This window comes from Pseudonocardia sp. (assembly GCF_035305885.1).
In the GTDB taxonomy this organism is placed as follows: Bacteria; Actinomycetota; Actinomycetes; order Mycobacteriales; family Pseudonocardiaceae; genus Pseudonocardia.
Genome location: NZ_DATGOP010000119.1, coordinates 1 through 42896, shown reverse-complemented (window position 1 = coordinate 42896; position 42896 = coordinate 1). Strand labels below are relative to the sequence as shown.

The window sequence follows — 42896 nt, the reverse complement described above, 5'->3', positions numbered from 1 at the left end:
CGTCTCGTCCAGCATCCGGCCGGTCATCTTCGGGAACCAGAAGTAGATGCCGGCGTAGGTGGCGAACACGATCGTGCCGAACAGCACGTAGTGGAAGTGCGCCACCACGAAGTAGGTGTCGGAGACGTGGAAGTCCAGCGGCGGCGACGCCAGCAGGATGCCGGTCAGACCGCCGAACAGGAACGTGGCGAGGAAGCCGATGCTGAACAGCATCGGGCTCTCGAACGTCAGCCGGCCCTTCCACATGGTGCCGATCCAGTTCACGAACTTGACGCCCGTGGGCACCGCGATGAGGAAGGTGGTGAAGGAGAAGAACGCGAGCAGCACCGCGCCCGTGGCGTACATGTGGTGCGCCCACACGGCAACCGACAGCGCGGCGATCGCGATCGTCGCGTAGATCAGGGTCTTGTAGCCGAAGATCGGCTTGCGGCTGAACACCGGGAAGATCTCGCTGACGATGCCGAAGAACGGCAGCGCGACGATGTAGACCTCGGGGTGGCCGAAGAACCAGAACAGGTGCTGCCACAGGATGACGCCGCCGTTGGCGGGGTCGAACACGTGGGCGCCGAAGTGCCGGTCGGCCAGCAGGCCCAGCAGCGCGGCGGTCAGCACCGGGAACGCGATCAGGATGAGGATCGCGGTCACCAGGATGTTCCAGGTGAAGACCGGCATCCGGAACATCGTCATGCCCGGCGCGCGCATGCAGACGATCGTGGTGATGAAGTTGACACCACCGAGGATCGTGCCGAGACCGGAGATCACCAGGCCGACGATCCACAGGTCGGCACCCGCCCCCGGCGAGCGGACGGCGTCCGCGAGCGGGGTGTAGGCGAACCAGCCGAAGTCCGCGGCGCCGCCCGGGGTGAGGAACCCGGACAGCACGGTCAGCCCGCCGAACAGGAACAGCCAGTAGGAGAAGGCGTTCAGCCGCGGGAACGCGACGTCGGGGGCGCCGATCTGCAGCGGCACGATGTAGTTCGCGAAGCCGAACAGGATCGGCGTCGCGTACAGCAGCAGCATGATCGTGCCGTGCATCGTGAACAGCTGGTTGTACTGCTCCGTGGACAGGAACTGCATGCCGGGCACGGCCAGCTCGCCACGGATGAGCAGCGCCATCGCGCCACCGGCCAGGAAGAACGCGAACGACGTGACCATGTAGAGGATCGCGATGTCCTTGGGGTCCGTCGTCCGCAGCATCTTCAGGAAGGTCGAGCCCTTGGGCGACCGACGTGCCGGGTACTCCGGCGCGATCGGCTTGGGGGCGACGGCGGTCACTGGTCCTCCTGGAACTGCCGGCTGCACGAGCGGCGGGCCGGGTGGCCCAGCTGGGGATGTTAGCTCTACCCGTCGTCGAAGGCCGGGCCGGGTGGCGGGACCCACGTCACGTGCCGGCCCGGGCACGGGCCGCCACGAGCCGCGATGATCGGCCCGTGGGCTCGACCACGGTGGTCACCGGAGCCGCGCCGGGCGTGGCCGGCGCGCTCATCACCGACCACCCCAGCGGCTGGTGAGCGGTGCGGAAGGCCGGCGCCTACCGCAGCGGCGTGAACAGCTCGTCGAACAGCTCCGGTGCCGCCGCCGGGCTCGGCACCGGGTCGATGATGAAGAACTCCGTGCCCATCCCCAGCGCGAAGACCGGCTCCGGCATGGCGAGCAGGAAGTGGTCGGGCGCCATCTGGCTCGCGTGCGCGCGCATCGAGGCGCGCTTCTGCTCGATGAAGTCGATGGCGTCGACGCGGTGGGTGATCTCCGACTCCGGCTTGCCGAACGAGGGCTCGTCGAAGCTCGGGGGCCGCCAGCCCTCCGGCAGCTCGCCCGAGTCGGCGAGCCCGCGCATCCCGCGCACCATCCAGTCGCGGTTGATCGTCTGCTGGGCCACGACCGGCACCGCCGACAGCTCGGCGGCGCGCATCCCCACCCGGTGCACCTGGATGTGGTCGGGGTGGCCGTACCCGCCGTTGTCGTCGTAGACGGTGAGGACGTCGGGCTCCTCCTCGTCGAGGATCACCGCGAGGCGCCGCGCCGCGTGCTCCACGTTGGCCTGCCAGAAGCAGTACGGGGCCTCGTTGGTCGGGTCGCCCATCATCCCGGAGTCGGTGTAGCCGAGGAACTCGACGCGCTTCGCCCCGATCGCCGCCGCGGACGCGTAGCACTCCGCGGACCGGCGGACGGCCAGCTGCTCCCCCGGCTCGAGCACGCCGGGGACCGGCTCGCCCAGCTCCCCCCTGGTCGCGAACACGAGGACGACCCGGTGACCCGCTGCGGCCGCCCTGGCGAGGGTGCCCGCGGTGCCGATCGACTCGTCGTCGGGGTGCGCATGGAAGGAGACGATGGTTCCCACGAGGGACAATCTACGCAGCGGCGGTGCCGCACCCGCCGGGCCGCCGCCTGCCCTCAGGCCTGCTGCAGGGCGTCCTCGGGCACGTAGCCGGCCAGGGCGCTGCGCTTGCCCTGCAGCTCGTCGATCTGCTCGTCCAGCGCCGCGAGCTCGCGCCGGATGGTGCGCACCAGGTCGGGGCACAGCTCCAGCTCGATCTCCTCGCCGCCGCCGACGCAGGGCAGCACGTCCCGGATCACGTCCGTGGACAGGCCCGCGCCGAGCAGGGCCCTGATCCGGGCGACGGTGCGGACGGCGTCGGGGCCGTAGCGCCGGTAGCCGTAGGCGTCCCGCTCGGCCGACAGCAGCCCCTGTTGCTCGTAGTAGCGCAGCGCGCGCTGGCTCACCCCGGTGCGCCGGGCGAGCTCGCCGATCAGCACGTGATCCCTCCCACGCGGGCTTGGGCCTGACACCGACGTCAGACCCCAACATCGCGGCCATGGCAGAACATTTCGCGCGCACCGTCCTCGGCTCGGGGCCGGGGATCCTGCTCGCGCACGGCGCGGGCGGCGGCGTCGAGGCCAACTTCGGGCCGATCCTCGACGAGCTCGCCACCACCCACACCGTCGTCGGGGCCGACTACCCGGGTTCCGGGAAGACCCCGCGCAGTCCGGTCCCGCTCACCCTCGACGACCTGGCCGACGCGCTCGTCGGCACGGCGGTCGACGCAGGCGTCGACCGCTTCGCGGTGCTGGGCTACTCGCTCGGCACGGCCGTCGCCGTCCGCATCGCGACGCGGCACCCCGACCGCGTCACGGGTCTCGTGCTCACCGCCGGGTTCGCCCGCCCCGACCACCGGCTGCGACTGGCCCTGCAGGTCTGGCGGGCCCTGCTCGACGCCGGCGACCGGGAGCTGACCGCCCGGTTCCTCACCTTCGCCGCCACCGGTGCGACGGCGCTCGACGCGCTGGAGCCCGCCGCGCTCGAGGCCGCCGTCGCCGGGCTGGCCGACTTCCTCCCGGCCGGCAGCCCGGAGCAGGTCGACCTCGGCGCCACCGTCGACACCCGTGCCGAGCTCTCCCGGATCGCCGTCCCGACGCTCGTCGTCGCCACCACCGAGGACGGCCTCACCGGCGTCGGGCTCTCCCGGGAGCTCGCGGCCGGCATCCCCGGCGCCGAGCTGGTGGAGATCGCCTCGGGGCACGGCATCGGGGCCGAGGCCCCCGACGAGTGGCTCGCCGCGATCCGGTCGCTGCTGTCGCGGGTGGGCTGAGCCGTGGACCTCGAGGTCGTGCTCCCGGACGAGTCGCCCGACGTCGCCCCGCACACCGTCGTCGAGCTCGCGCAGGAGGCGGAGCGGCTCGGCTACCGCACCGCGTACCTGCCCGACCACCTGCTGCCGCCCGCCCCCTACGGCGACACCTACGGCGGGGTGTACGAGCCGCTCGTCACGCTCGCGCACGTCGCCGCCCGCACCTCGACGATCCGCCTCGGCACGTCGGTGCTCGTGCTGCCGATGCGCAACCCGTTCGTCGTCGCCAAGCAGGTCGCCACGCTGGAGCGGCTGTCGGGCGGCCGCGCGGTGCTCGGGGTGGGCGTCGGCTGGGACCGCGCCGAGTTCGCCGCCGTCGGCGCCGAGTTCGCGACCCGCGGCGCCCGCACCGACGAGGACATCGCCCTCCTGCGCCACCTCTTCCGCGGCGGCGGCCCGTTCCACGGCCGGTTCCACCACGTGGAGCGGGGCGTGTTCGCGCCGGTGCCCACCCGGCCGGTGCCGATCATGGTGGGCGGGACGAGCGAGGCCGCCCTGCGCCGGGCCGCCGCGCTGGCCGACGAGTGGCAGGGGGTCGGCCTCGACGCCGCAGGCTTCGCCCGGTGCGCCGCGCGGCTGCGCGCGGAATCGCAGCGCACGCCCCGGCTCGGCACGCGGCTGGCCTGGCGCGGCGGTACGGCCGAGCTGGAGCGGACCGTGCGCGAGGCGCACGCCCTCGCCGCGGCCGGGGCCGACGCGGTCGCCGTCTGGTTCGGGCCGGCCGACGGCGCGGCCGACCGGATGGCGCGGTTCGCGGCCGCGTTCTCCGCCTGAAGGCCGGCCGGCGGGCGGCCCGATCGCGGGAACCCGGGCGCCGGGTGCTCAGGCGAGCACGCGGGTCAGCGCGGGGCCCACCTCGGTGAGCCGCCGCACCGTCTGCGCCAGCCCGCCCCGCCTGGCCGCGAGCGCCGCCGCGGCGGCCTCGGCGTCGGCGCCACCGAGCGGCACCAGCACCTGCAGCCGGTCGATGCCCCCGAGCGCGGAGGCCGGGTCGTCGCCCGCGGTGTGGATGCAGTCCGACAGCAGCACGACGAGCCGCTCGTCGGCCACCGCGCCCGCGAGCTGGGCGGCCGCGGCGCGCAGCCCGGCGGCGAGGTCGGTGGTGCCGTGGCCGCGCAGCGCGACGAGGTCGGACAGCAGGTCTTCCGGCGGCCGGCGCGCGCCGTGGGCCTGCAGCACCCGCACCCCGGGGCCGAACGCCACCACGGCCGGCACGAGCCCGTCGCCCGCCGCGAGCACCACCCCTGCCGCCGCGACGGCGGCGAGGGCGACCGCCTGCCCCTGCATCGACCCGGACACGTCGACGGCGAGGGCGACCGCCCGCCGCGAGGCGGTCCAGTGCCGCGTGACCACGTCGGCCGGGCCGGGGCGACGGGTCGGGCCCGGCTCCCACCTGTCCAGGGTGCGGTCGAGGTCGAGGTCGCCGTCCCCGCCCGCCGCGGGCGCGAGCCGCCGGGTGCCGCGGGCGCGGGCCGGGCCCACCCGCCCCAGGCGCAGGAACACCCGCCCGGCCAGCCGCCGGGCGGCCGCGCGCAGCGCCTCGTCGGTGGCGACGGCGAGGTCGGCGAGCAGCGCCGCCGCGGCGTCCGGGTCGCGGGACAGCAGCGCGTGGAACGCGGCCTCGTCGAGCGCGCCCACCTCCGGCGAGACGTCGGCGAACGCCGCGTGCTGCGCCGCGAGCTGGGCCCGCCCCTGCGTGCGGCCCGCGCGGTCGCGCGCGGGCCGGGACCGCGGCCGGAAGCCCGCCGGGTTGGTCTCCGGCGGGCCGTCAGCTTTTCCCGGGTCGTCCGCGGGGTCGTCCGCTTCCGCCGGCCACAGCTCGTCGAGCAGCTCGTCGATCACCGACTCCGGCGTGCGGTCCACGCCGTCGGCCATCCGGATGCGGCCGGACAGCGCGGCGTACGCCGCGTCGCGGCCGGTGTCCCGCTGCGGGGTGCGCTCGCCGCGCAGCTCGGCGAGCCCGGTGAGGACGAGCGCCATGTCGATCGCGCCGCGTACCGACGAGCCCATCCGCACGTCGCGGTGCGTGCGGGTGGCGCGGGCCATGCCCACCGCCAGTTCCACGACCCGGCCGTTCAGCCCGGTCACCGCGGTGGTGATCGCGCGCTCGGCCGCCTCGTCCTGGTAGCCGAGCACCACCCGGCACATCCGGTCGGCGATCGCCTGGCTCACCCGCGCCGTGCCGATCGCGTCGAACGGGTTCATCGCCGCGATCAGCCGGAACTCGGGCGCCGCCCGGACCGGGCCCAGCCTGGGCACCGCGATCTCACCCTCGGCGAGGACGGTGATCAGGACGTTGAGCGTCTCCTCGGGGACCCGGTTGAGCTCCTCCAGGTACAGCAGGCCGCCCTCCCGCATCGCGGTGAGCAGCGGGCCGTCGACGAAGCTCGCCGGGTGGTAGCCCTCGGCGAGGACCTGCGCCGGGTCGAACTGCCCGACCAGGCGGGCGGGCGTCAGCTCGGCGTTGCCCTCGACGAACACGACCGCCCGGCCGTTCTCCCGGGCGATCGAGCGCAGCAGCGTCGACTTGCCGGTGCCGGGCGGGCCCTCGATGACCACGTGCCGGCCCGTCGCGAGCGCGACGGTCAGCACCTCGCGCTCGCGACGGAGACCGACGACCGGGGTATCCGCGCGCGTTTCCTCGCTAGTAGATGATGACGCCACGGATGTTCTTGCCGTCGTGCATGTCCTGGTAACCCTGCGCGACCTCGTCCAGCGAGTAGGTCTTCGTGATCAGCTCGTCGAGCTTGAGCACGCCCTCGCGGTAGAGCTGCAGCTGGCGGAGGATGTCCCAGTTCGGGTTGGACATGCCGAACATCGCGCCCTGCAGCCGCTTCTGGAACAGCGTCAGCTCCGAGATCGCGATCGGCAGCCCGACCTCCTTCGCGTCACCGAGCCCGGTGACGACGACCGTCCCCGCCTTGCGGATCGACCCGAAGGCCTGGGCGACGTGCTCGGGCTTGGTGACGCCAACCGTCACGATCGCCGAGTCGGCGCCCTGCCCGTTGGTGAACTGCTTGGCGAGCTCGGTGGCCTCCTCCATCGACTCCACCGCGTGCGTGGCGCCCAGCTCCTGCGCCTTCTCGCGCTTGAAGGCCACCGGGTCCACGGCGATGATGTTGGACGCCCCGGCGTGCGACGCGCCCTGCACGGCGTTGATGCCGATGCCGCCGATGCCCATCACGATCACGGTGTGGCCCGGCTGTACCTCGGCGGCGTTGACCGCGGAGCCCCATCCGGTCCCGACGCCGCACCCGACCAGGCAGGCCTTGTCGAGCGGGATGTCGTCGGGGACCTTCACCGCGGAGTCGGCGGACACCGTCGTGTGCTGCAGGAAGGTCGAGATCCCGCACATCTGCCCGACCGGCTGGCCGGTCTCGGCGAGCTTCACCCGGTAGTCACCCGGACGCCCCCACCGGGCCCCGTCGAGCAGGGTCGCACCCAGGTCGCAGAGGTTCTGCATCCCGGACGCGCACCAGCGGCAGTGCCCGCACGAGGGCAGGAACGAGAAGACGACGTGGTCGCCCTCCTTCAGCCCCTTGGCGTTCGGCCCCGCCTTCGTGACGATGCCCGCGCCTTCGTGCCCACCGGCGAACGGGAAGATGTTGACCGGGATGTCACCGGTCGCGACGTGGTCGTCCGAGTGGCACAGGCCGGAGGCGACCATCTGGACCTGGATCTCGTTCTCGCGTGGATCGTCGATCTCGAGGTCCACGACCTCGTACTTGCCCGGAACCTGGCGGACGATCGCACCACGGGTCTGCATCGCTGATCTCCTTTGACGAGCGGCCAGTTCCGTTCCTATCAGCGTGCGCTCATGTGTGGAAGGGACCGCCCGCAGGAATCTTCTACGCATCGTTGACGGAGCGTGAGCAAGCAGTAGAGTTCGGACCCACCCGTTCGGACCGGAGCCGCTCCATGACGGAACTGTTCAACGCCGCCGCCTACCTCTCCGAGCGTCGGGTCGACGCCGGCGACGGCGAGCGGATCGCCCTCCGCCACCCGCGAGGTACCCATTCCTATGGTCAGCTGACCGAAGAGGTGCGCCGCGTCGCCGCGGGTCTGGTCGACATCGGCGTGCGCCCCGAGGAACGGGTGCTGCTGTGCATGGCCGACGACGTCGAGCTCGCCACCGGCATCCTCGCCACCATGTACCTGGGCGCGGTCGCCGTGCCCGCCTCCACGATGCTCACCGGCGGTGAGCTCGCCACGCTCGTCCGCGACTCCCGGGCGCGGGTGCTGCTGGGCAGCCCGCAGTTCGCCGCGGCGATCACCGCGGCCGCCACCGACGCGCCGGACCTGCGCCACGTCGTGCTCACCGGCGACACCGCGCCGGAGGTGCCCGGCACCACCGGCCTGGTCTGGGAGGACCTGCGCGGGTCCGAGCCGCTCACGGCGCCGTACCCGACGTGGGACGAGTCGCCCGCCCTGTGGCTGTACACGTCGGGGACCACCGGCAGGCCCAAGGGCGCGATGCACCGCCACGTCGACATCCGCTACGTGTGCGAGACCTACGCCGCCCAGGTGCTCGGCATCGGTCCGGACGACGTCTGCCTGTCGGTGGCGAAGCTGTTCTTCGCCTACGGCATCGGCAACTCGCTGTTCTTCCCCCTCTCGGTGGGCGCGAGCAGCGTGCTGGAACCGTCACGGCCCAACCCGGAGCTCTACGCGCGGCGGGTGGCCGAGCACGGCGTCACGCTGTTCTTCGCCGGCCCGAGCTTCTGGGGCCCGCTCATGGCGGCCGACCTGCCGCGGGAGGCGTTCGCCACCGTCCGCAACGGGGTGTCGGCGGGCGAGGCGCTCCCGCCGCGCATGTACCACGGCGTCCGCGACCAGTACGGCTTCGAGATCCTCGACGGCATCGGCTCCACCGAGGCCCTGCACATCTTCATCTCCAACGTCCCCGGCAAGGTCGTGCCGGGCAGCTCCGGGTTCCCCGTGCCCGGTTACGAGGTGCAGCTGCGCCGGCCCGACGGCAGCGTCATCGAGGAGGCGGGCGAGCCGGGGATGCTCTACGTGGCCGGCGAGTCGCTGTGCACCGGCTACTGGTGCCGCACCGGCGTGAACCGCGCGGTGTTCCACGGGGAGTGGATGCGCACCGGCGACCAGTACGTCCGCAACGCCGACGGGAGCTGGACCTGCCTCGGCCGCGCCGACGACGTGCTCAAGGTCGGCGGGATCTGGGTCAGCCCGGCCGAGGTCGAGGCGCGCCTGCTGGAGCACCCGACGATCGCCGAGGTCGCCGTCATCGGCGTGCCCGACGAGGACGGCCTGGACAAGCCGGTCGCCTACGTCGTCGCCCGGCCCGGGGCGGTGATCGACCCGGACGAGGTGATCGCGTTCTGCCGGGCGGGGCTGGCGGCGTTCAAGCGCCCCCGGCTCGTGGTGCAGGTCGACGCGCTGCCCCGCACCGCCACCGGCAAGATCCAGCGCTACCGCCTGCGCGAGCTCGCGACGGCCACCCTGTCCCCGCCCTCCGCCGCCGCGGCCGACGAGGTGGCCGAGGTCAAGGCCTGACGCCGTACCGACGTTCTACAACCTCTTGCCGTTCTGTCGCCCAGCTGTAGACTGACGCCGTCCGCCGCGCCGCCGCAGGAGGAGCGTCAGCGATGACCACCAGCACCGCCGAGCCGGCCCCGCAACCCCGGGTCTCCTACGACGCCGACCCCTCCTCGTACCGGCATTGGCAGCTGGACGTGCAGGGCGACGTGGCGTACCTGCGGCTCGACGTCGCCGAGGACGGCGGGCTGGTGCCGGGCTACGAGCTGAAGATGAACAGCTACGACCTCGGCGTCGACATCGAGCTGCACGACGCGGTGCAGCGGCTGCGCTTCAGCTACCCGCAGGTGCGGGCGGTGGTGCTCACCAGCGCGAAGGACCGCAACTTCTGCGCAGGCGCCAACATCCGGATGCTCGCCCAGAGCAGCCACCCGTGGAAGGTGAACTTCTGCAAGTTCACCAACGAGACCCGCAACGAGATCGAGGACGCCACCGCCAACTCGGGGCAGACCTGGATCGCCGCCGTCAACGGCACCGCGGCGGGCGGCGGCTACGAGCTGGCGCTGGCCTGCGACAAGATCCTGCTCGTCGACGACAACTCCTCGGCCGTCGCGCTGCCCGAGGTGCCGCTGCTCGGCGTGCTGCCCGGCACCGGCGGGCTCACCCGCGTCACCGACAAGCGCAAGGTCCGCAAGGACCGCGCCGACGTGTTCGCCACCCGCGCCGAGGGCATCCGCGGCAAGCAGGCCGTCGAGTGGGGCCTGGTCGACGAGGTGATCCCCAAGCGGCAGTGGGACGAGACGGTGGCCGAGCGCGCCGCCGAGGCCGCCGCCCGCTCCAGCCGGCCCGCCGACGCGCGCGGCATCGAGCTGCCGCCGCTGCAGCGCGATGAGACCGCAGACGGGCTCCGCTACCAGCACGTCGAGGCGCGCTACGACCGCGCGGGCGGCATCGTCGAGATCACCGTGCACGGCCCGGACGGCGACGTCCCCGACACCGTGGAGCGCATCCACGAGCTCGGGGCGCAGTTCTGGCCGCTGGCCATGACCCGCGAGCTCGACGACCTCGTCCTGCGGCTGCGCAGCAACGAGCTGGAGCTCGGCACCTGGGTGATCCGCACGCGGGGCGACGTCGAGGACGCCCTGGCGTTCGAGCGCGTGATCGCCCGGCACTCGCGCGACGACTGGCTGGTGGGCGAGATCCGGCACTACTACAAGCGCGTGCTGAAGCGGCTCGACGTCACCTCGCGCTCGCTGATCGCGCTGATCGAGCCCGGCTCGTGCTTCGCGGGCGCGCTGCTGGAGCTGGCGCTCGCCTGCGACCGCCAGTACATGCTCGACGGCTTCCTCGAGGAGGACGCGGAGGAGGGCGAGCCGGCGCAGATCGTGCTCTCCGACAGCAACTTCGGCACGTTCCCCATGGGCAACGGCCTCGCCCGCCTCGAGTCGCGGTTCTACGGCGACGACGACCACGTCGCGAAGCTGCGGCAGGAGACCGGGCGGCGCATCGACGCCGCCGAGGCGCTCGAGCTGGGGCTCGTCACCGACGCCCCCGACGACATCGACTGGGAGGACGAGATCCGGATCATGCTGGAGGAGCGGGCCTCCCTGTCCCCGGACGCGCTCACCGGCATGGAGGCCAACCACCGCTTCGTCGGCCCCGAGACGATGGAGTCGCGGATCTTCGGGCGGTTGGCCGCGTGGCAGAACTGGATCTTCGTACGACCGAACGCGGCGGGCCCCGACGGCGCGCTGCGCCGGTACGGCACGGGCCGCAGGGCCGACTTCGACCGCAGGCGGGTGTGAGACATGTCGATCGACTACTCCGAGAAGATCCCGAACAACGTCGACCTCGCGAGCAACCGCAAGCTGCAGCGCGCACTCGAGTCGTGGCAGCCCAACTTCCTCAACTGGTGGAAGACCATGGGCCCCTCGGTGCCCACCGAGGACGTCTACCTGCGCACCGCCGTCTCCGTCGGCCGCGAGGGGTGGGCCCACTTCGCCCACGTCCCGATGGACGAGTACCGCTGGGGCGTGTTCCTCGCCGAGCGCAACACCGACCGCCGCATCGCGTTCGGTGAGCAGAAGGGCGAGCCGGTGTGGCAGCAGGTACCCGGCGAGCACCGTGCCGACCTGCAGCGGCTCATCGTCATCCAGGGCGACACGGAGCCGGCGTCGGTCGAGCAGCAGCGCAGGCTCGGCGAGAGCGCCCCCTCCCTGTACGACCTGCGCAACCTGTTCCAGGTCAACGTCGAAGAGGGCCGCCACCTCTGGGCGATGGTGTACCTGCTGCACGCCTACTTCGGCCGCGCGGGCCGCGAGGAGGCGGAGGCGCTGCTGCAGCGCAACTCCGGCGACATCGACTCCCCGCGCATCCTCGGCGCGTTCAACGAGGAGACGCCGGACTGGCTGTCGTTCTACATGTTCACCTACTTCACCGACCGGGACGGCAAGTACCAGCTCGGCACGCTGAAGGAGTCGGCGTTCGACCCGCTGAGCCGCACGTGCGAGTTCATGCTCAAGGAGGAGGCGCACCACATGTTCGTCGGCACCACGGGTGTCGACCGCGTGGTGAAGCGCACCGCCGAGCTGATGCTCGAGCACGACACCGACGACGTCGCCCCGTACGGCGGGATCCCGCTCGACGTGATCCAGAAGTACCTGAACTTCCACTACTCGGTGTCGCTGGACCTGTTCGGCTCCGAGCAATCGACGAACGCCGCCAACTACTTCACCGCGGGCCTCAAGGGCCGCTGGCAGGAGGAGCGGCGCAAGGACGACCACGTGCTCACCGAGGACGCGGCCCACATCGAGGTGGTGCGCGACGGCGAGATCACCACCGAGGAGGTCTCCGCGCTGCTCGCGCTCAACCACGACCTGCGCCGCGAGTACATCGCCGACTGCGAGACCGGCGTCAAGCGCTGGAACCGGGTGCTCGACAAGCACGGGATCGACCAGCGCCTGTACCTACCGCACGTCGGCTTCAACCGGCAGGTCGGCGTGTTCGCCGACCACCACATCACGCCGAAGGGCGACATCGTCGGCGAGGACGTCTGGGCGGCCAACCGCGACAAGTGGCTGCCCAGCGACGCCGACAAGGAGCACGTCCGCTCGCTGATGCGACCGGTCTACGAGCCGGGCAAGATCGCCGGCTGGATCGCGCCGCCGTCGACGGGCATCAACGACAAGCCCATCGACTACGAGTACGTGCACTTCCCGTGACGGGACGCTGGCGGCGATGAGCCACCGGCCCGATCGCGCCCAGCGGCCGCGCGGTGCCGCCGTGCGCGACGGCGCCCGCTGCGTGTGGTCGTGTCACGCCGCAAGCGCGTCGACCTAGTACCACTCCACCGTGTTGACCACGTTCCGCAGCGGCCTGCCGTCCAGCAGCCGGCCTGCGTTGTCGGCGAACAGCTCCGCGATCCGCCGCCCCTCCGCCGGCGTCAGGGTGGCGTTGTGCGGACTGATGATCACGTTCGGCAGGTCCCACAGCGGGCTCGCCGGGTCGAGCGGCTCCTTCGCGAACACGTCGAGCGCGGCGAACCCCACCCGCCGGTCGCGCAGCGCCTCCACCAGCGCGTCCTCGTCGATCACCGTGCCCCGCCCGACGTTGACGAGCGTGACGCCCGGCCGCACGGCGGCCAGCACCTCCGCGCTCACCAGCTTCTCCGTGGCCGCGGTGCCCGGCAGCGTGACCACGATGCCGTCCACCCGACCCACCACGTCGACCAGCTGGGAGGGGTGCACGAGCTCCGCGACGCCCTCGACCGGCTCGCCGCGCCGGCTCGTGCCGATGACCTGGGTGCCGAATGCGGCGAGCAGCCGGGCCACCTCGCGCCCGATGCCGCCGAGCCCGACGACCAGCACGGTCTGCTCCCGCAGCTGCCCCATCAGCCAGCGGGGCGGCCACTCGTGCTGCGCGGCGTCGGCCTGCAGGCGGGGGAGGTTCTTCGCGCCGGCGAGCAGCCCGAACAGCGCGTACTCCGCCAGCGGGCCCGCGTGCACCCCCGCCGACGTCGTGAACGTGACGCGCTCGAGCTGCTCGGCGGTGAGGCCCGCGGCCTTCACCTGCGCGCCGCCCCCGGCGGCCATCGTGTGGACCCAGCGCAGCCGCGGGTTGGACTCGATCGCCCGCCGCAGCGCGGCCGGGTCCTCCCCGGGCATCCCGTAGAGGGCGTCCGCGGCGGCGATGAGCCTGGCGAACCGCCGCTCCTGGGCGGGCGTGCGGGTGAACGACGGGTCGCCGTGGTGGTCGGAGGGGTACCGCACCGGCGGCAGCAGCTCCTGCTCGCAGAGCATCTCCACCCGCGGCTCGAGCCTCTCGACGAGCTCGACCAGGTCCTCGCTCAGCGGCGTCACCACCGCAACCCGCAGTCGATCACCCACCCGCTCAGCATCGCAGCCGCCCGCCCGTTCACCGGCACAGCAGGGCCCGGATCACATCGACGACGTCCGCGGGCGCCTCCTCGGCCATGAAGTGGCCGGCCCGCGTGGTGACGTGCTCGAGGTCGGCGGCCCACGCCCGCCAGATCGCGGCCCCGTCGAAGCCCATCTGCGTCCCCCGGTCCTGCTGGACGACCGTCACCGGCATCGTGAGGCGGTGGCCCGCGGCGCGGTCGGCCGTGTCGTGCTCGAGGTCGACGGTCGCGGTGGCGCGGTAGTCGGCGACGATCGACGGCACGGCCGCGCGGGCGGCGCGGAGGTACTCGGTGCGCACGTCCGCCGGGATCGCACCGGGGCGGGTGGACCAGGCGTCGAGGAAGTGGCCGAAGAACGCGTCGGGCGCGGCCCCGATCAGCCGCTCGGGCAGGCCGGGCGGCTGGGCCATCAGGTAGAGGTGGAAGGCCACCGCGGCACCCACCCCGGCGAGCACGTCCCAGGTGTCCGGGGTGGGCAGGACGTCGAGGATGCCCAGGTGGCTCACCCGGTCCGGGTGGTCGAGGCCGGCCCGGAACGCCACGTGCGCACCGCGGTCGTGGCCCACCAGCGCGAACCGGTCGAACCCGAGCGCGTCGGCCAGCCCGACGACGTCGGCGGCCATCGTCCGCTTCGAGTACGTCTCGGCGTAGTCGGCCTCCGGCTTGCTGCTCCCGCCGTAGCCGCGCAGGTCGGGGCAGACGACGGTGCACTCCTCGGCGAGGACGGGCGCGACGCGCCGCCACATCAGGTGGGTCTGGGGGAAGCCGTGCAGCAGCACGAGCAGCGGCCCCGATCCGCCGACGGCCGCCGCCAGTTCGACGCCGCCGGCCACGCCGATCGCCGTCCGCTCGAACCCCGGGATGGTGATGCCCATGGCCGCCAGCATCGGGCCGCCGGATCAGCGGTCGATCAGCGCCGAGAATGGGGCCGGTGGGGATCCGCATCCAGGTGCTCGGGCCGGTCGGGGTCCGCGACGACCGCGGCCGCCCGGTCGCGGCAGGCAGCAGGCGGCGGCGCGAGCTCCTCGCCCGGCTGGTCGCGGCCGGCGGGTACCCCGTCCCGTTGGAGACCCTGATCGACGACCTCTGGCCGGACCGGTCCCCCGCGGCCGCCGGGGCGGTGCGGACCTTCGTCGGCGAGCTGCGCCGCGCGCTCGAACCCGACCGCCCCCCGCGGGCCCGTTCCCGCACCATCGAGACCGTCGGCACGGGCTACGCCCTGCGGGTGCCGCGGGACCGCGTGGACGCCCACCGGTTCGCCGACACCCTCCGCGCCGTCCGCGGCCGGCCGAGCGAGCGGGTCGCGAGCGCCCTGGGCGAGGCCCTCTCCTGGTGGGCGGGCGAGCCGTACGCCGACCTCGGCTCCCCGCCCTGGGTGACGGCGGAGCGGGCCCGGCTGGCCGAGCTGCACCGGCAGGCCGTCGAGCTGCACGCCCGCGCGCTGCTCGACCTCGGGCAGGGCGCGCCCCTCGCCGCGGAGCTCGCGGCGTTCGCCGCCGCCCACCCGTGGCGGGAGCGCGCCTGGGTCCTCCTCGCCCACGCCCTCTACCAGGACGACCGCCAGGTCGAGGCCCTCGAGGCCCTGCGCGGCGCCCGCACCCGGCTACGGGACCGGTTCGGCCTCGACGCGGTCGACGACATCGACCACCTCGAACGCGACATCCTCCTGCGCGCCCCGCACCTTCGGCCCCCACCGCGCACCGAGGACCGGCTGCGCCTGCTCACGCGCGCGGATGCGGCCGGCACGTCCACCCGGCTCCGCTCGATGAGCGTCGTGGCGCGGGCCGCGGCCGTCACCGGAGGCGCCAACCTGGTGCTCGCCCAGGACCAGCGCGCCGCCGCGGTGGCAGAGGCGGAACGCGCGGGCGACGCCGAGCTCACCGCCCGGGTCATCGCGGCCTACGACGTCCCCACGATCTGGACCCGCCCGGACGACCCCGCGCGGTCGGCGGCGCTCGTCGCGACGACCCGGCGCACCCTCGACCGGCTCGGCCCGGACGCTCCCCCGGCCCTGCGGGCGCGGCTGCTCGCGACCGTCGGGCTCGAGCACCGCGGCAGCCGGGACCGCTGGGCCGCCGAGGCGACGGCCGAGGCCGAACGGTTGGCCCGGGAGCTGCCCGACCCCGCCGCGCTGGCCCTCGCGCTCAACGCGCGGTTCGTGCAGTCCTTCCAGCGGCCGGGGCGGACCGGCGAGCGCGATGCCGTGGCGGACGAGCTCATCGCCCTCTCCGCGCGGCACGACCTGCCGACGTTCCAGATCCTCGGCCACCTGATCAAGATCCAGGTGCACGCGGCGCGCGCGGAGTTCGAGCCGGCCCAGGGCCACGCGGACGCGGCCGAGCGGTTGGCCGCGGTCCACGAGACCCCGCTGGTGCACGTCTTCACCGCGGCCTTCCGCGCGATGCGCCTCGCCGAGCGGTCCCCCGACCCGGCCGAGGCGGCCCGCGCCTACCGGGCGCTGGCCGCCGACCTGGCCGGCGCGGGCATGCCGGGCGTCGAGGCGGGCCTGGTCCCGCTCGCGCTCGTCGCGCTGCACCTGCGCCGCCGGCAACCCGTGCCGACCGCGCCCGACCTCGACCCGGGCCCCCACCGCGCGTGGGTCGAACCCCTGCTCCGCCACGCCCGCGGCGAGGTGGACGCGGCCCGGCGCGCCGCCGCGGCGCTGCCCGAGCCGCCCGCGGACCACCTGTACGACGCGCTGTGGGCCGTGGTCGCGCACACGGCGGTCCGGCTCGGCGACCGGTCCCTGGCCGCCGGGGCGCGGGCCGCCCTCGCCCCCCTGCGCGGCGAGCTCGCGGGCGGGGCGACGGCCGCGCTCACGTTCGGGCCGGTGGACGACCTGCTCGCGATGCTCGACGACGTCGGCCCGCGCTAGTCGTCCTCGTCCTCGTCGTCGTCCTCGTCGTGGTGGAGGTCCGGTTCGCCCGGGCGCACGATGTCGACGCTGCCGAACGCGCCGCGGGTGTTCACCACCACCTCGGGCCCGGCGCCCGTGCAGGCCAGCTCGCAGGCGGTGCTGCCGAAGACCACCGCGCCGGTCGGCCGGGCCCGCATCCCCTCCGGGACGACGACCTCGACGCTGCCGAAGATCACCCCGGCCTCGACGCGCTGCTGCCCCGGCGCGACGGCGACCCGGCCGTTGCCGAAGACGGCCGCGGCGTCGGCGTCGGCGATGACCTGCGAGCCGAGGAAGAGCATCGCCGCGGCGACCGCCACCGCGACCAGCCCGTCGCCGAGCTTGCGCAGGAAGCCCTTGGCCGGCTTCGCCTCCGGTTCCGCCACGACGGCGGTCGGCTGCTCGTCGGGCCCGGGCCGGTACGGCGGCAGGTCGGCGACCAGCGCGTCGAGCTCGGACTGGGTGCGGGCGGCCCAGCAGCGCGCCGCGCGCTCGTCGTACTCGGTGAGCGTCAGCACCCCGTCGGCGTGCGCCTGCTGCAGGTGCGCGTCGGTGGCGCGGCGTTCGCGATCACCGATGCGGAGCTCGGGTGCCGGCTGCTCGTCCACGCGCCCATGGTGCCGTCACCGGCTGCCGGCGCCCGCACCGGCCACGACCGGGGCATCCCAGTCGATGTGGTGCCCGTGCAGCCACGCGGCCGCGCGGTCGCCCTGCCGCTTGAGGAAGATCGGCAGGAACAGGTCGCGCAGCACCCGCGCCACCGGCCCGGCGGCCTTCGCGTTGCTCGACCGCGCGCCGTCGGCGACGACCTGCTCCACGCGGGAGCGGCGCAGCCCCTCGAACGCGGCGAAGGCGGTGTCGATCTCGGGCACGTCGCGCAGGCAGCGGCCGAGCTCGACGGCGTCCTCGATCGCCATCGAGGCGCCCTGGCCGGACGACGGCGACATCGCGTGGGCCGCGTCGCCGATCAGCACCATGCGGTCGCGGTGCCAGCGGCGCACCGACGGCAGGTCGTAGGTCGCCCACGCCCGCAGCTCCCCCGGCGTGGCGTCGATGATCCGACACGCCGGCGTGCGGTCGACGGAGTACAGCTCCCGAAGCCGCGCCCGCCAGTGCGCGGTACCGAGCGAGGCGAGCTCGCCGGGCGCGGGCTCGGTCCGCTGCGGCGGGTTGGCGAACCACCAGACCGACCCGCCCGGCGCCACGACGTAGCCGAAGAAGGCCCGCTTGCCGAAGACCATCTCGTAGGTGCCCGGGGCGGCGCCCACATCCATCGCCGGGGCGAACCCGCCCATGTTGAGCACCGGCACGAACCGGGCGGGCGGGGCGTCGGGGTCGATCACCTGCCGGACCCGGGACCGGACCCCGTCGGCGCCGACGAGCAGGTCGGCGGTGACGGTGGTGCCGTCGGCGAACTCGGCGCGGACGCCGTCGGCGACCCGCCGCGCGTCCACGAGCCTGCGCCCGTGCTCGATCGTGACGCCCTGCCGCTCGGCCTCGTCGCGCAGCGCCCGGTAGAGGTCGCTGCGGCGCAGCGTGACGCCCACGGTCCCGTCGGGGAGGGGCGCGCCGGTGCTCACCTCGCCGAGCAGCTTCCCGGTGCCGCTGCGGAACCGCATGCTCGGCGTGGGGAAGCCGATGCCCTCCACCACGTGGCCGATGCCGAGGGTGCGCAGCGCGTCGATGCCGTTGACCTGCAGCGTGAGGAACGCGCCCGCCTCATCGGCCGCGTCCGCACGGGCCTCGCACACGGTGGTCGCGATGCCGGCCCGCTGCAGCGCGATGGCGGCAACCGGGCCCGCGATCCCCGCTCCGATCACCAGTGCCGTCCGCATGACCTACCCTTTCCTCGGACTCACAAATATCTCGCTTCGCCAAGTATCTCGGCTTGCCGAGAGAATTGTCAAGGAGGTCGCTTGTCCACCGAGGAGCTGCGGGCAGCCATCCAGCAGTCGATGCTGCGTCTCATCGCGGGCGCGGTGCTGCACAACCACGCCGTGGCGCAGCGGCTGGGGCTCGGGGCGAGCGACTCGCAGCTGATCTCGCTGCTCAACATGCACGGCCCGCTCACCCCGGGCCGGCTGGCGACGCTGACCGGCCTCACCACCGGCACCGTGACGGGCGTGATCGACCGCCTGGAACGCGCCGGGTTCGTGCGCCGGGAACGCGACACGACCGACCGGAGGAAGGTGCTGGTGACCCCGGTGCCGGAGGGCATGGCGGTGCTGGCCGAGCACTACCGCCACCACGGCGAACAGCTCGAGGCCGTGCTCAGCACGCGCGACGAGGATCAGCTGCGGGTGATCGCCGACTTCTTCGCCGACCTCACCGCGCGGGCGGGCGAGCCCTTGGTGGCGCCGCCCCCGTCGGCGGGCGGGGACGCCACCACGAGCAGCAGCGGGAGCTGACCGGGCGCCGGCCGGTTGGGACGGCGCAGGTGGGCCACGACCCACCCGGCGCGCCGGGGATGTCCGCGCACGAAGGACACGTCCATCACCTCCGGCACCCAGTTCAGCACGGGGGTCCGACGTTCCTCGACTCGTAGGATGGCCGGGGTGTCCCTCCCCGCCCGGTTCGACGCCGCCGTCGACGCCCACCCCGCCGGCCCCTACGACCCCGACGCCCACGACGCCGACCCCCACCACCTCGCGGTCGCCCGGCGGCTGGTCGCCGGCCTGAGCCCGGCTCCCCGGCCCGAGCTGGTGGTGGACGTCGCCACCGGCACCGGCTTCGCCGCCGTCGCGGCGCTCGAGGCGCTCGCCCCGCGCCGCCTCGTGGGCGTCGACCTCTCCCCCCGGATGATCGAGAAGGCCGCCGCGAAGACGGCGGGTGACGAGCGGGTCGAGTGGCGGGTCGGGCCCGCCGTGCCGCTCGACCTGCCGGACGCGTCGGCCGACGTGGTGCTGTGCGCCTCCGCGCTGCACCTCATCGGCGCCACCGCGCCGCCCGAGTGGCGCCGAGTCCTGCGCCCGGGCGGGCAGGTCGCCTTCAGCATCCCCGTCGCCGCCGACTTCCACCCCTCTCCCGCGTTCGCGGCGGCGCTGCCCGCCGATCTGACCGCCCCCGCCGACGAGGCGGGGGCCGCGCACATCGCCCGCGCCGCCGGGTTCGAGTCGGTGCGGGTGACGACCACCGCGCCGCCGCGCCGGTCGTTCCTCGTGTTCGGACGGGTGCCGGCATGACCGCCCGGGTGGTCTCCCTGCACACCTACCCGATCAAGGGGTGTGCGGGCGTCGCGTCGACCAGCGCGTTCCTCACCCCGGCCGGGCTCGCCCACGACCGGACGTTCATGGTGGTCGACGAGGAAGGCGTGTTCCGCAGCCAGCGCGAGGACCCCCTGCTCGCGACGATCCGGCCCGAGGTCCTCGACGACGGCCGGGCGCTCGCGCTCGCCGCCCCCGGCGCGGGCGAGGTGCGCGTGGAGGTGGACCTCGACGGCCCCCGCCGCCCGGTCGAGATGCTCGGCAACCCGTACAAGGGCATCGACCAGGGCGACGCCGTCGCGGCCTGGCTCACCGGGGTGCTGGGCCGGCCCAGCCGGCTCGTGCGCGTCCCGCCGGAGCACGACCGCACGACCGACGGCGAGACGCCCGGCCGGGCCGGGTTCGCCGACAGCGGCGCGCTGCTGCTCACCAGCCAGGCGTCCTGGGCCGAGCTGGACCGGCGGATCGGCGAACGCCGGGCCGAACCGGTCGCGATGGAGCGGTTCCGCCCCAACGTCGTGGTGGACGGGTGGAGCGAACCGCACGTCGAGGACCGGGTCCGCGAGCTCACCATCGGCGGCGCCGACCTCGCGTTCGCCAAGCTCGCGATCCGCTGCGCGGTGACGCTGGTCGACCAGCGCACCGGGCGGCGGGCCGGGCCCGAGCCGCTGCGCACCCTCGCCGACTACCGCCGGATCTCCACGCTGGGCGTGGCGTTCGGCGCGAAGTTCTCCGTGCTGCGCACCGGGTGGCTCGCCGTCGGCGACGAGCTCGTCGTGCGACGCTGGGCCGACCCGCCCGGCGGCGGGTAGCGCGCCGGTACCCCGGCGCCCGCGGATCTGGCTACCGTGACCCCATGCCGGAACGGAAGGGCTGGTGGGCAGGCCCGCTCCCGACCGTCGTCCTCCCACTGGCCGTGGGCGCCTTCTCCGTCGTCGGCACGTTCGGGGCGTCGCGCGGGCAGCCGTTCGCCCGGCCGCTCGACGCGCTCGGCATCGCGCTGCTCCTCGCCGGGGCGGCCGCGCTCGTGCTGCGCAGGCGCTACCCGGCCGAGGTGCTCGCCGCCACGGCCGTGCTCGCGGGCACCTACCTCACCCTCGGCTACCCCTACGGCCCGGTGTTCCTCGCCGCGCTGGTCGCGCTGTGCAGCGCCGTGCTGGCCGGGCACCGGCGCAGCGCCTACGTCGTCACCGGCCTCGCGTTCGCCGGCCTGCTCGTGGTGCACCTGGTGCGCTTCCCCGACGAGCCCCTGCCGCTGTTCGGGGCCGGCGGTTGGCTGTCGTCGCTCGCGATCGTCATCGCCGTCTGCGAGTGGTGGCGGGCCCGCCGGGAGCGACAGGCGCAGGAGCGGCTGGCCCGGGAGGAGGCCGAGCGCAGGCGCGGCAGCGAGGAGCGGCTGCGCATCGCGCGCGACCTGCACGACTCGCTCGGCCACCACGTCAGCCTGATCAACGTGCAGGCGGGCGTCGCCCTGCACCTCATGGACGACGACCCCGAGCAAGCGCGCTCCGCCCTCGCGGCGATCAAGAAGTCGAGCGGGGAGCTGCTGCGCGAGATGCGGGCCACGCTCGGCGTCCTGCGCGGGGTCGACGAGCCGCCGCGCGCCCCGGTGGCCGGGCTGGACCGCCTCGACGACCTGATCGCGGAGAACTCGTCGGCGGGCCTGGACGTGCGGCTCGAGGTCGAGGGCGCGCCGCGGGAGCTGCCGCCCAGCGTCGACCAGGCCGCCTACCGGATCGTGCAGGAGTCGCTGACCAACGTGCGCAAGCACGCCGGCACATCCCGCGCGCACGTCCGCCTGGTCTACGCCGACGACGGCCTGTCGATCCAGGTCGACGACGAGGGCCGCGGCGCGATCACCGCCACCGGATCGGCGGGCGGTGACGGCCTGCCCGGGATGCGGGAGCGGGCCACGGCGCTCGGCGGCACGCTCACGGCGGGCCCGCGCCCGGGCGGCGGCTTCCGGGTGTCCGCCCACCTGCCGTGTGCTGCGGTCACCGCACCGGGGTGAGCGCGGTGATCCACAGGTTGAGCTGGTCGCGCACCGAACGCAACTCGGCCACCCACGGCGTGAGGTCCTCCACGGCGCGCATCGAGCGGTAGGCGCCCGGCGCGCCCTGCCGCGGGTAGGCGAGCCGCACCGCGACGTGGAGCAGCTGGAAGTGCAGCAGCACGAGGTCGGACAGCCGCCGCTCCAGCGACCCGTCGCCCGCGGTCGGCGCGAAGTCCAGCGACCAGCTCCACAGCCGGTGGTACTCGGCCGCGACCCGGGCGCCCTCCCGCGCGACGAACTGCGCGGGTTCCCCCGGCTCGGCGCACGCCTGCAGCACGGCCTCCGCGCGTTCCTGCAGCAGGATCGCCTGGTCGGCGATGGACAGGAGGGCCAGCAGGTCGGCGAGCACGCGTTCGGGCCGCTCGTGGTCAGCCATCGCCTTCCCCCCACAACGTCGTGATCTGGGTCACGAAGCCTAGTGGTGCCGCCCGGGCCGGACGAGTAGGGCTAGCCGGAATCAGCCCGCCCCGGTGGACTAGCAGACATTTTGGTCAGACCATACCCGTTCCATGGCCGCGGCGGCGTTGGTCGTGAGCGACCTCGCGCTGAAGAAGACCGCGCCGCACACCTCGGGGTGGGCGCGGTCGAGCGCCAGGTGCTCGGCGAGCTCCCCGTCGTCCCACGCCGGGCTGCTGCCGACCTTGTACGCCGCCTGGCCCGTGTACAGCCGCACCGGCGTCCCGGCCACGGCGTCGGCCCACCACGGCACGAGCGCCGCGTAGTCGGCGGCCGGGTGCCCGATCTCCCAGTAGATCTGCGGGACGACGTAGTCGACGAGGCCCTCGCGCACCCAGGTCAGGGTGTCGGCGTAGGTCGTGTCGTAGGACTGCGTGCCGGTGGTCGCCGACCCGCGCGGATCGGCGGACCGGTTGCGCCAGATCCCGAACGGGCTGATCCCGAATTCGATGTCGCGGTCCAGCGCGGCGAGCCGCTGCGAGGTGGCCCGGACCAGCTCGTCGACGTTGTGCCGCCGCCAGTCGCCGACGTCGGTGAAGCCGGAGCCGAACTCCGCGAACGTGCCTGCGTCCGGCAGCTCCTCCCCTTCGACGGGGTAGGGGTAGAAGTAGTCGTCGAAGTGCACGCCGTCGACCGGGTAGCGGCGCGCGACGTCCAGCACGACGTCGACCACGAAGTCGCGGACGTCGGGCCGGCCGGGGTCGTAGTAGAGCTGGCCGCCGTAGGCGAACACCCGCTCCGGGTGCCGCCGGGCCGGGTGGTCGGGCACCAGCTGCGCGGGGTCGGCCTGCCTGCTCACCCGGAACGGGTTGAACCAGGCGTGGAACCGCAGGCCGCGCGCGTGCGCCTCCTCGACCAGGAACGCGAGCGGGTCGTAGCCGGGGTCGGCGCCCTGCCGGCCGGTCAGCCAGTGCGACCACGGCTCGTACGGCGAGGGCCACAGCGCGTCCGCCGTGGGCCGCACCTGCACGATCACGGTGTTCAGCCCGAGCCGCTGCACCTCGTCGAGCAGCGCGCGGTACTCCCGCTGCTGGTCGGCGACGGGAAGGCCCGGCCGGCTGGGCCAGTCGATGTTCTGCACGGTGGCGATCCACACCGCCCGCACCTGTCCGTCGGAGCAGGCGGGCGGCGGTGGGTTCGCGGGCCCGGCACCGCCCGCGCCCAGCGCGACCACCATGGCCGCCACCACCACCCGCACCACCCGCACCACCCGCACGACGGCCAGTATCGGCCGCCCGCGGCCGGCGCCGGCGCGCCGCAGCGCCGTCGACCCGGATCTTCCCCCGGCCGTGCGCGCGCACCGGCCGCCCGACCGGGCACACTGACCGGATGGAGCAGCGGCGTCCGTCCCCGGCCGAGCTCGCCCGCAAGCCGTCGCCCACCGACCCGCGCCTCGACCTGCTCGCAGGCTCCATCGACCTGCACCACGGCCGTCGCATCCGGTTCGTCCACCCGCGCGACCCCGCCGCCCTGCTGTACGAGGACGACGTCGCGGCCGACCAGGCCTACCCGCCGTACTGGGCGGAGCTGTGGCCGAGCGGGATCGAGCTGGCCCACGCCGTCTCCGAGCACGACTGGACCGGGACGGTCGCCGTCGAGCTGGGCTGCGGGCTCGGGCTGCCGTCCGTGGCCGCCGCCCTCGCCGGGGCGCGGGTGCTCGCCACCGACCGCTCCGCGGACGCGCTCGTGTTCGCCGCCGTGAACGCCGAGCAGAACGGGGTGGCGATCGAGACCGCCCGCTGCTCGTGGGAGGACCCGGCCGAGCTGGTCGCGCGGGGCCCGTTCCAGCTGGTGCTCGCGAGCGACGTGCTGTACGGCCAGCGCAACGTCGACGAGATGCGCGCCCTGCTCCCCCGGCTGGTCGTCCCGGGCGGGCAGGTGTGGATCACCGACCCGGACCGCCCGCTGACCGAGGAGTTCCTGGCCTCCGTCGACTGGGCGTCGGTGCAGACCTCGGCCACGCGACTGCCGAAGGTCTGGCTGCACCGCCTCACGCGGGTCGCGTGAGCCGCCGCCGCGCCACCGCGTAGCGGACCAGGATCGCCGTGGCCACCACCGTCTGCCCCGCGACCAGCGCGACGCCGACGCCGGTGAGCTCGAGCAGCGGCATCAGCACGAGCGCACCCGGGATGACCAGGGCGGCGACCGCGGCGGGCACGCCCAGCAGCACCGCCCGCCGCTGCTGCACCCTGGCCCCGAACAGCGCGGCCGTGACGACGGCGTTCGGCACCGCCGAGAGCGAGGCGAGCGCGAGCAGCGCGGTGCCGGTGGCGGCGTAGTGCTCGCCGAAGACCGACAGGATCAGCCCCGCGCCCGGGACGATCACGACCGCGGCGGGCAGGATCAGCGCGAGCGAGCGGGCCACGGTGCTGCGGCGGGCGGCGTCGAGCGCCTCCGGGTCGGCGGCCACGTGCGCCACGAGCGACTGCCCCATCCCGTGGGAGACGAGGTAGAGCCCGTAGGCGATCGCCCACGCCACCCCGAACGTCGCGGCCTGCTCGGCGCCCAGCGTCACGAGGACGAGCAGCGGCAGCCCGAACTCCACGGCGTTGGTGAACAGCCCGCCCGTCCAGTCGGCCGAGACGAACCGGGCGACGGCGCGGGGCCGCACCGGGGACCGGCCCGGCGGCTCACCACGCGCGGGGGCGGGCAGGACCCGCAGCAGGTAGGCGGTGACGGCGAGCACGACCGATGCGGTCGCGGCCATCCACGAGACGGCGATGACGAGCCCGGAGGCGACGAGCGCGCCCGCGCCGAGCAGCGCGATCTTCAGCAGCGAGAAGACCAGGTTCTCCAGCGGGACGACCAGGGCCCGCTTGAGCGCGGTGAGGACGTAGTCCTGGACGACGAACACGGTCCACACCGGCGTGGAGAGCACGAAGAACGCCACCAACGCGGCGCCGCCCACCGCGTCGCGCAGCTCGGGCGCCCACCAGGCCGCGCCGAGCGCGAAGACCCCACCCGCCGCGGCCGCCACGCAGCTCCCGAGCGCGTAGCAGGTGAGCACGAGCCGCCGGGCCGCGCGGTCGGCGACGGGCACGAACCGCAGCAGCGCGTTGCCGAGGTTGAGCTGGGCGCCGACCGCGATCAGCGTCATCGTCGAGATCAGCGCGTTGTTGACGCCGACGACCTCCGGCGGGAACAGCCGGGCCGCCACCACCCAGTAGAGCAGCCCGATGACCGACGTGAGCCCCGAGCTGAGCACGAGCGCGAGCCCGTCGCGGTGCTGCGGAGCGGCCCAGCCCGCGAGGAGTTCCCGCAGGCGGCCGGTGCTGCCCGGCGCAGGACCGTCAGGCGGCACCGGGTTCGGTCCCCGCGCCGGCGCGCGGCACGGCGGGGTACTCCGGCGCGAGCGGCGTGTTGCCGAGGATGATGTCGACCGCCTTCTCGGCGAGCATCAGCACCGGGGCGTAGGTGTTGGCGTTGATGATCGACGGGAAGGAGCCGGCGTCGACCACCCGCAGGCCCTCCACGCCGCGCACGCGCAGCGCCGGGTCGAGCACGGCGCCGTCGTCGGCGCCCATCCGCGTGCTGCAGGACAGGTGCAGGCCGGGCTGCCCGGTGCGGGCCACCCACTCCATGACCTGGTCGTCGGTCCGCACATCGGCCCCGGGCAGCCACTCGCCGCCGTCGAGGTGGCGCATCGCGGGCTGCGCGAGCAGCTCGCGGGCCAGCCGCACGGCGGCCACCCAGCGGGTGCGGTCCTCCGGCGCGGACAGGAAGTTGAGCCGCACCGCCGGGTACACGGCGGGGTCGGCAGCGGTGATCTTCACCGACCCGCGCGCCCCGGACCGCATCACCTCGACGTGCATCTGGTAGCCGTGCTGGTCGACCGGCAACGACCGCTCCTCGCTCGCCATGGCGAGCGGGGCGAGCACGAAGAACAGGTCGGGGTAGTCCTCCTCGGGGCTGCTGCGGACGAACCCGCCGACCCGCATCGGGTTCCACGCGCCGGGCCCGCGGCCGAACAGCAGCGCCTCGCCGACGATCTTCGGCCAGCTGGTCTTGCGGCGCACCGACGCCATCGACACCGGCTGCAGGCAGGTGTGCTGGATGTGCACGGCGAGGTGGTCCTGCAGGGCCTCGCCGACGCCGGGGAGGTGCTGCACCACCGGGATGCCGAGCGCCTCCAGGTGCGCCTTGTCGCCGATCCCCGACAGCTGCAGCAGCTGCGGCGACCCGATCGCGCCGGCCGAGAGCACGACCTCGCCCGCGCGCACCAGCGTCTCGGCCTCGCCGTCGCGGAACCGCACGCCGACCGCGCGCCCGCCCTCGACCTCGACCTTCGTCACCATGACCCGGGTGCGCACCTCGAGGTTGGCGCGCCCGCGCACCGGCCACAGGTACGACCGCGCGGCCGACTCCCGCCGCCCGCCGCGGACCCCCTGGTCCAGCGGGGCGAAGCCCTCCTGCTCCGAGCCGTTGGTGTCGGTCAGCACCCGGTAGCCCGCCTCGCGGACCGCCCCGAAGAACGCCTCGAAGATCGGTCCGTCCACCGGGCTCGGGGCGAGGGCGTGCGGGCCGCTGCGCCCGCGGAAGGCGTCCTCCGCCTCCCCCACGCGGCCCTCGAGCCGGCGGTAGTAGGGCAGGCAGTGGGCGAAGTCCCACTCCTCGGTGCCGGTCTCCTGCGCCCACCGGTCGTAGTCGGCCCGGTTGCCCCGGGTGTAGAGCATCCCGTTGATGCTGGTGGAGCCGCCGAGCACCTTGCCGCGCGGGTGCTCGAGGCGCCGGTTCTGCAGGTGCGGCTCCGGCTCCGACACGTAGCGCCAGTCGTGCGCGGCGCTGCCCACGGGCATGCCCATCGCGAGCGGCAGGTGCACCGCGAGGTCCCACCAGTGGTCCGGCCGCCCCGCCTCCAGCAGCAGGACCCGCACCTCCGGGTTGGCGCTCAGCCGGTTGGCCAGCACGCAGCCGGCCGCGCCACCGCCCACGATGACGAAGTCGTACGCCTTGTCGGACATGGTGGGTCGTCACACCTCGGTTCGAGTCGGGGACCGCCGCGCGCGGAGTGCACGACAGGCTACTGCCGGTGCCGGGAGGCGAACCGCGGGTGGCCCCGTGAGCAACCCACGGGGAACGGCGAGTTGTCAGAGGGGGTGGCCCCAACCGGCCCGCAGGTGTGATCATCGGCTCCTCCGGAGGGAGGAGCGGCCATGACCGAGACCAGCTTCATCAAGGCGCTCGGGCGCTGGGACACCCTTGCGGTCGGCTTCGGCGCGATGATCGGCTTCGGCTGGGTCGTGCTGACCGGCGGCTGGCTGGAGGACGCGGGCACGGCCGGCGCCGCGCTCGCGTTCGTGGTCGGCGGCCTCGTCATGACGCTGGTCGGCCTGGCCTACGCCGAGCTCGTCTCGGCGATGCCGCGCGCGGGCGGCGAGCACAACTACGCGCTGCGCGCCCTCGGGTCGCGGCCGGCGTTCGTGACGTCGTGGGCGATCGTGCTCGGCTACGTCTCGGTGGTCGCGTTCGAGGCGGTCGCGCTGCCGGAGACCATGCTGTACCTGGCGCCGGACATGCTGGCCGGCCGGCTGTGGTCGGTGGCGGGCTCCGACGTGTACGCGACGTGGGTGCTGGTCGGGGTCGTCGGTGCCGTGGTGATCACGTGGATCAACTACGTCGGCATCCGCCCGGCGAGCGTCGTGCAGACCATCGCGGTCGCGTTCCTGCTCGTGGTCGCGCTCGTCCTGCTCACCGGCGCCTTCGTCGGGGGCGAGGCCGCCCACCTCGAGCCGTGGTTCGCCGGCGGGCTCGCCGGGTTCGTCTCGGTGCTGGTGGCCACCCCGTTCCTGTTCGTCGGCTTCGACGTGATCCCGCAGTCGGCTGAGGAGATCAACCTGCCGCAGCGGCAGGTGGGCAAGCTGCTCGTGCTGTCGGTGCTGATGGCGGCGGCGTTCTACGTCGTGGTCGTGCTGAGCGTGAGCTCGTCGATGCCGCACGCCGAGCTGGCCGCCGCCGAGCTCGCCACCGCCGACGGGATGACCGCGCTGTGGAACAGCCCCGCGATGGGCACCCTGCTCATCCTCGGCGGCGTCGCGGGCATCCTCACCAGCTGGAACGGCTTCCTCATCGGCGCGAGCCGGATCATCTACGCGATGGCCGAGTCCGGCATGCTCCCGCGCTGGTTCGCCTACGTCCACCCGCGCTACCGCACCCCGTCGCACGCGGTCCTGGTGGTCGGCGGCCTGTCGGTGCTCTCCCCGCTGTTCGGCGAGCAGATGCTCGGGTGGCTCGTCGACGCGGGCGGGGTCAACATCGTGATCGCCTTCCTGCTCGTCTCGATCTCCTTCCTCGTGCTGCGCAGGCGCGAACCGGACATGCCGCGGCCGTTCCGCGTGCCGGCGGGCCCGGTGATCGGCTGGGCCGCGGCGGTGCTGAGCCTGGGTCTCGCCGTGCTGTACCTGCCGGGGATGCCCGCGGCGCTCGCCTGGCCGGCCGAGTGGCTGATCGTCGGGCTCTGGTGGCTCATCGGGCTGTGGTTCGTCCTGCGGTTGCCCCGGGTCGCCCCCGGCGCGGACGCGGAGGAACGGCTCGTGGAGGCGACGCGCTCGTGAGCGAGGTCGACCCGGCCAACGCCGACGCCGCCACGGCGTGGGACGGCCCCACCGGGGACGTCTGGGCCGACCACGCCGACTCCTTCGACGCGGGAGTCGCCCGCTACCTGCCGCACCTGGTGGAGGCCGCGGCGATCGAGCCGACCATGCACGTGCTCGACGTCGGCTGCGGCAACGGGCTCACCACGCGCGAGGCGGCCCGCCGGGCGGCGAGCGCCACCGGCGTGGACCTGTCCACGCGGATGCTCGACGTCGCCCGGCGCCGCGCCGCGGAGGAGGGGATCGCGAACGTCTCGTTCGTGCGGGCCGACGTGCAGATCGCCGACCTCGGTGAGGCCCGCTACGACCGCAACATCAGCCGCAACGGCGTGATGTTCTTCGCCGACCCGGTCGCGGCGTTCGCCAACCTCGCCCGCGCGGTGACGCCGGACGGCCGGCTCGTGCTGCAGGTCTGGCAGCCGATGTCGGAGAACCCGTGGTTCACCGACTTCCGGCGGGCGGTCCCGAGCCCGGTGCCGCCACCCGACGGCCCCGGTCCGTTCGCGCTGGGTGACCCGGACCGGGTGCGCTCCGTGCTGACCGCGGCCGGTTTCGCCGAACCGGAGCTGCGCGGCGTGCGCGAGCCGATGTACTACGGCCCGGACGTCGCGACGGCCGACCGGTACGTCTCGGCGATGCTCGGCGGCCCGCTCGGCGAGCTCGACGAGGCGGCCCGGGCCGAGGCACGGGCCGCGCTGCGGGCCACCCTCGCCGATCACCTCGGCCCCGACGGGGTGACGTACCCTTCGGCGATGTGGATCATCACGGCCGGTCGGGGGTCCGGATGGTGACCGCCCGGATCGTGGCGGGCGCGCTGGTCGCGCTCGCGCTCGCGCTCGCGGCCGGGTGCTCGGCGGGCCCCGCCACCGAACCCGCACCCGCCGAAGCGCCCGCGCCCACGGCGGGCAGCCTGCTCGACGAGGTGCGGGCCAAGGGCGAGATCAGGGTCTGCAGCACCGGCGACTACCGCCCGTTCACCTACCTCGACAAGGCCACGGGCACGTGGGAGGGCATCGACATCGACATGGCGGGCGACCTCGCCGCGAAGCTCGGCGTGCGCCTCACCCTCGTCGAGACCACGTGGGGCACCCTCCTCGACGACCTGGGGCGGACCTGCGACATCGCGATGGGCGGCATCTCGGTCACCACCGACCGCGCGCAGCGCGCGTTCTACAGCGACCCGTACCTGGTCGACGGCAAGACGCCGATCACGCGGTGCGAGAACGTCGACCGGTTCCAGACGCTCGAGCAGATCGACCAGCCGGGCGTGCGGGCCGTGGTCAACCCCGGCGGCACGAACGAGTCGTTCGTCGAGGCCAACCTGGAGCGGGCCGAGATCGTCCGGCACCCGGACAACAACACGATCTTCGAGGAGATCCTGGCGGGCCGCGCGGACCTGATGATCACCGACGCGACCGAGACCCGGTGGCAACAGCAGCAGCACCCCGAGCTCTGCGCCGTCCACCCCGAGGCGCCGTTCACGTTCTCCGAGAAGGCCTACCTGCTGCCCCGCGGCGACGTGGTCCTGCAGGAGTGGGTGAACACCTGGCTGCGGATCGCGCGCAACGACGGCACCTACGACCGCTTCGCCCGGCCCCGCCTCGGCTGAGAGGTGTCTCAGACGGTCCGCAGCACCGAGACCACGATGCCGAGCACCACGGCCTCGTCCCCGTCGATCACGTCGTAGGCGGGGTTGCGCGGCTCGAGGTACACGTGGCCGTTGCGGCGGCGGTACACCTTCACGGTGGCCTCGCCGTCGATCATCGCGGCGACGATCTGGCCCGAGTACGCCTCGGGCTGCCGGCGCACCACCACCGTGTCGCCGTCGCAGATCGCGGCGTCGATCATCGAGTCGCCGCGGACCCGCAGGGCGAAGACGGTGCCCCGCCCGGCGAGCTCGCGGGGCAGGGTGAGGACCTCGTCGACGTGCTCCTCGGCCAGGATCGGGGTCCCGGCCGCGATGTCGCCGACCACGGGAACGGGCACCGAGTCGCCGCTGCCCGGCGCCTGCGGCTCGCGCAGGAACGCCCGTACGTCGATCGGCCGGGCCACCGTGCTGCCGCGGCGGAGGAACCCCTTCTCCTCCAGGCTCGCCAGGTGCCTCGACACCGTCGACGGCGAGCGCAGCCCGACCGCCTCGCCGATCTCGCGGGTGCTCGGCGCGTACCCGTACCGGACGACGAAGTCCCGGATGGCCAGCAGGATCCGCTGCTGGCGCTGCGGCAGGTAGGAGGCGTCCGGGAAGTCGAGATCATCGTCGACGAGCACGGCCGAGATGATCGCACCCGGGCGCGGCGGGACCGCCCGCAGGCCGGGCCCGCCGCGCTACCAGCGCCCCCGGTGCACGACCTCGTCCGTCCCGCGCCGGCCGCGCCTCAGCGACGGGGAGCGCCGGTCCTCGGCTCCCGGGTAGCCCACGGAGATGCACCCGATCGGGCGGTAGGCCTCCGGCACCCCGAACGCGTCGCGGAACGCGGTGATCCGCTCGGGTGGGATCCCGAAGAAGCAGGCGCCGAGGCCCTCGTCCACCGCGGTGAGCAGGATCAGCAGGGCGGCCATCCCGGTGTCGACGTCCCAGTAGGGCACCGGCCAGCGGCGTTCGTCGCGGTCGGTCCAGCCCTTGTCCGGCTCGGCGTAGCGGTCGAGGTACGTCGCCTTGTGCGACAGCGGAACGATCAGCAGCGGGGCGCGGCGCATCCGCGTGAGCCACGCGTCCGGGGCGCCGTCGCCCGCGGTGGCCGCCCAGAACCGCTCGCGTTCGTCGGGGGACTCCAGCACCAGGAACGCCCACCCCTGGCTGAACCCCGCCGACGGCGCCCGGATCGCGTGTTCGAGCAGCCGCTCCCGCACCTGCGGTGGCACCGGCCGGTCCGGGTCGTAGTCCCGGACCATCCGCCTGCGCCGCACGACCTCCGCGAACTCCACCCCGGCCCCCGGTCAGGCCGCCGCGGCGGCGCGGCGGGTCGCCCGGCGGCGCAGCAGGACGAGCGCGGCCACCAGGCACTGGGCACCCAGCCACGCCCAGCCGGCGCCGGTGATGCCCACCAGTGGGACCAGCACGAACGTGCCGGTCATCACCAGCGCGCACAGCGCGGCGGGCAGCCCGATGAGCGTGGCGCGGTGGCGGGTGACCCGCGCCTCCCACACCGTCGAGTTGGTGACCACGTTCGGGATCGCCGACAGCGCCAGCAGGATCAGCAGCACCGTGCCGTTGCGGGCGTATGCCTCGCCGAACACCCACAGGATCGGGTAGGACGCCACGGCGGTGGCCAGCGTGGCGGGGACGATCAGCGTGAGCGTCTTGCGCTCCATGCTGCGGCGGGCGCGGTCGGCCGCGGCGCGGTCCGCCGCCGCGTTGTGCGCCACCAGCGACTTCCCCATGCCGATCGCCACCAGGTAGAAGGCGAACGCGATCTGCCAGATCACGTTGTACACGGCGGCGCCGTCCGGGCCGGCCAGGTTGATCACCACGAGCGGGAGGCCGAAGACGGCGGCCTGCCAGAAGATGTTGCCCGCGTAGTCGGCGCCCACGAACTCCCCGAGGTCCCGCACGGTGACCGGCTGGACGGTGGGCGGCGGCGCCGCGGTGCGCACGGCCCGGGTCAGCCAGCTGGTGACGCCGACCACCACGAGCAGGGTGGCGATCACCCACCCGACCGCGATCCCGCTGTCCACCGCGAGCCAGGCCGCGACCACGAGCAGGACGATCTTCAGCAGGGCGAACACCAGGTTCTCCCACAGCACGAGGTCGGCGCGCTTGATCGAGGTGAGCGCCGCGTCCTGCAGGACGAACAGCGTGTAGAGCGGGGTCGCGACCAGGTAGAAGAGGATCAAGGCCGGGTAGCCCACCGCCTCGAGCAGCTCCGGCGCCCACACGCCCGAGCCGACGGCGAAGCCGACGCCGAGCAGCGCCGCCACCCCGGTCCCGACCGCGAAGCACCCGGCGATGATCTTCCCGCGCCGGTCGGCGACCGGGACGAAGCGCAGGATCGCGTTGCCCAGGTTGAGGTGGGCGGCCGAGCCGAGCAGCGTCATCGCCGAGATGGCCGCCGAGTTCAACCCGACGACGGCCGGGTCGAACAGCCGCGCGGCCAGCACCCAGAACAGCATCCCGAGCCCGGACGAGGCGGCCGAGCTGAGCACGAGGGCCATGCCGTCGCGGTGCTGCGGCGAACGCCAGCCGTCCTTCGCGCCCTTGCCGATGGGCAGGGGCGCGGTCAGGGCGTCGAACGCGATGGTGGGTGCGTCGAGGTCGTCCCGTGGCGGCACGCGACCCATCATCCGGCCGCGTCCGTGCGTGGCGGCATGCGGGTGGCGCCTTTCTGGGTACAGCGTCCGCTCGGTCGTCAACACGGGTCTATCGGGTTCACGCGGCCGGGCGTTAGCCTGCCGGGTCGGCTCCAGGCACCCCGCCGAGCGGGTGTAGCGTCCTTCGGCGTCAAGAGCCGCCGTGCCCACGATCGGGTGAATCGGAACGCGGCGGCGGGCGCTTCATGAGGGGGAGCCGGTGACCGAGTCGTTCGATCACGTCATTGTCGGGGGTGGTTCGGCTGGTTCGGCCTTGGCCAACCGGCTGTCCGCGGATCCGGCGCGGCGGGTGCTCGTGCTCGAGAGCGGGCGGCCCGACTACTCGTGGGACGTGCTCATGCGCATGCCCGCGGGCATCGCGTTCACGCGCGGTGTGAGCTTCTACGACTGGCGCTACCAGAGCGAGCCGGAGCCGGGCCTGCGCGGCCGTCGGATGAACCTGCCCGCCGGCCGCATGCTGGGCGGCACGAGCAACCTCTACGGGATGCTCTACCAGCGCGGCAACCCGCTGGATTACGAGGGCTGGGCGGCGCTGCCGGGGATGGAGAACTGGGGCTTCGCCCACGTCCTGCCGTACTTCAAGCGCATGGAGGACGCCGAGGTCGGCGGCCCGCTCCGGGGGAAGGGCGGTCCGCTGCACGTGCAGAAGGGCCGCGTGCAGAACGTCCTGTCGCAGGCGTTCCTGCTGTCCGCGCAGGAGGCGGGCCACTACGCCACCCCGGACGTGAACGGGTACCGGCAGGAGGGCTTCGGCACCCTCGACCACAACATCTACAAGGCCCGCCGGTGGTCGGCCACCCGCGCGTACCTGCGCCCGGCGATGAACCGGCAGAACCTCGTCGTGCGCACCGGCACCACCGTCTCGAAGATCCTCTTCGACGGCAAGCAGGCCGTCGGCGTCGAGTTCGTCGACAAGAGCGGCAGCGTGCACCACGTGCGCAGCCGCGACACGATCCTCTGCGCGGGCGCCATCAAGAGCCCGCAGATCCTCCAGCTGTCGGGCGTCGGCGACGGCGAGCTGCTGGAGCGGGTCGGGGTGCCGCTCGTGCACCACCTGCCCGGGGTGGGGGCGAACCTGCAGGACCACCTGGCGATCCAGATCCAGCACTCCTGCACCAAGCCGGTGTCGCTGCAGCCGACGGCGAACCTCAAGAACGCGCCGTGGATCGGGGCGCAGTGGCTGTTCCTGCGCAGCGGGCCGGGCGCCACCAACCACTGGGACGCGGGCGGGTTCGCGCGCAGCAACGACAAGCTGACGTTCCCGAACCTCATGTACCAGTTCCTGCCGCTGGCCTCGAAGTCGTACCCGACCTCGCCCACCGGCCCGCACGGCTACCAGGTGCACGTCGGGGTCATGAACTCCGATTCGCGCGGCCACATCCGGATCACCTCGCCGAGCCACCGGACGCCGCCGGCGATCCAGTTCAACTACCTGTCCACCGAACAGGACCGCAGGGACTGGATCGACGCGGTGCGGGTGACCCGCGAGATCATGGCGCAGTCCGCGCTCGGCCGCTACGACGGCGGCGAGGCCGCGCCCGGCCCGAACGTCCAGTCCGACGACGAGATCTGGGACTGGGTGGTCACCTACGCCAAGTCGGCCATGCACTACTCGGGGTCCTGCAAGATGGGAACCGACGAGATGGCGGTCGTCGACCCCAACTCCATGAAGGTGCACGGCCTGGAGGGCGTGCGCGTGGTGGACGCGTCGGTCATGCCGATCGTCACCAACGCCAACACCTACGCCCCGGTCATGATGATCGCCGAGAAGGCGGCCGACATGATCCTCGGCCGCGACCCGCTGCCGCCGGACCACACCGAGTACTTCCGGCGCGACCAGGTCCGCACCACCGAGCTGCGGGTGGCCACGCCGGAGAAGTCGAGCTGACCGCCCGGCGCGCGGCGGGGGTGCGCACCCCGCCGCGCGCGGGTGACCGGTAGCTGGCCTGCGGATGGCCTGGCCACCGGTCACCGGGTCGCGCAGAGTCGCCCCGTGCCGGGAGAACGACGCAACGCACGACACCTGGTGGCGGTGCTGACCAGGCCGACCACGTCCATCGTCGAGCTGGGGACCCCCGTGGAGTGCCTCGGCCGGCAGCGTTACGCGATCGCGTACTGCGCCTCCGCGCCGGGCCGGGTCACGCTGACCTCCGGCTTCTCCGTCGAGGCCGCGCACGGCCTCGACCGGCTGACCGCCGCCGACACGGTGGTCGTCCCGGGCGACCGGGAGCAGCCGCTCGACCCCCAGCCCGCGATCACCCACGCGCTGCGCGCCGCCGCGGCGCGGGGCGCCCGCCTCGTCGCGACCGGCTCCGGGACGTTCGTCCTCGCCGCGGCCGGTCTGCTGACCGGTCGGCGCGCGACCACCCGGCCCGACCTCGCCGACGACCTGCGGCGCCGATTCCCGCGGGTCCGCGTCGACGCGTTCGCGCCCACCGTCACCGACGGCAGCATCCGCACCTGCGCGGGCGGCGCCAGCACCGCCGAGCTGTTCCGGGAGCTGGTGCGCGGCGACGACGGCTCCCGCCCGAGCGACGAGCTCACCGACGTGATCGAGTGGGCGACGGCGCGGCTCGCGCAGCCGCTCAGCCTCGCCGACCTCGCCCGGGCCGCGCACGTGAGCCCGCGGACCCTCGCCCGCCGCTTCGAGGCCGCGCTGGGCACCTCCCCCATGCAGTGGCTGCTCGCCCAGCGCATCCGCCGCGCCCAGCACCTGCTCGACACCACGTGCGAACCGGTCGAGCGGATCGCCCGCATGACCGGCTTCGGCAGCACGAGCAACTTCCGCCTGCAGTTCACGCGCGCCACCGGGGAGTCGCCCCAGGCCTACCGCCGCACCGCGCGGGAGCGGGAGGCGTTGCGCAGTCGCGCGGGGTAGCCGCGTATCAACCGGCCGCGCTCGCGTCTCCTCCCCGGCCGGCGAAGGATGGTCCGGCGGGCGATCCGCGAGGAGGGGACATGGCCGTGCTGCCACCGGAGTACCTCGACCCGAACACCCCACCGGACGTCGTGGTGACCGACACGCTGCGACCGCGCATCGACGATCCCACCCTCGGGGTCCCCCTCGGCCCGCCCGGCCCGGACGTGCCGGCGCCGCCGGCCGACCCCGCCCACCCGCTCGTCACCGTCGGCGACTCGCTCACCCACGGCCTGACCAGCGGCGCGGTATCGCGCCCGGACCTGTCCTGGCCGGCCGTCCTCGCCCAGTGCCTCGAGGTCGGCTTCCGCACGCCGGTCTACGGCGGCCCGCTCGGCGGGCTCCCGTTCAACATCGAGGGGCTGCTGCGGAGGCTGCAGGAGCGGTTCGGCGACCGGATCAGCGCGATCGAGGCCCTCGCCCTGCCGATCACGCTGCAGCGGCTGGCCGACGAGAACGAGGACTACTGGGAGCGCGGCGAGGGCAGCAGGCCGCCGCGGACCGACGTGCCCTACGACAACCTGGGCATCTACGGCTGGGATCTGCGCGACGCCCTGTCCTACACCGGCGGGCGCGCCGCCGACCGCATCGCGGCGGGCTCCGCTCACGACGACCTGCTCGGCGCGGTGCCGCAGAACGACAACGACATCGCAGCGTGGTCCGTGCTCGCCCCGTTCGGCGCCGCCGCCACGCAGATCGCCGCGGCCGCGCGGCACGGCGCGGACGGCGGCATCGACACGCTCGTCGTGATGCTCGGCGCGAACAACGCGCTGCGCACGGTGGTGGACAAGAGGGTCGTGTGGAGCGGGGACGGCTTCGCCGACCTCGACCGCAAGGAGGCCTTCACCGTGTGGCGGCCGACCCACTTCGCCGCCGAGTACGCGGAGCTGGTGCGGGCGCTCGAGGGGATCAGCGCGCGGCGGGTCGTTCTCGCGACCGTGCCGCACGTGACCATCGCGCCGATCGCCAAGGGCGTGAACCCGCAGGACCCGGGCCGCAAGTGGCGCCCCGGGTCGCGCTACTTCCCCTTCTACACCGACCCCTGGGTCGAGGAGGAGCGCTTCGACCCCGCCAAGCACCGCCACCTCACCCACCGGCAGGCGCGGGCCGTCGACTCGGCGATCGACCAGTTCAACGACGCGATCGCCGACGCCGTCCGGCACGCCCGCGGCCGCGGCCGCGACTGGTACCTGTTCGACCTCTGCGGCGTGCTGGACGGCCTGGCGTTCCGCCGGTTCGTCGCCGACACCGACGCGGTGGCGCGCAACGCGTGGCAGGCCCAGCGGCTGCCCGACGAGCTCGCCGACCTCGACACCCGCTTCTTCCGCTCGGATGCGACCGGGCGGCTGCAGGGCGGGCTGTTCGGACTCGACGGCGTCCACCCGACGATCTCGGGCTACGGGATCGTGGCCGACGAGCTGGTCGGGGTGCTCGCGGCCGCGGGCGTCGCCGCCAAGCGCGTGGACTTCGCGGCCCTGCGCCGCGCCGACCCGCTCAACCAGGACCCGCCCGCCCTGATGGCGGCGGCGTTCGACCTGGCGGCGCCGTTCCTCACCCGCCTCGTCACGCGCGGGTAGCGCTCACACCCAGGGCTTCCCGTCGCCGTCGCGGGCGACGACCAGCTCGGGGCGCAGCGCGCCGAACAGCAGCGTGAGCATCAGGTCGGCGGTGACGGCGGGCGGCTCGTCCTTGCGGTTGAGGCTGCGCACCAGCAGCAGGTTGACCACCATGCCGCTGATCTCGGCGGCGGGCGGGTGCGGGCGCAGCTCACCGGTGGCCTGCCCGTGCTGGATGAGCAGCAGCAGCGCCACGTTGACGGGGGCGAGGATGCGGGGGTCCGCCTCGTCCTCGGGGTCCGGCGTCTTGCCGGTGCGGATCGTGTAGTCGAACACCGCGGCCGTGAACGACGCGGTGAGCCCGCGGTGGTACCAGCTGAGGCGCGCGAGCGCGTTGACCTGGTCGACGAGCGCCTCGACCACCGGCCGCCCGGCCGCGATGTCCTGCTCGGCCTGCCGGATCAGGCCGCGCACGTGCGGCTCGTACACCGCGCCGAGCAGGGCGTGCTTGGTCGGGAAGTGGTTGTAGGCCGTCGCGGAGCTCACCCCGGCGGCGTCGGCGACGTCCTCGATGCGCGTCGCCGCCCACCCCCGGCGGCTGAACGCCGCGTCGGCCGCCGCGATCAGCGCCGCGCGCGTGCGGATCCGCTTCGTCCGGGCAGCCCTCGCCCGCGGGTCGACCGGCCGCTCGTCCACGCTTCCACCGTCTCCCGGTCGTCCAGGCTGCCCGTGCCGTCCCCCGCGATCGCCGTGACGTTATACATCAGCGGCCCCCTCCCGGTCCTGCGTCGCGGGCGGTGAGCGACCATCGGGCGATGCCCAGCGCTGATCAGCTCCGCGAAGCGCTCGTGCGACAGATCCGTGCGGCGGGCGGCGCGCAGCGCGAGCCGGTGCACCGGGCGCTGCGCGCGGTGCCGCGGCACGTGTTCGTGCCCGAGGTCTCCCTCGAGGAGGCCTACGCGGCCGGCACGCCGGTCGTCACGAAGCGCGATCCCGACGGGCGCCCGTTGAGCTCGGCCTCGGCGCCCGGGATCGTCGCGGCGATGCTCGACCAGCTCGACGTCCACCCCGGTCAGCGGGTGCTCGAGATCGGCGCGGGCACCGGCTACAACGCGGCGCTGCTCGCCGAGCTGGCCGGCCCCGGCGGCCGGGTCACGAGCATCGACGTCGACCCGTGGTGCACCGCCCGCGCCCGCCGCGCGCTCGAGCGCACCGGCCACGCCGTCGACCTGCGCACCGGCGACGGCGCGCACGGCACCGGCGACGGCGCCACCTTCGACCGGATCATCGTCACGGCCGGGGCGTGGGACATCCCGCCCGCCTGGTTCGACCAGCTCGCCGTCGGCGGGCGGCTGGTGCTGCCGCTGCGCTGGCGCGGCCAGAGCCAGAGCGTTGCGTTCGTGCGGGAGGTCGACCGGCTGCGGTCCGACGGGCTCTGCCCGGCCGGCTTCATCCCCATGACAACCCTCGACGGGGAGGAGCGGGCGACCATCGGCGAGACGATCACGCTCGTCCGCGACGCCGACCAGGCGGTCGACGTCGACGGGCTGTGGGAGGTCCTCGACGGGCCGCCGTCGGCGGCCTGGACCGGCGTCACCGCCGACGCGAGCTTCCGGACCTATGGCCTGTGGCTGCGGCTCACGATCGACCCCCGCACGTGCTGGCTGCTCTCCCGCCACTCGCACACGGCACCGGACGGCTCGACCGCCGCCCCCGTCCGCGGGCCGGCGCTGGTCGACGGGGCGTCGCTCGCGCTGCTCGCCTTCCGCGGGATCGACGAGGAGCACAGCGAGCTCGGCGCTCTCGGCTTCGGCCCGTCCGGCGCGGCCCTCGCCGCGGACCTGGCGTCCCACGTCCGCGCGTGGGACGCCGCCCGGGACGCGCAGCCGCAGCTCGTCGCCCACCCCGTGGGCGCCGCCCTCCCGGACGGGCCCGTCCCGAACGGGACCGTGATCGAGAAGCGGCACACCCGGCTCGTCGTGACCTACCCGGACGAGCACCCGCCGCCGAAGCGGTGAGCGGCGAGCGCGCGCGGCGAACTTCTGGAACCGTGATGGCGTGACGGTGAACGGTGAGAACCTCCGGCCCCTCGAGGAGGGGGTGGTCCGGGAGTTCGGTGACACCGGGGAGCGGGTGAACCTCTCCTACGGCGCCTACCTGCACCTGGACCAGCTGCTGTCGGCCCAGCACCCGGTGAGTCGCCCGGTGCACCACGACGAGCTGTTGTTCATCGTGCAGCACCAGACGTCCGAGCTGTGGTTGAAGCTGGTGCTGCACGAGCTGCGGGCGGTGCGCGACCGGCTGCGCGCCAACGAGCTGCGCCCCGCGCTGAAGAGCCTCGCCCGGGTCAAGCACATCCAACGCCAGCTCACCGACCAGTGGTCGGTGCTGGCCACGCTGACGCCGTCGGAGTACGCCGAGTTCCGGCGGTTCCTCGGCACGTCGTCGGGTTTCCAGTCCTACCAGTACCGGGCCGTCGAGTTCATCCTCGGCAACAAGAACCGGGAGATGATCGAGATCTTCGACCACGACCCGGCCGCCCGCGAGCTGCTGGAGACCCTGCTCGCCGAGCCGACCGTCTACGACGAGTTCCTGCGCTACCTGCACCGCTGCGACCACGCCGTGCCGCAGCGGCTGCTGGAGCGGGACGTGACGCAGCCGCACGTGTTCACGCCCGAGCTGGTGCCGGTGTTCCGGCACATCTACGAGCACTCCCGCGAGTTCTGGGAGGCCTACGAGACCTGCGAGGAGCTGGTGGACCTCGAGGAGAACTTCCAGCTGTGGCGCTTCCGCCACCTCAAGACGGTGGAGCGCACGATCGGCACCGCGCGGGGCACCGGCGGGTCGAGCGGGGTCGGGTTCCTGCGCAAGGCCCTCGACCTGACGTTCTTCCCCGAGCTGTACGCCGTCCGCACGGAGATCCACGCACCATGACCGGCACCCGCACCTGGGCCGAGCGCGCCGCCGACGCCGACGCCACCGACCCCCTCGCCCGGCTGCGGGCGCGGTTCCTGCCCGCCCCCGGCGTCGTCGCCTACCTCGACGGCAACTCCCTCGGGCGCCCCGTCGCCGACGCCGCGAACCGGCTGGACGAGTTCGTGCACCACGCGTGGGCGCAGCGCCTGATCCGCGGCTGGACCGAGGAGGGCACGCACGGGCCCTGGATGGAGTGGCCCGAGCGGGTCGGCGACCGGATCGCCGCCCTCGCCCTCGGCGCCGCGCCCGGGCAGACCGTGCTCGCCGACTCCACCACCGTCCTGCTGTACAAGCTCGCCCGCGCCGCCGTCGACGCCGCCATCGACGAGGACCCGCGCCGCCGCGTGATCGTCGCCTTCGCCGACGACTTCCCCACCGACCGCTACGTCGTCGAGGGCATCGCCGCCGAGTGCGGCGGCAGCGTGCGCTGGCTGCACGCCGACATCGCCGCCGGCGTCACCGCAGACCAGGTCGCACGCGCCGTGGCCCCGGACACCGCGCTGGTGCTGCTCTCCCACGTCGTCTACCGATCCGGCTGGCTCACCGACGCCCCCGCCGTCGCCGAGGCCGCCCACGCCGCGGGCGCCTACGTGCTGCTCGACCTGAGCCACTCGGCCGGCTCCGTCCCGCTCGCCCTCGACGAGTGGGGCATCGACCTCGCCGTCGGCTGCACCTACAAGTTCCTCAACGGCGGCCCGGGCTCCCCCGCGTTCGCCTACCTGCGCCGCGGCCTGCACGGCCGGCTGCGCCAGCCGATCCAGGGCTGGATGGGCCGCGTCGACGCGTTCACCATGGGTCCCGGCTACGTCCCCGCCCCGGGCGCGCGCCAGCTCGTGTCCGGCACCCCGCCGATCCTCGCCGCCGTGCCCCTGCTCGCCTCCCTCGACCTGCTCGAGGAGGCCGGCATCGACGCGGTCCGCGCCAAGTCCCTCGCCCTCACCGACCTCGCCCTCGACCTGGTCGACGACTGGCTCGCCCCCTTCGGCGTCCAGGTGATCTCCCCGCGCGACCCGCAGCGCCGCGGCGGCCACATCACCATCCGGCGCCCCGGCTTCCGCGACGTCGTCGAGCGGCTCTGGGCCCGCGGCGTCATCCCCGACTACCGCGAACCCGACGCGATCCGCATCGGCCCGGCCCCGCTGTCGACGTCGTTCACCGAGCTGCACGACGGCCTCGCCGTGCTCCGCGACCTCCTGCGCGAGGAGGCGGGCTGACGGGCCGACGGTTCGTCTCGGGTTCCGCGGAACTCGGTTCACGCCGCCGCGGGGTTCCGCTTCGGGAGCAGGAGCAGGCCGAGGACGTGGCCCACGTCGAAGCTGTCGCCCCGCCCTTTCGAGCTGATCGTCTTGTGGTCGATGTGCAGGCCGGCGCGGGTGTGCACCTCCACCGCTCTCCGCCTTCCCGGTGAGTGGCTCGGCGTCGGGCACGAGTGGAGTGTTCCGTCGGGGCGGCGGAACCCCACTCCCGTCGACGCGGTCGATTTCGTAGCCGTGATCAGGATGTCGACGTCGGTCGTACCACCCAGTTCCCACGGAATGGTGCAAGGGCGGGGCCGTTGTCGACGCCGGCCCACCCGCAGCAGATCGGCCAGGGTGTCCGCGGTCCGGAGAGTCGTTGGAGACGGTGCGGAACCCGGGATAACCGGTTGCCACCGCAGCTACCGTCACCCCGTGAAGAAGGCCGTACTCACCCCGCAGGCGGAGAACTTCCCCGCCTGGTACCAGGACGTCGTTGCGCGCGCCGAACTGGCCGACAACGGCCCGGCGCGGGGAACCATGGTCATCCGACCGTGGGGGTACGCCATCTGGGAGCTCATGCAGGCGGACATGGACCGCCGGATCAAGGCGACGGGCGCGCAGAACGTCGCATTCCCGCTGTTCATCCCCATGAGCTTCCTGGAGAAGGAGAAGGAGCACGTCGAGGGCTTCTCCCCCGAACTGGCCGTGGTCACGCACGGCGGTGGGGAGGAGCTTTCGGAGCCGCTGGTGGTGCGGCCGACGTCGGAAACGGTCATCAACCACTACTTCGCCAAGTGGGTGCAGTCCCACCGGGACCTGCCGCTGATGATCAACCTGTGGAACAACGTGGTCCGCTGGGAGCTGCGACCGCGGCTGTTCCTGCGCACCACGGAGTTCCTCTGGCAGGAGGGTCACACCGCCCACGCCACGTACGCCGACGCGGTCGAGGAGACCCGGCGGATGCTGGAGGTCTACCGGCGGTTCATGGCGGAGACGCTCGCGATCTCCGTCGTGACGGGTGAGAAGTCGCCGGGCGAGCGCTTCGCGGGCGCCGACCACACGTTCACCTGCGAGGCGCTGATGCGTGACGGCAAGGCGCTGCAGATGGGCACGAGCCACAACCTCGGGCACAACTTCGCGCGCGCCTTCGACATCCAG

The 42896-nt window shown here is 73.9% G+C and carries 39 protein-coding genes; 21 read left to right on the top strand and 18 right to left on the bottom strand.

Features of this window, described 5'->3' with window-relative positions; genetic code table 11:
- From VKZ81_RS27495 to VKZ81_RS27485, 3 genes are all read right to left on the bottom strand, one after another.
- The coding region (locus tag VKZ81_RS27495) for a cbb3-type cytochrome c oxidase subunit I (protein ID WP_324244609.1) at positions 1 to 1275 on the bottom strand (1275 nt) is incomplete at its 3' end.
- A 256-nt stretch (positions 1276 to 1531) separates the two neighbouring features.
- A complete protein-coding gene (locus tag VKZ81_RS27490) occupies positions 1532 to 2341 on the bottom strand; it encodes a PIG-L family deacetylase (protein WP_324244608.1) in 810 nt (269 codons plus the stop codon).
- 53 nt (positions 2342 to 2394) lie between these two features.
- Entirely contained in the window at positions 2395 to 2757 is a 363-nt protein-coding gene (locus tag VKZ81_RS27485; RefSeq protein ID WP_324244607.1) for a MerR family transcriptional regulator, read from the bottom strand.
- A gap of 59 nt (positions 2758 to 2816) precedes the next feature.
- Here VKZ81_RS27485 and VKZ81_RS27480 point away from each other — a divergent pair, with 59 nt between their 5' ends.
- Together VKZ81_RS27480 and VKZ81_RS27475 are read left to right on the top strand one after the other, a co-directional pair.
- Positions 2817 to 3590 carry an alpha/beta fold hydrolase gene (locus VKZ81_RS27480; protein WP_324244606.1) on the top strand — a complete coding sequence of 258 codons (774 nt, stop codon included), beginning with the start codon at positions 2817 to 2819 and terminating at the stop codon, positions 3588 to 3590.
- Positions 3591 to 3593: 3 nt separating this feature from the next.
- The gene (locus tag VKZ81_RS27475) at positions 3594 to 4403 is read left to right on the top strand and encodes a TIGR03619 family F420-dependent LLM class oxidoreductase (RefSeq protein ID WP_324244605.1); all 810 of its coding nucleotides are present in this window, start codon (positions 3594 to 3596) and stop codon (positions 4401 to 4403) included.
- A gap of 48 nt (positions 4404 to 4451) precedes the next feature.
- On the opposite strand, the gene VKZ81_RS27470 is transcribed toward VKZ81_RS27475, so the two are convergent.
- Together VKZ81_RS27470 and VKZ81_RS27465 are read right to left on the bottom strand one after the other, a co-directional pair.
- Positions 4452 to 6293, bottom strand: a complete 1842-nt coding sequence (locus VKZ81_RS27470; protein WP_491723622.1) for an AAA family ATPase — start codon at positions 6291 to 6293, stop codon at positions 4452 to 4454.
- A complete protein-coding gene (locus VKZ81_RS27465; protein ID WP_324244603.1) occupies positions 6274 to 7395 on the bottom strand; it encodes an NDMA-dependent alcohol dehydrogenase in 1122 nt (373 codons plus the stop codon). Before VKZ81_RS27465 ends, VKZ81_RS27470 begins: the two co-directional genes overlap by 20 nt.
- 152 nt (positions 7396 to 7547) lie before the next feature.
- Here VKZ81_RS27465 and VKZ81_RS27460 point away from each other — a divergent pair, with 152 nt between their 5' ends.
- The 3 genes from VKZ81_RS27460 to boxB all read left to right on the top strand — a co-directional run bounded on the left by VKZ81_RS27460 (position 7548) and on the right by boxB (position 12349).
- Positions 7548 to 9146: a benzoate-CoA ligase family protein gene (locus tag VKZ81_RS27460; protein ID WP_324244602.1), complete on the top strand. Its 1599-nt coding sequence runs from the start codon at positions 7548 to 7550 to the stop codon at positions 9144 to 9146.
- Between the two features lie 92 nt (positions 9147 to 9238).
- The gene (gene boxC / locus VKZ81_RS27455; protein ID WP_324244601.1) at positions 9239 to 10933 is read left to right on the top strand and encodes a 2,3-epoxybenzoyl-CoA dihydrolase; all 1695 of its coding nucleotides are present in this window, start codon (positions 9239 to 9241) and stop codon (positions 10931 to 10933) included.
- Between the two features lie 3 nt (positions 10934 to 10936).
- A complete protein-coding gene (gene boxB, locus VKZ81_RS27450) occupies positions 10937 to 12349 on the top strand; it encodes a benzoyl-CoA 2,3-epoxidase subunit BoxB (protein ID WP_324244600.1) in 1413 nt (470 codons plus the stop codon).
- Between the two features lie 114 nt (positions 12350 to 12463).
- Here the strand turns inward: boxB and VKZ81_RS27445 are convergent, their stop codons facing one another.
- On the bottom strand, positions 12464 to 13513 hold the full coding sequence (locus VKZ81_RS27445) for a D-2-hydroxyacid dehydrogenase (protein WP_324244599.1): 1050 nt from the start codon (positions 13511 to 13513) through the stop codon (positions 12464 to 12466).
- Between the two features lie 28 nt (positions 13514 to 13541).
- Entirely contained in the window at positions 13542 to 14420 is an 879-nt protein-coding gene (locus VKZ81_RS27440; protein WP_324244598.1) for an alpha/beta fold hydrolase, read from the bottom strand.
- Between the two features lie 56 nt (positions 14421 to 14476).
- On the opposite strand from VKZ81_RS27440, the gene VKZ81_RS27435 reads away from it, so the two are divergent.
- A complete protein-coding gene (locus tag VKZ81_RS27435) occupies positions 14477 to 16420 on the top strand; it encodes an AfsR/SARP family transcriptional regulator (RefSeq protein ID WP_324244597.1) in 1944 nt (647 codons plus the stop codon).
- Here VKZ81_RS27435 and VKZ81_RS27430 read toward each other — a convergent pair.
- Positions 16417 to 17049 (bottom strand): DUF1707 SHOCT-like domain-containing protein, encoded by a 633-nt coding sequence (locus VKZ81_RS27430; RefSeq protein ID WP_324244596.1) that lies wholly within the window; start codon positions 17047 to 17049, stop codon positions 16417 to 16419. The genes VKZ81_RS27435 and VKZ81_RS27430 overlap by 4 nt on opposite strands.
- Positions 17050 to 17064: 15 nt before the next feature.
- Positions 17065 to 18276, bottom strand: coding sequence for an FAD-dependent oxidoreductase (locus VKZ81_RS27425; protein ID WP_324244595.1), 1212 nt, complete (start codon positions 18274 to 18276; stop codon positions 17065 to 17067).
- An 81-nt stretch (positions 18277 to 18357) separates the two neighbouring features.
- Here VKZ81_RS27425 and VKZ81_RS27420 point away from each other — a divergent pair, with 81 nt between their 5' ends.
- From VKZ81_RS27420 to VKZ81_RS27405, 4 genes are all read left to right on the top strand, one after another.
- On the top strand, positions 18358 to 18849 hold the full coding sequence (locus VKZ81_RS27420; RefSeq protein ID WP_324244594.1) for a MarR family winged helix-turn-helix transcriptional regulator: 492 nt from the start codon (positions 18358 to 18360) through the stop codon (positions 18847 to 18849).
- Positions 18850 to 18987: 138 nt separating this feature from the next.
- A complete protein-coding gene (locus VKZ81_RS27415) occupies positions 18988 to 19623 on the top strand; it encodes a class I SAM-dependent methyltransferase (RefSeq protein ID WP_414709484.1) in 636 nt (211 codons plus the stop codon).
- Positions 19620 to 20456, top strand: a complete 837-nt coding sequence (locus tag VKZ81_RS27410) for an MOSC domain-containing protein (RefSeq protein WP_324244592.1) — start codon at positions 19620 to 19622, stop codon at positions 20454 to 20456. Before VKZ81_RS27415 ends, VKZ81_RS27410 begins: the two co-directional genes overlap by 4 nt.
- Positions 20457 to 20500: 44 nt before the next feature.
- Positions 20501 to 21655: a sensor histidine kinase gene (locus VKZ81_RS27405; protein WP_324244591.1), complete on the top strand. Its 1155-nt coding sequence runs from the start codon at positions 20501 to 20503 to the stop codon at positions 21653 to 21655.
- Here the strand turns inward: VKZ81_RS27405 and VKZ81_RS27400 are convergent.
- Complete coding sequence (locus VKZ81_RS27400) at positions 21639 to 22073, bottom strand: hypothetical protein (RefSeq protein ID WP_324244590.1); 435 nt, start codon at positions 22071 to 22073, stop codon at positions 21639 to 21641. The genes VKZ81_RS27405 and VKZ81_RS27400 overlap by 17 nt on opposite strands.
- Positions 22074 to 22172: 99 nt before the next feature.
- The gene (locus VKZ81_RS27395; protein ID WP_324244589.1) at positions 22173 to 23369 is read right to left on the bottom strand and encodes a glycoside hydrolase family 10-like protein; all 1197 of its coding nucleotides are present in this window, start codon (positions 23367 to 23369) and stop codon (positions 22173 to 22175) included.
- Between the two features lie 113 nt (positions 23370 to 23482).
- Here VKZ81_RS27395 and VKZ81_RS27390 point away from each other — a divergent pair, with 113 nt between their 5' ends.
- A complete protein-coding gene (locus VKZ81_RS27390) occupies positions 23483 to 24160 on the top strand; it encodes a class I SAM-dependent methyltransferase (RefSeq protein WP_324244588.1) in 678 nt (225 codons plus the stop codon).
- Here VKZ81_RS27390 and VKZ81_RS27385 read toward each other — a convergent pair.
- Positions 24144 to 25454, bottom strand: a complete 1311-nt coding sequence (locus VKZ81_RS27385) for a lipopolysaccharide biosynthesis protein (RefSeq protein ID WP_324244587.1) — start codon at positions 25452 to 25454, stop codon at positions 24144 to 24146. The two genes, VKZ81_RS27390 and VKZ81_RS27385, sit on opposite strands and share 17 nt — an antisense overlap.
- Positions 25444 to 27114, bottom strand: coding sequence for a choline dehydrogenase (locus tag VKZ81_RS27380; protein ID WP_324244586.1), 1671 nt, complete (start codon positions 27112 to 27114; stop codon positions 25444 to 25446). The genes VKZ81_RS27385 and VKZ81_RS27380 overlap by 11 nt, the downstream gene beginning before the upstream one ends.
- A 192-nt stretch (positions 27115 to 27306) precedes the next feature.
- Between VKZ81_RS27380 and VKZ81_RS27375 the strand changes: the two genes are divergently transcribed.
- The 3 genes from VKZ81_RS27375 to VKZ81_RS27365 are packed head-to-tail and all read left to right on the top strand — an operon-like array spanning position 27307 to position 30352.
- The gene (locus VKZ81_RS27375) at positions 27307 to 28704 is read left to right on the top strand and encodes an APC family permease (RefSeq protein WP_324244585.1); all 1398 of its coding nucleotides are present in this window, start codon (positions 27307 to 27309) and stop codon (positions 28702 to 28704) included.
- A complete protein-coding gene (locus VKZ81_RS27370; RefSeq protein ID WP_324244584.1) occupies positions 28701 to 29534 on the top strand; it encodes a class I SAM-dependent methyltransferase in 834 nt (277 codons plus the stop codon). Before VKZ81_RS27375 ends, VKZ81_RS27370 begins: the two co-directional genes overlap by 4 nt.
- Positions 29531 to 30352 (top strand): transporter substrate-binding domain-containing protein, encoded by an 822-nt coding sequence (locus VKZ81_RS27365; RefSeq protein ID WP_324244583.1) that lies wholly within the window; start codon positions 29531 to 29533, stop codon positions 30350 to 30352. The genes VKZ81_RS27370 and VKZ81_RS27365 overlap by 4 nt, the downstream gene beginning before the upstream one ends.
- Before the next feature lie 8 nt (positions 30353 to 30360).
- On the opposite strand, the gene lexA is transcribed toward VKZ81_RS27365, so the two are convergent.
- Genes lexA through VKZ81_RS27350 form a run of 3 tightly spaced genes read right to left on the bottom strand, consistent with a single transcriptional unit; the run spans position 30361 to position 33012 of the window.
- Positions 30361 to 31011 (bottom strand): transcriptional repressor LexA, encoded by a 651-nt coding sequence (gene lexA / locus VKZ81_RS27360; RefSeq protein WP_324244582.1) that lies wholly within the window; start codon positions 31009 to 31011, stop codon positions 30361 to 30363.
- Positions 31012 to 31068: 57 nt separating this feature from the next.
- Positions 31069 to 31668: a nitroreductase family protein gene (locus VKZ81_RS27355; RefSeq protein WP_324244581.1), complete on the bottom strand. Its 600-nt coding sequence runs from the start codon at positions 31666 to 31668 to the stop codon at positions 31069 to 31071.
- A gap of 12 nt (positions 31669 to 31680) precedes the next feature.
- Positions 31681 to 33012 carry a lipopolysaccharide biosynthesis protein gene (locus VKZ81_RS27350; protein WP_324244580.1) on the bottom strand — a complete coding sequence of 444 codons (1332 nt, stop codon included), beginning with the start codon at positions 33010 to 33012 and terminating at the stop codon, positions 31681 to 31683.
- Positions 33013 to 33250: 238 nt separating this feature from the next.
- On the opposite strand from VKZ81_RS27350, the gene VKZ81_RS27345 reads away from it, so the two are divergent.
- The 3 genes from VKZ81_RS27345 to VKZ81_RS27335 all read left to right on the top strand — a co-directional run bounded on the left by VKZ81_RS27345 (position 33251) and on the right by VKZ81_RS27335 (position 37545).
- On the top strand, positions 33251 to 34939 hold the full coding sequence (locus tag VKZ81_RS27345) for a choline dehydrogenase (RefSeq protein WP_324244579.1): 1689 nt from the start codon (positions 33251 to 33253) through the stop codon (positions 34937 to 34939).
- Positions 34940 to 35044: 105 nt separating this feature from the next.
- On the top strand, positions 35045 to 35929 hold the full coding sequence (locus tag VKZ81_RS27340) for a GlxA family transcriptional regulator (RefSeq protein ID WP_324244578.1): 885 nt from the start codon (positions 35045 to 35047) through the stop codon (positions 35927 to 35929).
- A gap of 80 nt (positions 35930 to 36009) precedes the next feature.
- Positions 36010 to 37545 carry a hypothetical protein gene (locus VKZ81_RS27335; protein WP_324244577.1) on the top strand — a complete coding sequence of 512 codons (1536 nt, stop codon included), beginning with the start codon at positions 36010 to 36012 and terminating at the stop codon, positions 37543 to 37545.
- Positions 37546 to 37548: 3 nt separating this feature from the next.
- Here the strand turns inward: VKZ81_RS27335 and VKZ81_RS27330 are convergent, their stop codons facing one another.
- The gene (locus VKZ81_RS27330; RefSeq protein WP_324244576.1) at positions 37549 to 38220 is read right to left on the bottom strand and encodes a TetR/AcrR family transcriptional regulator; all 672 of its coding nucleotides are present in this window, start codon (positions 38218 to 38220) and stop codon (positions 37549 to 37551) included.
- 119 nt (positions 38221 to 38339) lie between these two features.
- On the opposite strand from VKZ81_RS27330, the gene fxlM reads away from it, so the two are divergent.
- From fxlM to VKZ81_RS27315, 3 genes are read left to right on the top strand one after another with little or no spacing between them, the layout of a single operon-like run.
- The gene (gene fxlM, locus VKZ81_RS27325; protein ID WP_324244575.1) at positions 38340 to 39542 is read left to right on the top strand and encodes a methyltransferase, FxLD system; all 1203 of its coding nucleotides are present in this window, start codon (positions 38340 to 38342) and stop codon (positions 39540 to 39542) included.
- 46 nt (positions 39543 to 39588) lie between these two features.
- Positions 39589 to 40458 carry a tryptophan 2,3-dioxygenase gene (locus VKZ81_RS27320; protein ID WP_324244610.1) on the top strand — a complete coding sequence of 290 codons (870 nt, stop codon included), beginning with the start codon at positions 39589 to 39591 and terminating at the stop codon, positions 40456 to 40458.
- The gene (locus tag VKZ81_RS27315; protein WP_324244574.1) at positions 40455 to 41714 is read left to right on the top strand and encodes a kynureninase; all 1260 of its coding nucleotides are present in this window, start codon (positions 40455 to 40457) and stop codon (positions 41712 to 41714) included. The genes VKZ81_RS27320 and VKZ81_RS27315 overlap by 4 nt, the downstream gene beginning before the upstream one ends.
- Positions 41715 to 41752: 38 nt before the next feature.
- Here the strand turns inward: VKZ81_RS27315 and VKZ81_RS27310 are convergent, their stop codons facing one another.
- Positions 41753 to 41887: a hypothetical protein gene (locus VKZ81_RS27310; protein WP_324244573.1), complete on the bottom strand. Its 135-nt coding sequence runs from the start codon at positions 41885 to 41887 to the stop codon at positions 41753 to 41755.
- 283 nt (positions 41888 to 42170) lie between these two features.
- Between VKZ81_RS27310 and VKZ81_RS27305 the strand changes: the two genes are divergently transcribed.
- On the top strand, positions 42171 to 42896 hold a 726-nt coding region (locus VKZ81_RS27305), incomplete at its 3' end, for an aminoacyl--tRNA ligase-related protein (protein ID WP_324244572.1).

Bases quoted from the DNA above. Each gene is read 5' to 3' on its own strand.
- VKZ81_RS27480 (WP_324244606.1), top strand. From the start codon at position 2,817: ATGGCAGAACATTTCGCGCGCACCGTCCTCGGCTCGGGGCCGGGGATC.
- VKZ81_RS27465 (WP_324244603.1), bottom strand. From the start codon at position 7,395: ATGCAGACCCGTGGTGCGATCGTCCGCCAGGTTCCGGGCAAGTACGAG.
- VKZ81_RS27460 (WP_324244602.1), top strand. From the start codon at position 7,548: ATGACGGAACTGTTCAACGCCGCCGCCTACCTCTCCGAGCGTCGGGTC.
- boxC (WP_324244601.1), top strand. From the start codon at position 9,239: ATGACCACCAGCACCGCCGAGCCGGCCCCGCAACCCCGGGTCTCCTAC.
- boxB (WP_324244600.1), top strand. From the start codon at position 10,937: ATGTCGATCGACTACTCCGAGAAGATCCCGAACAACGTCGACCTCGCG.
- VKZ81_RS27440 (WP_324244598.1), bottom strand. From the start codon at position 14,420: ATGGGCATCACCATCCCGGGGTTCGAGCGGACGGCGATCGGCGTGGCC.
- VKZ81_RS27425 (WP_324244595.1), bottom strand. From the start codon at position 18,276: ATGCGGACGGCACTGGTGATCGGAGCGGGGATCGCGGGCCCGGTTGCC.
- VKZ81_RS27415 (WP_414709484.1), top strand. From the start codon at position 18,988: ATGGCCGGGGTGTCCCTCCCCGCCCGGTTCGACGCCGCCGTCGACGCC.
- VKZ81_RS27410 (WP_324244592.1), top strand. From the start codon at position 19,620: ATGACCGCCCGGGTGGTCTCCCTGCACACCTACCCGATCAAGGGGTGT.
- VKZ81_RS27405 (WP_324244591.1), top strand. From the start codon at position 20,501: ATGCCGGAACGGAAGGGCTGGTGGGCAGGCCCGCTCCCGACCGTCGTC.
- VKZ81_RS27400 (WP_324244590.1), bottom strand. From the start codon at position 22,073: ATGGCTGACCACGAGCGGCCCGAACGCGTGCTCGCCGACCTGCTGGCC.
- VKZ81_RS27390 (WP_324244588.1), top strand. From the start codon at position 23,483: ATGGAGCAGCGGCGTCCGTCCCCGGCCGAGCTCGCCCGCAAGCCGTCG.
- VKZ81_RS27380 (WP_324244586.1), bottom strand. From the start codon at position 27,114: ATGTCCGACAAGGCGTACGACTTCGTCATCGTGGGCGGTGGCGCGGCC.
- VKZ81_RS27375 (WP_324244585.1), top strand. From the start codon at position 27,307: ATGACCGAGACCAGCTTCATCAAGGCGCTCGGGCGCTGGGACACCCTT.
- VKZ81_RS27335 (WP_324244577.1), top strand. From the start codon at position 36,010: ATGGCCGTGCTGCCACCGGAGTACCTCGACCCGAACACCCCACCGGAC.
- fxlM (WP_324244575.1), top strand. From the start codon at position 38,340: ATGCCCAGCGCTGATCAGCTCCGCGAAGCGCTCGTGCGACAGATCCGT.
- VKZ81_RS27315 (WP_324244574.1), top strand. From the start codon at position 40,455: ATGACCGGCACCCGCACCTGGGCCGAGCGCGCCGCCGACGCCGACGCC.